57 protein-coding genes, 1 other RNA gene and 2 other annotated features (1 of these 60 running past the window's edge) are annotated in these 57,514 nt (G+C 37.6%); of the genes, 50 read left to right on the top strand and 8 right to left on the bottom strand.

Features of this window, described 5'->3' with window-relative positions:
- From pilM to pheA, 22 genes are all read left to right on the top strand, one after another.
- On the top strand, positions 1-827 hold the 3' portion of the coding sequence (pilM, locus tag ACFYKX_RS23040) for a type IV pilus biogenesis protein PilM (RefSeq protein WP_389363988.1). Its footprint begins 166 nt before the window's first position; 827 of the gene's 993 nt are visible here — the last part of the coding sequence; its start codon lies beyond the left edge, outside the window; the stop codon is at positions 825-827.
- Positions 828-831: 4 nt separating this feature from the next.
- On the top strand, positions 832-1,461 hold the full coding sequence (locus ACFYKX_RS23045; protein WP_389363990.1) for a fimbrial protein: 630 nt from the start codon (positions 832-834) through the stop codon (positions 1,459-1,461).
- Positions 1,458-2,423 (top strand): LysM peptidoglycan-binding domain-containing protein, encoded by a 966-nt coding sequence (locus ACFYKX_RS23050; protein ID WP_389363992.1) that lies wholly within the window; start codon positions 1,458-1,460, stop codon positions 2,421-2,423. The genes ACFYKX_RS23045 and ACFYKX_RS23050 overlap by 4 nt, the downstream gene beginning before the upstream one ends.
- Before the next feature lie 83 nt (positions 2,424-2,506).
- Positions 2,507-2,956: a type II secretion system protein gene (locus ACFYKX_RS23055; RefSeq protein WP_389363994.1), complete on the top strand. Its 450-nt coding sequence runs from the start codon at positions 2,507-2,509 to the stop codon at positions 2,954-2,956.
- 114 nt (positions 2,957-3,070) lie between these two features.
- On the top strand, positions 3,071-4,237 hold the full coding sequence (locus ACFYKX_RS23060; RefSeq protein WP_389363996.1) for an SPOR domain-containing protein: 1,167 nt from the start codon (positions 3,071-3,073) through the stop codon (positions 4,235-4,237).
- Positions 4,238-4,483: 246 nt separating this feature from the next.
- Entirely contained in the window at positions 4,484-5,056 is a 573-nt protein-coding gene (locus ACFYKX_RS23065; protein ID WP_389363998.1) for a Maf family protein, read from the top strand.
- 47 nt (positions 5,057-5,103) lie between these two features.
- Positions 5,104-5,793 carry a RadC family protein gene (gene radC / locus ACFYKX_RS23070; protein ID WP_389363999.1) on the top strand — a complete coding sequence of 230 codons (690 nt, stop codon included), beginning with the start codon at positions 5,104-5,106 and terminating at the stop codon, positions 5,791-5,793.
- A gap of 155 nt (positions 5,794-5,948) precedes the next feature.
- Positions 5,949-6,974 carry a rod shape-determining protein gene (locus tag ACFYKX_RS23075; protein ID WP_389364001.1) on the top strand — a complete coding sequence of 342 codons (1,026 nt, stop codon included), beginning with the start codon at positions 5,949-5,951 and terminating at the stop codon, positions 6,972-6,974.
- A gap of 90 nt (positions 6,975-7,064) precedes the next feature.
- The gene (gene mreC, locus ACFYKX_RS23080) at positions 7,065-7,946 is read left to right on the top strand and encodes a rod shape-determining protein MreC (protein WP_389364003.1); all 882 of its coding nucleotides are present in this window, start codon (positions 7,065-7,067) and stop codon (positions 7,944-7,946) included.
- Positions 7,943-8,461: a rod shape-determining protein MreD gene (gene mreD, locus ACFYKX_RS23085; protein ID WP_389364005.1), complete on the top strand. Its 519-nt coding sequence runs from the start codon at positions 7,943-7,945 to the stop codon at positions 8,459-8,461. Before mreC ends, mreD begins: the two co-directional genes overlap by 4 nt.
- A 253-nt stretch (positions 8,462-8,714) precedes the next feature.
- Complete coding sequence (gene minC, locus ACFYKX_RS23090) at positions 8,715-9,395, top strand: septum site-determining protein MinC (RefSeq protein WP_389364006.1); 681 nt, start codon at positions 8,715-8,717, stop codon at positions 9,393-9,395.
- A 1-nt stretch (position 9,396) separates the two neighbouring features.
- Complete coding sequence (minD, locus tag ACFYKX_RS23095) at positions 9,397-10,200, top strand: septum site-determining protein MinD (protein WP_389364008.1); 804 nt, start codon at positions 9,397-9,399, stop codon at positions 10,198-10,200.
- Between the two features lie 167 nt (positions 10,201-10,367).
- The gene (locus ACFYKX_RS23100; RefSeq protein WP_389364010.1) at positions 10,368-11,162 is read left to right on the top strand and encodes a peptidoglycan DD-metalloendopeptidase family protein; all 795 of its coding nucleotides are present in this window, start codon (positions 10,368-10,370) and stop codon (positions 11,160-11,162) included.
- Positions 11,155-12,021: a M50 family metallopeptidase gene (locus tag ACFYKX_RS23105; RefSeq protein ID WP_389364012.1), complete on the top strand. Its 867-nt coding sequence runs from the start codon at positions 11,155-11,157 to the stop codon at positions 12,019-12,021. The genes ACFYKX_RS23100 and ACFYKX_RS23105 overlap by 8 nt, the downstream gene beginning before the upstream one ends.
- A 45-nt stretch (positions 12,022-12,066) precedes the next feature.
- The gene (locus ACFYKX_RS23110; RefSeq protein ID WP_389364014.1) at positions 12,067-13,527 is read left to right on the top strand and encodes an Rne/Rng family ribonuclease; all 1,461 of its coding nucleotides are present in this window, start codon (positions 12,067-12,069) and stop codon (positions 13,525-13,527) included.
- Between the two features lie 530 nt (positions 13,528-14,057).
- Positions 14,058-14,137, top strand: a sequence feature (ribosomal protein L21 leader region).
- A 13-nt stretch (positions 14,138-14,150) separates the two neighbouring features.
- Entirely contained in the window at positions 14,151-14,459 is a 309-nt protein-coding gene (gene rplU, locus ACFYKX_RS23115; protein WP_389364016.1) for a 50S ribosomal protein L21, read from the top strand.
- A gap of 11 nt (positions 14,460-14,470) precedes the next feature.
- Positions 14,471-14,803: a ribosomal-processing cysteine protease Prp gene (locus ACFYKX_RS23120; RefSeq protein WP_389364017.1), complete on the top strand. Its 333-nt coding sequence runs from the start codon at positions 14,471-14,473 to the stop codon at positions 14,801-14,803.
- Between the two features lie 12 nt (positions 14,804-14,815).
- Positions 14,816-15,106, top strand: coding sequence for a 50S ribosomal protein L27 (gene rpmA / locus ACFYKX_RS23125; protein WP_079509900.1), 291 nt, complete (start codon positions 14,816-14,818; stop codon positions 15,104-15,106).
- A 227-nt stretch (positions 15,107-15,333) separates the two neighbouring features.
- Positions 15,334-15,879, top strand: a complete 546-nt coding sequence (locus ACFYKX_RS23130) for a Spo0B C-terminal domain-containing protein (protein WP_389364019.1) — start codon at positions 15,334-15,336, stop codon at positions 15,877-15,879.
- A 63-nt stretch (positions 15,880-15,942) separates the two neighbouring features.
- Positions 15,943-17,232, top strand: a complete 1,290-nt coding sequence (gene obgE, locus ACFYKX_RS23135) for a GTPase ObgE (protein ID WP_389364021.1) — start codon at positions 15,943-15,945, stop codon at positions 17,230-17,232.
- Positions 17,233-17,276: 44 nt separating this feature from the next.
- Entirely contained in the window at positions 17,277-17,732 is a 456-nt protein-coding gene (locus tag ACFYKX_RS23140) for an ACT domain-containing protein (protein WP_389364023.1), read from the top strand.
- Positions 17,733-17,858: 126 nt separating this feature from the next.
- Entirely contained in the window at positions 17,859-18,722 is an 864-nt protein-coding gene (gene pheA, locus ACFYKX_RS23145; RefSeq protein ID WP_389364025.1) for a prephenate dehydratase, read from the top strand.
- Between the two features lie 32 nt (positions 18,723-18,754).
- On the opposite strand, the gene ACFYKX_RS23150 is transcribed toward pheA, so the two are convergent.
- From ACFYKX_RS23150 to ACFYKX_RS23170, 5 genes are all read right to left on the bottom strand, one after another.
- Positions 18,755-19,312 (bottom strand): manganese catalase family protein, encoded by a 558-nt coding sequence (locus tag ACFYKX_RS23150; protein WP_389364027.1) that lies wholly within the window; start codon positions 19,310-19,312, stop codon positions 18,755-18,757.
- Positions 19,313-19,324: 12 nt separating this feature from the next.
- The gene (locus tag ACFYKX_RS23155) at positions 19,325-19,636 is read right to left on the bottom strand and encodes a spore coat protein CotJB (RefSeq protein ID WP_389364028.1); all 312 of its coding nucleotides are present in this window, start codon (positions 19,634-19,636) and stop codon (positions 19,325-19,327) included.
- Positions 19,611-19,832, bottom strand: a complete 222-nt coding sequence (locus ACFYKX_RS23160) for a spore coat associated protein CotJA (RefSeq protein WP_389364030.1) — start codon at positions 19,830-19,832, stop codon at positions 19,611-19,613. The genes ACFYKX_RS23155 and ACFYKX_RS23160 overlap by 26 nt, the downstream gene beginning before the upstream one ends.
- A 186-nt stretch (positions 19,833-20,018) precedes the next feature.
- On the bottom strand, positions 20,019-20,555 hold the full coding sequence (locus tag ACFYKX_RS23165) for a transcription repressor NadR (protein WP_389364031.1): 537 nt from the start codon (positions 20,553-20,555) through the stop codon (positions 20,019-20,021).
- A gap of 80 nt (positions 20,556-20,635) precedes the next feature.
- Positions 20,636-21,769, bottom strand: coding sequence for an IscS subfamily cysteine desulfurase (locus tag ACFYKX_RS23170; RefSeq protein WP_389364033.1), 1,134 nt, complete (start codon positions 21,767-21,769; stop codon positions 20,636-20,638).
- A gap of 110 nt (positions 21,770-21,879) precedes the next feature.
- Between ACFYKX_RS23170 and nadB the strand changes: the two genes are divergently transcribed.
- The 13 genes from nadB (at position 21,880) to yajC (ending at position 34,922) form a co-directional block, all read left to right on the top strand.
- Complete coding sequence (nadB, locus tag ACFYKX_RS23175; RefSeq protein WP_389364035.1) at positions 21,880-23,460, top strand: L-aspartate oxidase; 1,581 nt, start codon at positions 21,880-21,882, stop codon at positions 23,458-23,460.
- Complete coding sequence (gene nadC, locus ACFYKX_RS23180; protein WP_389364037.1) at positions 23,429-24,265, top strand: carboxylating nicotinate-nucleotide diphosphorylase; 837 nt, start codon at positions 23,429-23,431, stop codon at positions 24,263-24,265. Before nadB ends, nadC begins: the two co-directional genes overlap by 32 nt.
- Positions 24,266-24,282: 17 nt before the next feature.
- A complete protein-coding gene (gene nadA, locus ACFYKX_RS23185; protein WP_389364039.1) occupies positions 24,283-25,389 on the top strand; it encodes a quinolinate synthase NadA in 1,107 nt (368 codons plus the stop codon).
- 248 nt (positions 25,390-25,637) lie between these two features.
- Positions 25,638-27,542: a SafA/ExsA family spore coat assembly protein gene (gene safA, locus ACFYKX_RS23190; protein ID WP_389364041.1), complete on the top strand. Its 1,905-nt coding sequence runs from the start codon at positions 25,638-25,640 to the stop codon at positions 27,540-27,542.
- Complete coding sequence (locus ACFYKX_RS23195) at positions 27,496-28,509, top strand: phosphotransferase (RefSeq protein WP_389364042.1); 1,014 nt, start codon at positions 27,496-27,498, stop codon at positions 28,507-28,509. The genes safA and ACFYKX_RS23195 overlap by 47 nt, the downstream gene beginning before the upstream one ends.
- A gap of 126 nt (positions 28,510-28,635) precedes the next feature.
- The gene (locus ACFYKX_RS23200) at positions 28,636-29,364 is read left to right on the top strand and encodes a YhcN/YlaJ family sporulation lipoprotein (RefSeq protein ID WP_389364044.1); all 729 of its coding nucleotides are present in this window, start codon (positions 28,636-28,638) and stop codon (positions 29,362-29,364) included.
- Between the two features lie 315 nt (positions 29,365-29,679).
- Positions 29,680-30,231 carry a BofC C-terminal domain-containing protein gene (locus tag ACFYKX_RS23205; RefSeq protein WP_389364046.1) on the top strand — a complete coding sequence of 184 codons (552 nt, stop codon included), beginning with the start codon at positions 29,680-29,682 and terminating at the stop codon, positions 30,229-30,231.
- A 170-nt stretch (positions 30,232-30,401) separates the two neighbouring features.
- Positions 30,402-31,013, top strand: coding sequence for a Holliday junction branch migration protein RuvA (gene ruvA, locus ACFYKX_RS23210; protein ID WP_389364048.1), 612 nt, complete (start codon positions 30,402-30,404; stop codon positions 31,011-31,013).
- A gap of 44 nt (positions 31,014-31,057) precedes the next feature.
- Entirely contained in the window at positions 31,058-32,059 is a 1,002-nt protein-coding gene (ruvB, locus tag ACFYKX_RS23215; RefSeq protein WP_389364050.1) for a Holliday junction branch migration DNA helicase RuvB, read from the top strand.
- Positions 32,056-32,262: a DUF2905 domain-containing protein gene (locus ACFYKX_RS23220; protein WP_389364052.1), complete on the top strand. Its 207-nt coding sequence runs from the start codon at positions 32,056-32,058 to the stop codon at positions 32,260-32,262. Before ruvB ends, ACFYKX_RS23220 begins: the two co-directional genes overlap by 4 nt.
- A gap of 128 nt (positions 32,263-32,390) precedes the next feature.
- Positions 32,391-33,419: a tRNA preQ1(34) S-adenosylmethionine ribosyltransferase-isomerase QueA gene (queA, locus tag ACFYKX_RS23225; protein WP_389364054.1), complete on the top strand. Its 1,029-nt coding sequence runs from the start codon at positions 32,391-32,393 to the stop codon at positions 33,417-33,419.
- Positions 33,420-33,455: 36 nt separating this feature from the next.
- On the top strand, positions 33,456-34,595 hold the full coding sequence (gene tgt / locus ACFYKX_RS23230) for a tRNA guanosine(34) transglycosylase Tgt (protein ID WP_389364056.1): 1,140 nt from the start codon (positions 33,456-33,458) through the stop codon (positions 34,593-34,595).
- Positions 34,596-34,658: 63 nt separating this feature from the next.
- A complete protein-coding gene (gene yajC, locus ACFYKX_RS23235) occupies positions 34,659-34,922 on the top strand; it encodes a preprotein translocase subunit YajC (RefSeq protein ID WP_389364058.1) in 264 nt (87 codons plus the stop codon).
- Positions 34,923-34,993: 71 nt separating this feature from the next.
- On the opposite strand, the gene ACFYKX_RS23240 is transcribed toward yajC, so the two are convergent.
- Positions 34,994-35,395 (bottom strand): TIGR04086 family membrane protein, encoded by a 402-nt coding sequence (locus ACFYKX_RS23240; protein WP_389364060.1) that lies wholly within the window; start codon positions 35,393-35,395, stop codon positions 34,994-34,996.
- 242 nt (positions 35,396-35,637) lie between these two features.
- On the opposite strand from ACFYKX_RS23240, the gene ACFYKX_RS23245 reads away from it, so the two are divergent.
- Complete coding sequence (locus tag ACFYKX_RS23245) at positions 35,638-36,927, top strand: ArsB/NhaD family transporter (protein WP_389364062.1); 1,290 nt, start codon at positions 35,638-35,640, stop codon at positions 36,925-36,927.
- A gap of 118 nt (positions 36,928-37,045) precedes the next feature.
- Positions 37,046-37,684, top strand: a complete 639-nt coding sequence (locus ACFYKX_RS23250) for a DUF421 domain-containing protein (protein ID WP_389364064.1) — start codon at positions 37,046-37,048, stop codon at positions 37,682-37,684.
- A 55-nt stretch (positions 37,685-37,739) separates the two neighbouring features.
- Here the strand turns inward: ACFYKX_RS23250 and spoVB are convergent, their stop codons facing one another.
- On the bottom strand, positions 37,740-39,302 hold the full coding sequence (gene spoVB / locus ACFYKX_RS23255) for a stage V sporulation protein B (RefSeq protein ID WP_389364066.1): 1,563 nt from the start codon (positions 39,300-39,302) through the stop codon (positions 37,740-37,742).
- Positions 39,303-39,568: 266 nt separating this feature from the next.
- Between spoVB and ACFYKX_RS23260 the strand changes: the two genes are divergently transcribed.
- The 8 genes from ACFYKX_RS23260 (at position 39,569) to dtd (ending at position 50,026) form a co-directional block, all read left to right on the top strand.
- On the top strand, positions 39,569-39,865 hold the full coding sequence (locus tag ACFYKX_RS23260; RefSeq protein ID WP_389364068.1) for a post-transcriptional regulator: 297 nt from the start codon (positions 39,569-39,571) through the stop codon (positions 39,863-39,865).
- Between the two features lie 153 nt (positions 39,866-40,018).
- Complete coding sequence (secDF, locus tag ACFYKX_RS23265) at positions 40,019-42,280, top strand: protein translocase subunit SecDF (protein WP_389364069.1); 2,262 nt, start codon at positions 40,019-40,021, stop codon at positions 42,278-42,280.
- A gap of 228 nt (positions 42,281-42,508) precedes the next feature.
- Positions 42,509-43,438: a cation diffusion facilitator family transporter gene (locus tag ACFYKX_RS23270; RefSeq protein ID WP_389364071.1), complete on the top strand. Its 930-nt coding sequence runs from the start codon at positions 42,509-42,511 to the stop codon at positions 43,436-43,438.
- A 29-nt stretch (positions 43,439-43,467) separates the two neighbouring features.
- The gene (locus ACFYKX_RS23275; protein WP_389364073.1) at positions 43,468-43,785 is read left to right on the top strand and encodes a LapA family protein; all 318 of its coding nucleotides are present in this window, start codon (positions 43,468-43,470) and stop codon (positions 43,783-43,785) included.
- A 461-nt stretch (positions 43,786-44,246) separates the two neighbouring features.
- Positions 44,247-46,610 (top strand): single-stranded-DNA-specific exonuclease RecJ, encoded by a 2,364-nt coding sequence (gene recJ, locus ACFYKX_RS23280; RefSeq protein ID WP_389364075.1) that lies wholly within the window; start codon positions 44,247-44,249, stop codon positions 46,608-46,610.
- Entirely contained in the window at positions 46,601-47,113 is a 513-nt protein-coding gene (locus ACFYKX_RS23285; RefSeq protein WP_389364076.1) for an adenine phosphoribosyltransferase, read from the top strand. Before recJ ends, ACFYKX_RS23285 begins: the two co-directional genes overlap by 10 nt.
- Positions 47,114-47,376: 263 nt before the next feature.
- On the top strand, positions 47,377-49,572 hold the full coding sequence (locus tag ACFYKX_RS23290) for a RelA/SpoT family protein (RefSeq protein ID WP_389364078.1): 2,196 nt from the start codon (positions 47,377-47,379) through the stop codon (positions 49,570-49,572).
- 13 nt (positions 49,573-49,585) lie between these two features.
- Positions 49,586-50,026 carry a D-aminoacyl-tRNA deacylase gene (gene dtd, locus ACFYKX_RS23295; protein ID WP_389364080.1) on the top strand — a complete coding sequence of 147 codons (441 nt, stop codon included), beginning with the start codon at positions 49,586-49,588 and terminating at the stop codon, positions 50,024-50,026.
- A 369-nt stretch (positions 50,027-50,395) separates the two neighbouring features.
- Here the strand turns inward: dtd and ACFYKX_RS23300 are convergent, their stop codons facing one another.
- Positions 50,396-52,153, bottom strand: coding sequence for an SH3 domain-containing protein (locus ACFYKX_RS23300; RefSeq protein ID WP_389364082.1), 1,758 nt, complete (start codon positions 52,151-52,153; stop codon positions 50,396-50,398).
- Between the two features lie 250 nt (positions 52,154-52,403).
- Here ACFYKX_RS23300 and ACFYKX_RS23305 point away from each other — a divergent pair, with 250 nt between their 5' ends.
- The 5 genes from ACFYKX_RS23305 (at position 52,404) to ACFYKX_RS23325 (ending at position 57,357) form a co-directional block, all read left to right on the top strand.
- The gene (locus tag ACFYKX_RS23305) at positions 52,404-52,580 is read left to right on the top strand and encodes a hypothetical protein (protein WP_389364083.1); all 177 of its coding nucleotides are present in this window, start codon (positions 52,404-52,406) and stop codon (positions 52,578-52,580) included.
- 83 nt (positions 52,581-52,663) lie between these two features.
- Positions 52,664-52,901: a binding site (T-box leader), on the top strand.
- Between the two features lie 116 nt (positions 52,902-53,017).
- The gene (gene hisS / locus ACFYKX_RS23310; protein WP_389364085.1) at positions 53,018-54,289 is read left to right on the top strand and encodes a histidine--tRNA ligase; all 1,272 of its coding nucleotides are present in this window, start codon (positions 53,018-53,020) and stop codon (positions 54,287-54,289) included.
- 12 nt (positions 54,290-54,301) lie between these two features.
- Positions 54,302-56,077 carry an aspartate--tRNA ligase gene (gene aspS, locus ACFYKX_RS23315; protein ID WP_389364087.1) on the top strand — a complete coding sequence of 592 codons (1,776 nt, stop codon included), beginning with the start codon at positions 54,302-54,304 and terminating at the stop codon, positions 56,075-56,077.
- 61 nt (positions 56,078-56,138) lie between these two features.
- A non-coding RNA gene (gene ssrS / locus ACFYKX_RS23320) (6S RNA) lies at positions 56,139-56,326 on the top strand.
- A 263-nt stretch (positions 56,327-56,589) separates the two neighbouring features.
- Positions 56,590-57,357 carry a tRNA threonylcarbamoyladenosine dehydratase gene (locus ACFYKX_RS23325; RefSeq protein ID WP_389364088.1) on the top strand — a complete coding sequence of 256 codons (768 nt, stop codon included), beginning with the start codon at positions 56,590-56,592 and terminating at the stop codon, positions 57,355-57,357.
- The last annotated feature ends 157 nt before the right edge of the window (positions 57,358-57,514 follow it).

A 57,514-nucleotide genomic window follows, 5' to 3' on the forward strand; every position in this document is an offset into this window, starting at 1 on the left:
TAGAAACCTTATCGAATATATTAGAAGAATGCATTGAAGAGTGGAAAATAAAGAAAAGACAAGTTCGTTTTTTAGTCCCAGATTCTTATGTCATTATTCGGAAGGTTCAGATTCCCGCAGACATTAAGGATGATGAAATTAAAGGATACTTATACCTAGAGCTTGGTTCAAGTATTCATCTTCCATTTGAAGAACCTGTTTTCGATGTAGTTGTATTATCTACAAATAAGGATAAGAAAGAAGTGTTGATTTTTGCTGCACAAGAAGATAAAGTCATGAAATACTCCAATCTTCTAACTGACTTAAACCTTGACCCAGTCGCAGCTGAAATATCACCTCTTTCTTTGTATCGCCTTTTTTATAAACTCGACCAGGCAAAGAGTTCCGACCATTTGTTAGCTGTTCAGTTTGATGTAAACGGTGTAAATATCAGTATATTTGAAAATCATATCCCATTCTTTATGCATCACCTGCCAGTAGAGTATAGTGACGAGCGATGGAACCTTAAACTAAATCAAGAAGGTCACTACGAATTAAAGTATGCTGGTGAGGTAAACGATTTAAACTACCAGTTTGAAGATATATATAAAGAGATTAATAGATTAATGGATTTTTATAGATACACGCTCCATCAAGGCCAAAAACAAGTGACCAAAATTTTAGTTAATGGAGATCACCTACTCCTTCCTATGATTATCAAGGAGATGGAAAGTAGATTTTTTGTTCCCATAACTTCAATTGACTATGAACCACTTCAAGTAGAACATGAAAATCCTTTTCCTAGATCACATTATCTTGCTTTAGGGCTGGCATTAAAAGAGGTGTAATATTATGTTGGTTGAAATAAACCTTTTACCAAAAAAAGAACCGAAAAATAAAACCCTCTTGCTGCTAGTTATCATAATAGGAGTAATTTTTCTGATAGGATTAATCTCTACATATATGATTCACCAGTCCTACGAAAAAAAACTAGACTCTCTTAATTCTGAGATTAATGAAACTAAATTAATTGTAGCTCAAGAACAACAGAAATTAGTCGAGTTCGAGCAATCTAATTCAGTATCTGAGTTAGAGAACACTGTCACATGGGCTAAAGGATACCCGGTAAAAACGGTTCCATTGATTAAGCAGTTAACAGCCTTGTTACCAAATAGGGGTTTTATTCAGACGTTTAGCTATACCGAATCAGGTGAAGTAAGTCTATCTGTTCAATTTGATACAAGTAGAGAGGCTGCGTATTATTTGAAAAATCTTCTTGATTCCAACTTCGTTAAGGAAGCTTTTTTAGAGGCATTAACGACTGTAGAGATCCCAACCGCTAATAATAATATATTTGACATAGATGATAACAATGAAAAACTAGTTCCTCGTTATATGGGTGAATTTAAAATTATGATCAATCGTAATGCAATTGAAGAAGTTACTGATTCCTCTGAAGTAGTAGAGGGGGAAGAAGAATGATGACCCTAACAAAAAAAGAGAAATCAATCGCAATCCTGTCTGTACTATTACTTATTGTGTTATTTGTTGGAGTTTATTTCCTATATATACAGCCTAAGAAAACTCAGGTTGAAACAAAAGAAACAGAATTAAATACTGAACAACAAATGTTGTCTGTGCTTCAAAACAAGATAAGTCAAACTAATTCTAATACATTTCAAAGTACTGTTGAACTTCAAAAACATGTACCGGTAAAACCTTTGTTAGAAAAATTGCTACTAGACATCGAAAAGGCAGAAGTCCTTTCAAACAGCTTTGTAGTAAGTATGGACTTTGGCGATGGGGAAATGAATGTACCAGAGGAACAAGATCTAGTGGAAGAGTATGAGGATGAGCTATCTGGAGAAGACGAAGCTGAAGTAAAACCTGAGAGTTCAATTCCACTTCCAACAGGAGTGAAAAAAATTCAAATCAATTTGACGGTGGAGTCACCAAGTTATTTTGAGTTAGAAAAATTCATCTCCACACTAGAGAGCACTGAAAGAATTCTCGTTGTTGAAAAATTAGATTTTACAGGTCAGCCAGAAGTTACATCATTAGACCAAGAGAATCAAGAGTTAGTGTATGCACTATCCATTGCAGCGTTTTACATGCCAACATTAACAGACTTGATTGATCAGCTTCCACAAATGGAAGTACCGAAACCTAGTAACAAACAAAACCCATTTAATAGTTTTGCCACATTATCTGGCAATAAAGATTCTTCCGAAAGCGAAGATACAAGCAATACTGAAAAACCTTCTAAAAAAAGGCCACTTATAGAGAACTTTATCACATACACAGTTCAACCAGGAGATACGTTGGAGAAAATCTCTATAGAATTTTATCAATCAACTGATTATATTGAGAGTATTAAAGAGGATAACGAGTTAGTAAATGACTCACTGACTGTTGGAGAAATCATACTCATCCGAACAAATTAAAACTGAAGCAGCATCTCTAGAATAACTAACCTAACGCTTCAATTAGTTAAGAGCTTTTTCTCTTAATGAAAGGGTTGTTAAAGTTGAAAAATAGAGTCTTTAATGAAAGAGGTCTTACTTTAATAGAATTGCTTGCAGTATTGGTCATACTAGGGATTATCTCTGCTATAGCAGTTGTTTCAATTGTTAATCTAGTTAATAAATCAAGAGATCAGGCAATGGTTGCTAATGCTATTGCACTAAGAGATTCTGCGATTTATTACGTAAAGGATCAACTACTCAATAGTAATGTAGTTGGTACACAGATTTCATATGAAACTTTATATAATGAGAATTTTATCGAAACAATTAAAGACCCAGACACAGGCGAAATTCTAAATCCCGAAACAAATGAATCCTATGTAGTTGTTAATGGCGAAACCATTACAGCAGTTTGCTTCAAAGGAGCAGAAAGGAATCTCTGTTCTAATGATGGTGAAGAACCGGCAATACCAATCGCTGAACTCTCCACCTCCCTTATTACGAAAAACTAGTAAAAAATTTGACGAAATCCTTCCTTAACAAGACGACAAAAGTCTTGTTATTTTTTTTTGTCTATATGATAGGATGAAACAAAACTAGCAATCGACATGAGGGGAGGACCAACAGTGGACAAGTCGGAAAATGGCAAAACCATTACGATTAAAATCAATGGAAAAGATCGCCCTTTAAAAGAAACGAAGGAAAATGTTGAAGCGCGACAACAAAGTGAGCACAAGAAACCAGACCAAAATGCAAACGAAGTTGAATATACGCAGGTAAGCGAAGAGGTTGAAAATTTAACTCATACACAAAACACAAAGAATCTCTCAAAAGAACTAGAGGAGATTCTCTCAAGTCAGGCTGCTGCTTCTCAAGAAGCACAGGAGGATAACTTTGACTGGATTCTTCCAGATCACATTGATGATGAAGAAATCAAGGAATATAAAATAGCCACTCCAACTAAGAAAAAACCAAAAGGATTAAGAGGAATTACAGGCAAATTAAAAAAGAATAACCGAAATGGCATGGTTTCCTCTATCTTTTTTGCCGTATTTTTTGCAGTGTTACTTGGGACTAGCTTTGGATTTATTCTATTAAAATTAGTCATTATGGATCCGAGTATGGAGACAGCAGGAAAACCTGCCTCTGTAGAAGAACTAACAGAACAAGCTGGTGAAGCTACTAATGACTCCGAGACTGGATCTACCGGAGGCACATCTCAGTTGTCGGTAGCCCCAATAACTGGCTATGTTGTTCAAGGGGGAGTCTTTTCAACAGCTGATGCAGCAAAAGGCATGGGAGATCAGGTCTCGCAGAAAGGTGTAGCAACTAAAATTGTTAACATAGGAGACAAGACTTTCCTATTTGTAGGAATAGCAGACACACTTGAAAATGCAAAATCAATAGGGAATAAGTTAAAAGAAAGTGGTATTGAAGTTTTTGCAAAGGAAGTTCAGTTTGGAAGTGCTTCTCAAAAAGAACTTGGGGCCTCAGAAAAAACGATTCTAGAACTCGCTCCTCCTCTTTACCAAGCAATTTCCGCTGCAAGTACAAATATGGCTATTTCGAATTCACTTCCACCCAATCTAGTAGAGAATATTAAAGCTCAACAGGCAGAGTGGAGTAAAATAGATGAAAAAAGTATAGTCGATAAAGAAGTTCAACAAATAAAAGTGGAACTTGATAGTGCGGCTAGTAACGTTAGTGCCTACCTAGAAAACCCAAGTGAAAATCTTAAAGACAAGATTCAACAGAATTTATTGAATTTCTTGGCATTTTATCATTCTTTATAACCATGACAAATTTCGCTAGCATTCGAATATTTTCTGGGAAATAACACAAAGTAAAGAGGCTGTTAGTTACTAACAGTCTTTTTGCGTGAATTGATTGAAACTTTCTACCATAAACATTCGTCATAAGAGTGATTACGACATTTTTATTAAAATTGTTTGAAATGAAAATTGTCCCATTGGGAATATTTTGGTACGATTAACTTGTATCTCCCAATCATGATACAAATTATAAGGTTAGGTGATTTTATGAAAACCCTCATTTTAGCCTCTTCTTCTCCACGGCGAAAAGAACTTCTTGAAAACCTTCAATTAACTTTTGAGGTATCTAGCAGTGATGTTGATGAAAGCTATGACCCAAAATTAACTCCAGAAGAAATTGTGATGGAATTAGCTTTTAGAAAGGCAAGTTTTGTATCCCAAAAGCATCCATCAGCCTATGTACTTGGCTCAGACACCGTTGTTGTGGCAGGTAATGAAGTACTAGGAAAACCGCAGGAAAAATCAGATGCGTTCCAAATGTTAAAAAAACTGTCAGGGAGCACCCACTCTGTGTATACGGGTGTAGCAATTACAAGAGAAAACGAATCCATTAAATTTTTTGAAAAGACCGATGTGACTTTCTGGGAGTTAACGGAAGATGAAATCCACGGTTATATTCAAACCGGTGAGCCTTTTGACAAAGCTGGTGGCTATGGAATTCAGGGATTTGGCAGCATGCTTGTTAAAGAAATTAAAGGGGATTACTTCTCAGTTGTTGGTCTACCCGTTTCTAAAACTGCTCGTGAGTTGAAAAAACTCGGTTTCGATTTACCGTTTTAGGTGGTCTTCTACTCTCCTTGTCCATCTGGTTATAAAGGAGGCCAGTAATGCAAACAGAAGCATTGATGATACGAGATTTCCCCGAGGATGAAAGACCAAGGGAACGGTTTATACAGAACGGACCAGAAAGCCTTGCGAACCACGAATTGTTAGCCCTCTTACTTCGTACAGGAACGAAAGAGGAGTCTGTATTACAGTTGGCAAATCGACTACTTAAGCACTTCGAGGGGTTACGACTATTAAAAGATGCTACTTTAGATGAAATAACAGAAATAAAAGGCATTGGAAAAGCAAAAGCTATTCAAGTATTGGCTGCAGTTGAAATTGGGAGAAGAATTTCAAACTTAGCCTATGATGACCGATATGTTATACGCTCTCCTGAGGATGGGGCTAATTATGTAATGCATGATATGAGATTCCTATCACAAGAGCACTTTGTCTGTCTTTATCTCAATACCAAAAATCAAGTCCTCCACAAAAAAACAATTTTCATTGGTAGCCTAAATGCTTCTATTGTCCACCCAAGAGAGGTTTTTAAAGAAGCATTAAGAAGATCGGCTGCTTCCATAATATGTGCCCACAACCATCCATCCGGAGACCCTACTCCAAGTCGGGAAGATATCGAGGTTACCAAGCGGTTAAGTGAATGTGGTAAAATGATTGGGATTGATTTACTTGATCATTTAATTATTGGTGAAAATACGTTTGTTAGCCTCAAAGAAAAAGGGTATTTATGACACTATGCTTTTATTTGACGGTAGGATATAATATTGTTTATGATTTTTTAGACTTGGAATTGAGATTAAATACTCATATATTGTATTAGAACTCTATCCTAACTTTAAAATAACCTTATAATTATTTGGATCGTATCAGAAAGGGAGATACAGCTATGTTTGGAATTGGAACAAGAGACCTAGGAATTGACTTAGGTACAGCAAATACACTTGTATACGTAAAAGGAAAAGGCATTGTCGTTCGTGAGCCTTCTGTAGTTGCGTTACAAACAGATACAAAAAATATTGTTGCAGTTGGAAATGATGCTAAAAATATGATCGGTCGTACGCCTGGTAATGTCGTGGCTCTTCGTCCCATGAAGGATGGAGTAATTGCTGATTATGAAACAACCGCAGTAATGATGAAATATTACATAAGACAAGCTGTAAAAACAAAAGGTTTATTTTCAGGAAAACCATATGTAATGGTATGTGTTCCTTCAGGTATAACGGCCGTTGAAGAGAGAGCCGTTATTGATGCAACGAGACAAGCTGGGGCAAGAGATGCCTATACAATTGAAGAGCCTTTCGCAGCTGCAATAGGGGCTAATCTACCTGTTTGGGAGCCTACAGGAAGTATGGTTGTCGATATTGGTGGAGGTACAACTGAAGTTGCGATTATCTCATTAGGTGGGATCGTAACAAGCCAGTCGATTCGAATTGCTGGCGATGAAATGGATGATGCTGTCATCAATTACATAAGAAAGACGTATAACCTGATGATTGGTGATCGTACAGCTGAAGCAATCAAATTAGAAGTGGGTAGTGCAGGAGACCCGGATGGGATAGATAATATGGAAATCCGTGGTAGAGACTTACTTACAGGACTACCAAAGACTATTGAAATTACTGCAGAAGAAATCTCCAAGGCACTTCATGATACTGTTTATGCAATTGTTGATGCTGTTAAGGTGACGCTTGAAAAAACTCCTCCTGAACTAGCAGCCGACATTATGGACCGAGGAATTGTGTTAACTGGTGGCGGTGCTTTACTTCGCAATCTAGACAAAGTGATTAGTGCTGAAACCAATATGCCTGTATTAATAGCTGAAAACCCTCTTGATTGTGTTGCGATAGGAACTGGTAAAGCGTTAGACCACATTCATCTATTTAAAAATAAATCAAGAGAAACTCGCTCGTAATTCCATCGCAAACATACAAATATAAAAAAGATCAAAAGTACGTGCTTTACTAGCAACAAAGTACGTACTTTAAAAATTGAGGTGTAAGAAATGCCACAATTCTTTCTGAATAAGCGCCTGATTATTTTGCTAGTCAGCATCATAATTCTCGTGGCATTAATAGGATTTTCATTAAGAGAAAGAGAGAAATTAACTTGGCCAGAGCAATTTATAAAAGATACGACTGGCTGGTTTCAATCTGCATTTTCACGGCCTGCAAATTATATAGCTGGCTTCTTTGGAAATATAGAAGACTTGCAAAATACTTATGATGAAAATAGAGAATTAAAATCTCGGCTTGAAGATCTTGCGAAACTTGAAGCAGATGTGCAGCAACTCGAAAAAGAGAATAAAGAACTACGTGAAATTCTTGATAAAGAAGAAACATTAAGAGACTATTCTCCTATCCAGGCTACCGTTATTGGACGAAACCCAGATCAGTGGCATGAATTATTGATTATTAATCAAGGGGAAACAAATGGAATCACTCAAAATATGGCTGTCATTACGGCTAATGGCCTGATCGGGAAAATTAAGAGTACTAGACAGTTCACCTCTACCGTCCAGCTTCTAAGTGCAATGGACCCTACCAATCGAATTTCAGCAGAGATTCAAGGAGAAGAATCGGTATTCGGTACCATTGAGGGTTATGATGAAGAGAAGAAATTACTAAAGCTTAAACGAATTCCTTACGATGCGAAGGTTGAAAAGGATCAAAATGTGATTACTTCTGGTTTAGGTGGCATTTTTCCTAAAGGACTTCCGATAGGGAAAGTAGTTGAAGTGGTACCAGATGAGTACGGCCTGAATCAAATGGCTTATATCCAACCAGGGCCAAATTTTTATGATATTGAAAATGTATTAGTGGTGAAGAGAGAAATGACTCAACCGGATTTAAGTGAAATGGTTGATAATGAGGAGGAGGAGCTGTGAGAAAATTCCTTCTCCCTGCACTTTTTCTGTTCTTTTTTATCATGGAAAGCATTTTTGTAGAATTACTGCCTGTTCAGCATTTTAATAGCAACCGTATTCTAGTCCCACATTTTCTTTTAATTGTAACTCTTTTCTTTACTATTTACGGGAACAAAACTCATGGAATTATTTACGGCTTTGCATTTGGATTGCTATTTGACATTGTTTATACAGAGGTAATTGGAATTTATCTATTCATGATTCCATTAATTGCTTATATCACTTCTAAAATGATGCAAATTCTACAATCGAACATCATTGTTGTAACGATTGTTTCTATTGTTGGAGTTGCCCTATTAGAACTTGGTGTATATGAGATGAATTACTTAATTAAAATCACTAGCATGGACTTTACTACATACACAACACTTAGATTGTTGCCAACATTAATATTAAATTTAGCTTTTACCATTATCGTCGCATACCCTTTAAAAAAGTTTTTCGAAAAGTATGCCATTGACTTAAAGAAAGAGTAAGGCATACCTAGGTAAAACGCTTAATAGTTAAACATTCTGTGTAAAAAGAACTTCTTTAAAAAGAGGAGTTCTTATTGTGTTTGTCGAATTGTAGTTAAAGTATATATCGGTTAAACTGAAAGATGAACAAAGCTATTTTAAATAGAAATGAAACTACTTACATAAAGAAATAGGACTTACATTTGTCCTATAACGTAGTCTGAAAAAATTGATTGATTACGCTTATGCTTGTTCTATTGAGGTGAACATCTTGATGAAAAAAATGCAGAATGTATTGATTAAAGGAACAAAAGATGGCTTAACTTTGCACCTGGATGATCAGTGCTCATATGAAGAGCTAAAGAGAGAATTAGATGATAAGCTTTCTGAGAATGCCCGTGCCAATCAGGATCGACCTCTAATTTCAGTTAAAGTTCAGGTAGGTAATAGGTTCCTAACAGAAGAGCAACAAGAAGAAATTAAGATGTTAATTCGTCAAAAGAAAAATCTTGTTGTAGAATCCATTGATATGAATGTAATTACAAAAGAAGAAGCAGCTAGAATGAAGGAAGAAACTGAAATTATTTCAGTTGCTAGAATCATTCGTTCAGGACAGGTGTTGGAGGTTCCTGGAGACTTATTACTAATTGGGGATGTAAATCCTGGTGGGAAAGTCATTGCTGGTGGAAACATTTTTATTATGGGGGCTTTAAAAGGAGTTGCTCATGCAGGGAGCAATGGGAATTCAGAAGCAATTATCTCTGCTTCTGTAATGAAACCATCCCAACTAAGAATTAACCATTGTTTTAATAGAGCACCTGACCATGTCCAGGACGAAGAGAAACGAGAGATGGAATGTGCCTACATTGACGAGAATGATCAAATTGTTATTGATAGATTACAAGCTTTGATGCATCTAAGACCAAATATTACTAGATTGGAAGGGGGACACTAAAGTGGGAGAAGCAATTGTAGTGACTTCAGGAAAGGGTGGAGTTGGTAAAACGACAACATCCGCTAACATAGGAACGGCTTTGGCCCTTCAAGGAAAACGTGTGTGCTTAGTAGATACGGATATTGGTTTACGTAACCTAGATGTTGTAATGGGATTAGAAAACCGTATTATTTATGATTTAGTAGATGTGGTGGAGGGAAGATGTAAGGTTCATCAAGCATTAGTAAAGGACAAGCGTTTTGATGACCTTTTATACCTACTTCCTGCTGCACAAACAAGTGATAAGACAGCTGTAAATCCTGATCAAATGAAAAAGCTTGTAGAAGAGTTAAAGCAAGATTATGACTATATTATTATTGATTGTCCTGCTGGAATTGAGCAAGGGTACAAGAATGCTGTTGCTGGAGCAGATAGAGCGATTGTTGTAACTACTCCTGAAGTTTCAGCGGTAAGAGACGCTGATCGAATAATCGGCTTGCTTGAAAAAGAGGAGAATGTTGAACCACCAAGGCTCGTTATTAATCGAATTCGCAGCCATATGATGAAAAACGGCGATATGCTAGATGTAGATGAGATTACGACTCATCTTTCAATTGATTTAATTGGCATTGTAGCTGACGATGATGAAGTGATTAAAGCATCCAATCATGGTGAGCCAATTGCACTTAATCCAAACAGCAAGGCTTCCATCGCTTATCGAAACATTGCACGTAGAATTTTAGGCGAATCGGTACCACTTCAGCAGCTTGACCAGCAAGAGGGCGGCATGTTTACTAAAATTAAAAAGTTTTTTGGCGTAAAATAAACCGGGGATTTCCTCGGTTTTTTTGTGTCTTCTTTTTCTCGTCATATAGTATTTATCTCGGTACCAAACTAGTTCCTCTACCAGAACCCAATATCATATTTTTGTCATACTCTTTTTGGACAACTCATAGACTTGTACAAACATGTTGAAAAGGGATTGGTGGGGAAATGCGTTCAAGAGCTGATGATATTCGGAAAAGAATTGAACAAAGAAAAAGAGAGAGAGAGAGAATGGTTAGGACTCCAAGAACGAATCATTCTCCAAGCAGAAGATATTGGGTAGATGACGAAGAGAAGCACGGATTTGAAAGACTTTCTACCTATGAAGGTGGCCCTAGTGAGGGGGGACATCCATTATTTCGTAAAGATGTGTTTCTCTTCAAAGTATTAGCCTCTGCATGCTTATTCTTAATTGTTGCAATTATGTTTCGAAATGAAACCGCCTCTTTTGACTCTGTCCGTAACTTTGTTCAAAGTTCTATGGAAAGAGATTTTCAGTTTGCTGCTGTGTCTGATTGGTATGAGGACCAATTCGGTAAGCCACTTGCAATTCTCCCTTTTACAGACAAAAAGGAAGATGAAGTGGAAGAATCTACTAATGAGCAGCAATATGCCTTACCTGCTTCAGCCCGCTTGGTTGAAGAATTCCGAGTAAATGGACAAAGAATTACCATTGAAACAGAAAAAGGGTCTTTCGTAGAAGCCATGAACGAGGGGATTGTCTTATTTGCTGGAGAAAAAGACGGGTACGGAAAAACAGTAGTTGTCCAACATGGGGATAAAAGCGAAACATGGTACGGAAATTTAGATGCGATTGAAGTAACCCTTTACCAGTATATAAATAAAGGGACAAAAGTTGGTACCGCTATGGATGCGGCAGGTGGAACCAAGGGTGAGTTCTTCTTTGCTATTAAAAAGGGCAATGACTTTATTGACCCAATCCAGGTGATACAATTTGATTAATGTTCTAGATTTAATAAAAAAAATTCATATTCATCCACTGTTGTGGGTTGTTGTTGCACTTGCTGTTGCGACCGCACATTTTTTTGAATTATCCCTTCTTCTTTTGATTATTTTCATACATGAATTGGGACATGCGGCTGCAGCATCTTTTTTTTCGTGGAGAATTAAAAGAATTTCTTTGTTGCCGTTTGGTGGGGTAGCTGAAATGGATGAGCACGGCAATAGGCCATTAAAGGAGGAAGCCATTGTTACATTAGCAGGACCTATCCAACATGTATGGCTAATGGGTCTTGCTTTTTTCTTATATCAATTGTCCCTTATACCTGAACAAACTTACTCACTATTTATACAATACAACTTAATGATTCTTGTTTTTAACTTGCTTCCAATCTGGCCATTAGATGGGGGAAAGTTGATCTTTTTGTACATGTCTTTACATGATTCATTCCCTAAGGCCTTTAGAAAAACATTATTAGTTTCTGGGTTTTCTATTTTAATTTTTATCGTGACAGTATTATTAACTGATCCAATTAATCTCAACGTATGGATTGTATTATCATTCTTAATTTTTTCCTTATATTATGAATGGAAGCAAAAGCGTTATGTTTTTGTGCGCTTTTTATTGGAAAGATATTACGGGAAAAACTTTGATCTTCGTGAACTAAAGCCTTTAAAGGTAAAGGAAGAAGATATGGTTGTAGACGTATTGGAGAGATTTCAAAGAGGATGTAAACATCCTATTATTATTGAGCAAAATGGGAAAGAAAAAGCGTCTTTAGACGAAAATGAATTGTTACATGCCTACTTTTCAGATAGGCTTTTAAGCGCGAGAATCCGAGATTTGCTTTACGAATATTGAACGGGGATAATAGTAGGGGGGACTGAATTAAAGTGAGGAAAATGAATGGATATACTACTGGTAGATAGTCTAAGTAGAGAAAAAAGGTATGCCCTACTTAAAAATAAGCAAGTGGAAAAGCTTGTAATTGAGCAACCGATACAACAATCAGCAGTTGGAAATATTTATTTGGGAACTGTAACAAAAGTGATCCCAGGGATGAATGCAGCATTTGTTGACATTGGGGAAGAAAAGAACGGGTATTTACATCGTGATAAATTACCTCAGTTCATAAAATCTAGTGATAAAGAAAAGAGTATTTCTTCTTTTATACATCAAGGGGAAAAGATTCTGGTTCAGGTGGAAAAAGATGCATCTGAATCAAAGGGACCTAGACTAACAGGCATTCTAGAGTTTAAAGGGAATTCTATTGTGTATATGCCAGAAGGTTTTTATGTGGCAGTTTCAAAAAAAATTGAAGATGAAAGTGATAGAGACCGCTGGAGAGCATTTGGGAATAAAATTCAAAAGGGTGCTGAAGGCTTTTTGTTTCGGACATCTTCCATGAACCATTCTGAAGATGAGATTGAAGCTGAGGTTGAAAGTTTACGACTTACTTACAAAGAGATTTTAAGGGCCTCCCAAAATCTTAAGAAGCCGGGCTTGGTGTTAGAAAAAAATTCTTTTTTAGATGAGATTAAGTCTGTATTGTTAAAGATGAGTTCAGGGGAAGTTATTGTTAATGAGCTAAACTTGAAGCAAGTTCTTACAGATATAAATAATAATGAAGAAATTTCAATCGTCTTCCACCAAAAGAATGAAAATCTGTTTTCAAGCTATGGATTAAACCATGAAATTGAAAAAGCTCTAAAGAGAATTGTATGGCTAAGTAATGGCTCCTATTTAATTTTTGATCAAGCTGAGGCTTTGACCGTTGTAGATGTAAATACGGGAAAATTTTTAGGGAAAAGTGATTTACGGGATACGGTTGTGAAAACCAATACCCTTGCTGCGTTAGAAGTAGCAAGACAAATCAGGTTGAGGGACCTAGCCGGAATTATCCTCATTGATTTCATTGATATGAAAGAGGATTGGGAACGGCAAAAGGTTTCGAGAGCCCTAGAGCAAGCACTTAAGGCTGATGATCGAAGAACAAGAGTGATTGGATTTACCCCTCTTGGCGTTTTACAACTAACCCGTAAAAAAACAAGAGTATCACTATCTGAAGGATTAACAGCTAAATGTGAGGTATGCGAAGGAACAGGACGTGTTTTAAGTGCCGAAACCATTGCGTTCCAACTTGAACGAGAATTATGGGAACAGAAACATAGTGATCACGAAGCAGCCTTAATTGAAACAACTTCAAGGGTAAGAGAAGTTTTTGCTGGTGAAAACAGTGTCCATCAAAATCGACTTGAAGAAGCTATCGGACTGAAGCTGTATTTTAATATTGTTGAACATACTAGACCCTTTTACTCCATTAAGCAGTATGGAATAGAAGATGAAATAAAGGGAAAAGTGCTGTAGGTTAATTGTGGGGTTCCTTACGAGGGACCTCAATTTTTTAAAATTTAGCAATAGTATTAGTACCAAAAATGAAGGGTTACCTACGAAAAGTAGTACTAACCCAAGATATTAGTACAAAAAAATACGAGTTACCTACCTAACCCAAGGTATTATTACCAAAATTACAAGTTACCTACGAAAAGTGGAACTAACCCAAGGTATTAGTACCAAAATTACAAGTTACCCATGAATAGTGGTACTAATCTAAGTTATTTGTACAAAAAATACGGTTACCCATCAAAATGGTACTAGTCCAAAGTATTAGTGCTCAAGATTACAAGTTACCTACGAAAGTGGTACTAACTTAAGGTATTAGTACCCAAAAGTACGAGTTTTACACAAGAAAAGGAACTAAACCAATACTAGTACTACGCTCTATAAGAATGTCACATTGCATGTAATGTGCCCAACTAAGGGCGGTTGATTCCACAATTCTTATTGACACGATTATTTCTTTTGTGATAAAATTCTCATGTTATGTTTGTAGCGCACCCGTGCTACAACCGCTCAGAACAGGTTATAAGTCTTTGCGCTAGCATTGCGCCTGTGGATGGCGAGTCTGAGTCTAAGAGGAGGTGCAGTTCATGTACGCAATTATTGAAACTGGTGGTAAGCAAATCCGTGTAGAAGAGGGTCAAGCTATCTACATTGAGAAGCTAAACGCTGAAGCTGGTGAATCAGTTACTTTTGACAAAGTTTTATTCGTTGGTGGCGAAAACGTTAAAGTTGGTAGCCCTGTAGTAGAAGGTGCTTCTGTTACAGCTAAAGTTGAAAAGCAAGGTCGCGCTAAAAAGATCATTGTTTTCAAATACAAAGCGAAGAAAAACAACCGTAAAAAGCAAGGTCACCGTCAGCCGTACACTAAAGTTGTTATTGAAAAAATCAACGCTTAAGGCGGTTTAAGATGATTCAAACGACGATTTATCGTACTGAATCTGGACGAATCCAGTCATTTACATTAAGCGGTCATGCGCTTTTTGCGAATCACGGTAATGATATCGTGTGCGCGGGAGCCTCAGCTGTTTCCTTCGGGGCTATTAATTCTATTATAGCACTTACTGGAGTGGAACCTGAGATCGAGCAAGGAGAAGGTGGCTTTCTCCGATGTGTGATACCCAATGATCTCTCTGAGGACACACAAGAGAAGGTACAACTATTGCTTGAAGGTATGGTCGTGTCATTGCAAACGATTGAGAGAGATTACAAGAAGCATATAAAAATAACCTTCAAAAAGTAGGAGGTGGAATAAATGTTAAGATTAGATCTTCAGTTTTTCGCGTCTAAAAAAGGAGTAGGTTCTACAAAGAACGGTCGTGACTCTATCGCAAAGCGCCTTGGTGCTAAGCGTGCAGACGGTCAATTCGTAACTGGTGGCTCTATCCTTTACCGTCAACGTGGTACTAAGATTTATCCAGGTGTAAACGTTGGTAAAGGTGGCGACGATACTCTATTCGCTAAAGTTGATGGAGTAGTTAAGTTTGAGCGTTTAGGACGTGACCGTAAGCAAGTGAGCGTATATCCTGCTGCTCAAGAAGCTTAAGATACGTGCAGAAAACTCTAACCGTATAGGTTAGAGTTTTCTTTTGCAAATTTTTTGTGGGTAATATTAGTTGGAATACACACTTTTTCCTATAAATATGCTTACGCTTTCATACTTTTTTGATATACTATCAAAAAGTAGTGATTCGTTTATTTCTAGGCCATGCTAATAAATAGCTAGATACTTTACATAAGCAGATTAGTCTGACCAAAAGTGGGAGTGCTTGTATGAAAAAAGATTGGAATACGGTCGAGGTGCTGGGGCATGCTCGCCATGATTGGTTAAATAAATTGCAGTTAATCAAAGGGAATCTTTCTCTAAATAATATTGAACGCGCCAAAGCAATCATTGATGAAATTGTGGTAGAGGCTGGACAACAATCAAAGCTTTCTAACCTGAAAATCCCTCAATTTGCCTCAATGCTTCTCACCTACAATTGGGAAAACCATTCATTTCAATTAGAGTATGAAATACTAGATCATTCAAATATCTCAATTCCAGTAATAAATGATCAATTATTAACGGAGTGGACAAGCTCCTTTTTTGAATTGCTAAACGCTTCGATAAAACTTTACCATGAAAATCATTTATCGATAACGATTGAGCAACAATCTGAGGGAACCCGTTTCTTTTTCGATTTTAGAGGAATAATAACAAATAAGGCTCCAATTATGGACTTCTTAAATAAAAAAACGTCAATGTTACAAGTAGATATACAAGAATTATCGGAACAGGAACTCGCACTAGAGATCTTTATACCATCAAATGAATGATGGGTGAGCGATTCTCGTCAAGGTAATCCTGCTAATACATACTATAGACGGGAGGAACAAAGTATGTTTGTCGATCAGGTCAAGATATACGTAAAAGGTGGAGATGGCGGAAACGGAATGGTAGCCTTTCGCCGTGAAAAATATGTACCAAAAGGTGGCCCTGCTGGGGGAGATGGTGGGAAAGGAGCGGATGTAGTTTTCGAAGTAGAAGAGGGACTACGTACGCTGATGGACTTCCGCTACCAACGCCATTTTAAAGCACCACGTGGAGAGCATGGAATGTCTAAAAACCAGCACGGTAAAAATGCGAAAGATATGATTGTTAAAGTTCCACCAGGTACAGTTGTTACTGATGCTGAAACAAATGAAGTTATTGCTGACTTAACAGAGCACGGGCAAAGAGCTGTCATTGCCAAGGGTGGAAGAGGCGGAAGAGGAAACAGTCGATTTGCTACCCCTGCTAACCCTGCTCCAGAGCTATCCGAGCATGGGGAACCTGGACACGAGAGAGATGTTGTCCTTGAATTAAAGCTACTAGCTGATGTAGGCTTAGTCGGATTCCCTAGTGTCGGAAAATCGACTTTACTTTCAGTTGTATCAGCAGCTCGTCCAAAGATTGCAGAATATCATTTTACAACGATTGCACCTAACTTAGGAATGGTGGAAACCGAAGATGGTAGAAGCTTTGTTATGGCGGATTTACCTGGGTTAATTGAAGGGGCTCACTCTGGTGTTGGATTAGGGCATCAATTCTTGAGACATATTGAAAGAACTAGGGTTATTGTCCATGTTATTGATATGGCTGCTACAGAAGGCAGAGAACCTTACGAAGACTATGTAACGATTAATAATGAATTAAAAGAATATAACTTACGTTTAACAGAAAGACCACAAATCATAGTAGCAAATAAGATGGATATGCCTGAAGCACAAGAAAATCTAGAAAAATTTAAAGAACAGCTTCAAGAAGAGTATCCTATTTTCCCGATTTCAGCTATTACTAGACAGGGCCTTAGAGATCTATTATTTGCAATTGCAGATAAGATTGAGTCAACTCCAGAATTTCCACTTGTTCATGAGGAAGAGGACGACACCGTTAACCGTGTTCTTTACAAGCATGAAGCGGAGCAGAACGAATTTGTTATCACAAGAGACCCAGATGGTGCCTATGTTGTTTCAGGTGACGCCATTGAACGTCTATTTAAGATGACTGACTTTTCACGTGATGAGTCAATCCGTCGATTTGCTCGCCAGTTAAGAGGAATGGGTGTTGACGATGCTCTTAGAGAAAGAGGAGCTAAAAACGGAGATACAGTAAGATTACTTGAATATGAATTCGAGTTCCTAGACTAAGGCTTTTGTTAGGATGACCTTTGTTTAGGGTATGGGGTGGAGAAATGAGAAATGATAAACTAGATAAGAAATTCTATTTGGTTAGAGAAGATGTTCTACCTGAAGCGATGAAAAAGACGTTAGAAGCAAAGGAAATGTTAGAGAGAGGAAAAGTGGATTCTGTCTTTGATGCTGTTCAAAAAGTGGATTTAAGTCGAAGTGCTTTCTATAAGTACAGAGATACCATTTTCCCTTTTCATACTGTCGTAAAAGAACGTCTAATCACTTTATTTTTTCACTTAGAAGATCGATCTGGAACTCTTTCGCAGCTTCTAGGTGTAGTTGCCAACTCCGGTTGCAATGTATTGACCATTCACCAAACAATTCCGTTACAAGGGCGTGCCAATGTCACTCTTTCATTAAATACATCTGAAATGCTAATCGAGATAGATGAGCTTTTGGCAAAACTAAGAAGGCTCGAGTTTGTTGATAAAGTTGAGGTGCTGGGATCAGGTGCATAATTAGCACCTATCCTCGGCCTTTTTTTTTACATAGAATTTAGACACTAACGATTCACATATATGGATTAAAGTGTTAAAGTACATATAACAACAGAAAGGCAAGGGCTTGTAGGAGGGAAATAGTTAATGAAGGTAGCATTCTTAGGACCAAAAGCAACTTTTACTGACTTGGCAGTTAGGGAAATGTTTCCTAGTGCACAAAGCATTCCATATATGACGATCCCGGATTGTTTAGATGCGGTTATGGAAGGGGAAGTCGATATCTCCGTTGTTCCACTAGAAAACGCTCTAGAAGGATCTGTAAATATAACGCTCGACTATTTAATTCACGAAATGAAACTTCCGATTATTGGTGAAATCACTGCACCCATCAAACAGCATTTATTGGTTCATCCTCAATATAAGGATAGCTGGGAGCAAGTAGAGGTGATTTTCAGTCATTCTCATGCAATTGCTCAATGCCATAAATTTTTACATAGCCAACTAAAGGGAATTCCTTGCGAGAGTATGACATCAACTGCTGCGGCTGCTAAATACTTGATTGAGCATCCAGAAGTTAGGGCAGCTGCGATTGCAAATGAATTAGCGGCAAAAGAATATGGTTTAGCAATCGCAAAAGGTAATATACATGATTTTGATTTTAATCATACGCGCTTTATTGTTCTATCTAAGATATATAAGGAAATTCCAGCGCAATCTTTAGGTAGTGTTGGGGAAAAAACAACTGTTATGGTTACATTACCATCAGACCGTTCCGGAGCTCTCCATCAAGTGTTATCTGCATTCGCATGGAGAAATTTAAATCTATCTAAAATTGAATCAAGACCAATGAAGACAGGATTAGGAAATTATTTTTTTATCATTGATGTTGAAATGAAGCTTGATGAAGTCTTAATCCCTGGTGCAATAGCGGAGCTGGAAGCACTCGGGTGTTCAGTTGTAATATTAGGTAGCTACCCTTATTTTAATATTGAAAAAACGTGTCCTTAGATTTTATGTAAAAGAGGAGCGACACCCCCTGTTCAGTTGTCCTGCTCCTCTTTTAATAGCTCAACCGCCTCACGTAATCTTTGTGAGTGGATTATTTCTCGTTGTCTTAAAAAATTTAAACAGTCGATTACATCAGGATCATCTGTAAGATTGATTATATATTCATAGGTTGCTCTTGCTTTTTCTTCAGCAGCTATATCTTCATATAAGTCCGCAATAGGATCACCTTTACTTTGAATGTATTTAGCCGACCATTCAACTCCTTGTGCATTTTGATAGAACAAAGACTTCCCATGATCTATATAATATTCTCCCAATCCTGCTGCTCTCAATTGTTCTGGAGTAGCATCCTTCGTTAGTTTATAAATCATTGTTGCAATCATTTCCATATGAGCCAACTCTTCTGTTCCAATATCATTAATAATAGCTATCACTTTTGGTGGCATAGTATAACGTTGAGTCATGTACCTTAATGCTTGAGAGAGTTCTCCATCTTGTCCACCATATGCCTCTAATAATAGTTTTGCGATATTTGGGTTACAGGTGCTAACTCTTACGGGGTATAATAGTTTCTTTTCATAAATCCACATTCTAATCCTCCTTTAAACCTGCCATGGCCATGGAGCTTTTTTCCATTGCCAAGGGAATTCAGAATTACTAAGGCCAAAATTAAACAAAGGTCCATAATTTTCTTCGATTTGATTTGCCACCTGTTCTCTTTGTTCTACTAGTTGATTAAATTGCAGTAATGCACTTTGGTCATCTGGATGTGTGTCTAAATATAAGTTTAATTCGACGAGAGCAAATTGATATTCTTGTAATTGTAATAAAAGCTGATAATAATTTTGATCGATGTTAATACTTTCCATAGAGATAGATCTCTCCTTTCTAATTTGTTCCATTGTTACTATCAAATGCTGGCCACAAGGTACCGGTACTCAAAGCCTCACTTAAGGAACTCTGTTCTAAATTAGGTGGTTGAAACTCAATATATAAAGACGGTGGTGTTGAATAGCATTTCAATTGGATAGGTGGACAGGGGTCAAATGGAGAATAGTATGGAGTGTAACACTTCTCGGTAGTAAAAATAGGTAGGGGTGAGATTCCCACTGTTAAAACCTCCTTAAACAAAATATTACTAATATCATATGAAAAGAGAGGTTTCAATGTATAGGTAGATAGCTAATTGTTAGAGAAAGAATTTGGATATAATAATTAACTTTTAGTCTAGTGATATTTGTGGAAAAATAAAATAGCCCAAACCTTTATTTCTGGTAAAAGGTTTAGGCTAGAAATTTATTGCTCAATTAAGAAATGTGCCTGCTTCAGTGCCCGTATAGCCTCATCCAAAAGATCCTCCGACCTAGCAGTAATGGTATGAAGATGAATGCCATCGGTTAGTTCTGATAAGAAGGCAGCATTAGTAGATTTGACTTTATCCATGAATTGTTTTACTTCTTTTCGATTCGAGACCATGATAGAAGCAGTTAAATCCCCATAGACCGGGTGCTCAATTTTAACATCCTTAACGGTAACACCGTGATCCACTAGTAAATTAAGCTCCTCTTCAGCTTTTTCAGGAGGATGATAACAAGCCACCGTTCTCTCATAGATGGTTGTTGGTGAAGGTTGATTTAAGTACATATATCCTTGGCTAGTTGCAATAATTGGTTCGTTTTTTGCTTTGAGTAGAGTGATATCCCCAACAATTACTTGTCTACTAACATTGGTCTTTGAAGCTAATTCACTACCCGTAATAGGCTCACCGCTAGATTTAAGCCAATCCAATATAAGATCTCGTCTTTCTTCACCAAGTATCTTTTTTTCCTTCATGTTCAACTCTCCCTTACTAGTCCAATCCAGAACCATTTTAACATAAAATAAATGATGACCTTAACAACGTGACACTAAAATCACTTATTTTTATTGATAATGTCAATAAGAGTTTTTCCAAGTCCCTCAACTTGTTCCAATGTTGTATCCCATCCGAAGGACACTCGAATAAATTCTTTAGCTTGCTTGTTGTCAATATTTAGGGCAGCCATCGTTCTAGAAGGAGTTTGCATTCCAACTGAACAAGCGCTTCCAGTTGAAATTGCATATCCATGACGGTTACATTCAAGCATCACATATTGGCCTTCAAGACCTTTTATTCTTAAACCTAACGTAGAGGGGAGCTGCAAATCTTCCAATCCGTCATACAAAACAATTTCTTCTCTATATGGCTCTAACATGGCTAGCAGCTTGTTACGTAATTCTTTATAGTGGTGCAGATGTTGATCCATCAACTTATATGATTTCTGAGTAGCCACCGTCATCGCAGCGACAGCAGGTACATTTACCGTTCCTGGTCTAAATCCACGCTCATGTGAAGTCCCTGGATAACTGGACTTCCAATTGAGTTTAGGATTTACATAAACTGCACCAACACCTTTTGGCCCATAAACCTTATGACCAGAAATGGAAAAGCTATCTAAAAGGTGTGATATATTTTCTAATGGAAGCTTTCCGAAAGAGTGGACACAGTCACTATGAAATAAGATTTTATGGTCCTTGCAAAGGGCATGAACTTGCTCTAGAGGTTGAATCATGCCAATTTCTGGGTTTGCATGCTGAATGGTGATGAAAATGGTTTCCTCTTTTATGCTTTTCTTCAAAAGATCTAAATCAATCATTCCATCTTTCGTAAAAGGAATGTAAGTAACTTCATACCCCTCTAACTTAAGTTTTTCCAATAGATTATGAATAGAAGAGTGTTCTGTCATACCTGCGATAATATGTTTACCTTTCTTTTGGGCGGCAGATAGCAAGGCGTGGATGGCTAAGTAATTGCTCTCAGAACCTCCACTAGTAAAATACAATCCCTCTTTATGAACTCCGAGTAAAGTACCTAATTCTTTTCGACAGTTTTCTAATAAATCACGTGACTTACTTCCCATATCGTGAAGGCTTTGAGAATTGCCGAAGTACTCTGTAGAGGCTTTTACATAAACATTTGCAGCCTCTTGGTCAAGTGGACAAGTCGCTGCATAATCAAAGTAATTCATGAGCACCTCCAATTTTCCAACCATTTATAGTATAAAAACACTTGTCATAAGTTTAAAACTATGTAAATATAAGTGTCAAGACACCTGTTAATCAGGAGGGTAATTTGAATATGAGACGCACCAATGTGTTAATTATTGGGAGCGGAATAGCCGCTTTGCAATTAGCAAAGAGACTACGCCGTGATATGAATGTGATTATTCTCACAAAGTCAAAGGTGAAACACGGTAATTCTTATATGGCACAAGGAGGAGTTGCTGCTGCAATGTCTAGTAGTGATGATCCTTACAAACATTTTTTAGATACGTTGGAAGCTGGACGTTATCATAACAATCGAGAAATAGTCCTAAAAATGACTGAAGAAGCTCCTGCATTAATTCGAGAACTTTTCGATGAAGGATGCAGGTTTGATACGGATGATAAGGGAAAGTTACTTCTTGGGATGGAAGGGGCTCATAGTGAAAAACGAATTGTTCATGGTGGTGGCGATGCGACTGGACAAAGAATGATGAATTTTCTTATAGATACAGTAAGTCATGTCCAAATCATTGAAGACATTACGGTATATGAACTTATAACGAAGAATAACCTTTGTGTCGGTGTAAAGGGTAAATACAATGATGGCACAAGAGAGCAAATTTATGCAGATCATATTGTCCTTGCAACAGGAGGACTTGGGCAGATTTATAGCTTTACTTCTAATGCTGAAACGGTGACAGGTGACGGGATCGCGTTAGCTTACCGAGTGGGTGCTGAAATTGCCGATATGGAATTCATTCAATTTCATCCGACTCTTTTAAATATAAACGGGCAGGGCAAGGGGCTAGTTTCAGAAGCTGTTAGAGGAGAAGGAGCTAAATTAGTAACAGAAGATGGTACAGAAATTATGAATGGTGTTCATCCTTTTAAGGACCTCGCACCAAGGCATGTAGTATCCCAGACCATCTATGATTATGTAAAAAAGGGGAAAACTGTTTATTTAGATATTTCCTCAATTGAAAAATTTGAGAGTAAATTTCCAACAATCACAGCGCTTTGCCATGAAAACGATATAGATTTAAACAAAGGGAAAATCCCTGTTATACCAGGATGCCACTTCTTAATGGGCGGTGTTAAAACGGACTTATATGGAAGAACGAATATCGATCGTTTATATGCGATTGGTGAAGTGGCATGTACAGGAATTCATGGTGCCAACCGGTTAGCGAGCAATTCTCTTTTAGAAGGTTTATTTTTCGGTAAAAATTTAGCTCAATATTTGAATTTGAAATTTGACCATTCTTCAACAAGTGATATGTATAGGTCAGATATTTTCATGTGTGAAAAGAATGCTCTACATTTACCAGAAGTAGCAACAATAAAAGACAAAATGATGAGCAATGCAGGGATTGTTAGATCGAAGGAAGGTCTCATGAATCAAATTGAATGGCTTGCAGGCTTTGATATTCACAACTTGGTAGAAATGGATTTAGATCATTTATCAAGTGAAGATATAACAAAAGTATTTATGCTAATAACCTCTTGGCTTGTAACGGACTCAGCACTTAAGAGAACAGAAAGTCGTGGAGGTCATTTTCGTGCTGATTTTCCACAGGAAAATGATGATAGATGGAAGCAGAATCAAATTATCCAAAAAAGATTAGCTGTAAAGGGAGATAGGGATGAACAAATTAAAGCTGCGGTTGCAACTTGAACAGTATTTTCTTGAAGATATCGGCGAACGTGATGTTACGAGCGAACTTATTTTTGGGGAAGAAGAAAAAGGGGAAATGGTCTTTATCGCTAAAGAAAGTGGAGTTTTTTGTGGTGAAGAAGTGATTCGTACAGGCTTTTCCCTTCTAGATGAGCAAATTCAGATTGAGCAGCACGTTAAAGATGGAGAAAGAATTGAAATTGGACAAAGATTGGTTGTTGTAAAGGGGACAGTAACGAATCTACTGAAAGCTGAAAGAGTTGTCTTAAATTTAGTTCAAAGAATGAGCGGAATCGCTACAAAAACAAGTGAAGCTGTAAAACAATTAAGCGGTTCAAGGACGAAAGTGGTTGATACGAGAAAAACAACACCTGGACTTCGTATGCTTGAAAAGTTTGCCGTTCGTTGTGGTGGTGGTTTTAATCATCGGTTTGGACTTTATGATGCAGTTATGATTAAAGACAATCATATTTCATTTGCAGGGTCTATCGAAAATGCTGTTGAAAGAGTCCGCTCAAATTTAGGTCATATGGTTAAAGTTGAAGTTGAGACTGAAACGAAGCAACAAGTAATTGAGGCAATCGAAGCGAAAGCAGATGTCATTATGTTTGATAATCGCACACCAGAAGAAATCAAAGAATGGATTAAGCTTGTTCCGACAGGAATCATGACAGAGGCATCAGGTGGAATTACTTTAGATAATCTTGCAAGCTACAAAGATACGGGGGTAGATGTGATTTCATTAGGGTTTCTTACACATTCAGTTAAAGCACTAGATATTAGCGCAAAAGTAAATGTTCTTTAAAAAGGGGATGAAGGGGAATGAACATTTTTCAAACGTTAGAAGAAAAGGTAAATGTAATACCTGAAAAATATAAAAATATGACAACAGAAGAATTAGAGGCTCGAGTCAGAGAAATTAAGAACGAACTTGGTACTAAACTCTATATTCCAGGCCACCACTATCAAAAAGATGAAGTGATTCAATTTGCTGATGATACAGGTGATTCATTAAAGCTTGCACAACTTTCTGAAGAAAATAGTGAAGCTGAACACATCGTATTTTGTGGTGTCCACTTCATGGCTGAAACAGCAGATATCCTGACTACAAAAAATCAAAAAGTATATCTACCTGATATGCGTGCTGGTTGTTCCATGGCTGATATGGCTGATATATTCCAAACGGAAAGAGCATGGACAAAGCTAACGGAGTTATTTGGAACAACAATTATTCCTTTAACATATGTGAATTCGACTGCAGCAATTAAAGCATTTGTAGGAAAAAATAATGGAGCAACCGTTACTTCTTCTAATGCTGAGAAAATGGTTAGCTGGGCATTTGAACAAAAAGAAAGAATCCTATTCTTACCGGATCAACATTTAGGAAGAAACACGGCTTTTAATCTAGGAGTTTCATTAGATGAAATGGCAGTATGGAATCCGATCAATGACACTCTCGAATATGATGGACCAATCGAGAATGTAAAGGTTATTCTTTGGAAAGGGCATTGCTCAGTTCATGAGAATTTTACAGTAGCAAATATTCACGATGTACGTGCACAATTTCCTGAAATGAAAATTATTGTTCACCCAGAGTGTAGAAGAGAAGTGGTAGAACTTTCAGATATGGATGGATCGACTAACTATATTATTAATGCCATTGAGAATGCTAAGCCGGGATCTTCTTGGGCAATTGGGACTGAAATGAACCTTGTAAAAAGAATCATTCAGCAACACCCGGATAAGCATATTGTTTCATTAAACCCACATATGTGCCCATGCTTAACCATGAACAGAATTGATTTACCTCACTTAGTATGGTGCCTTGAGTCGATCGTTGAGGGGAAACCTCATAATGTAATAGAAGTAGAAGACGAAGTAGCAATCAATGCTAAAAAAGCATTAGCAGCGATGTTGCAGCAATCATAACCAAAACTATTTAAGAGTAGCTTCACATTTATTTGTGGGCTACTTTTTTATTTGTAAGTCTTGTGGGACTCTTAAAAAAACCAGTTCATTTACACCATCAAACAAAATTATTTTAAAAATAATTCTCCACTGTTTCCGCACATAAATCATATTTTTTTCAAAATCTGCATAAGTTTTTGTGTAGATTGTTAGCAATTTGCCCATTCCGTCATACAATATATGGACATATGCATAGGAGGGAAATCATAGTGAAGATCCATATCGTACAGAAAGGGGATACTCTTTGGAAAATCGCCAAGAAGTACGGCGTGAATTTTGAAGAGCTGAAGAAAATGAATTCACAGCTCAGCAACCCTGATATGATTATGCCCGGTATGAAAATAAAAGTTCCGACAGCAGGAGGAAGCGTAAAAAAAGAAGCTCCTATAACTGGAAAACCGGAGACCAAAATCAATATGGGTTCCAAAAAGGAAGCGCCTAAAAAAGAGGCTCCGAAAATGGAAGCACCAAAAGTAGAGAAACCAAAGATGGAAGCTCCAAAGATGGAAGCTCCAAAGGTAGAGATGCCAAAAGTCGAAATGCCGAAGATGGAGGTTCCAAAAGCTAAGCCAAAAGTCGAAATGCCGAAGATGGAGGTTCCAAAAGCTAAACCAAAAGTTGAAGCACCTAAGATGGAAGCACCTAAAATGAAACAACCAAAAGTCGAAGCACCTGTTGAACAACCTAAAAAACCATACACTCCAAAAATGCCTCAACCAATTGTGCCTGAAATTGACATAAATAATTACTACACCATGAATATGGCTAATTTATCAGTTGAACCACAGCAACCACTTCAACCACAACTTCCACCAAAGCCGAAGAATATATTGCCAAATGTTAAGCCAATGCCTGACGAAAGTCCAAATTCATTTGAGGAATATAAAGTTCCTAACCAAGGAGGTAACAATCAAGAAATGTATCCACACACACATCCTTTTCATCAAGGTACTCCAATGACACAACCAGTAGGAGGGTATGGTTATCCGGGCGGAGGTTTTGCACCACAAGCACCATACTCGCAATTTCAAGCTCCAATGGCTGGACATCATCAACAAATGCCTTATGGGATGATGCCAGGTGTAGAAGGTGCACATCATATGCAACACCAATATGATGATGAGTCTTCGTCATTTATGCCTCAAATGCCATTAATGCCAAATGTAAGCCCAACGCAAGCGCAGATGCCAGCACCAATGACAGGAGTAATGGGTGTTCAAGATATGGAAAGTCCAGAAAGTCCAGCTCAAATGCCACATATGCCAAGTTATACGGCACCGGCTATGCAGGCACCGTACCCATATCCGCCATATCCAGCACCATTAACACAAGTTTCTCCTATGATGCCAGGACCAGGACATCTACCATATTGTCCTCCAGGATATCCGATGGGGGCTATGCCGGGAGTTCAAGGAGCAATGGATTACCAACAACCAGCACCAATGGTACAGGGAGCGATGGATTACCAACAACCAGCACCAATGGTACAGGGAGCGATGGACTTCCAACAACCAGCACCAATGGTACAGGGAGCGATGGGCTTCCAACAACCAGCACCAATGGTACAGGGAGCAATGAACTTCCAGCAACCGGCACCAATGGTACAGGGAGCAATGAATTTCCAACAACCGGCACCAATGGTACAGGGAGCAATGGACTTCCAACAACCGGCACCAATGGTACAGGGAGCAATGGACTTCCAACAACCAGCACCAATGGTACAGGGAGCAATGGACTTCCAACAACCAGCACCAATGGTACAGGGAGCAATGAATTTCCAACAACCGGCACCAATGGTACAGGGAGCAATGGACTTCCAACAACCAGCACCAATGGTACAGGGAGCAATGGATTATCCATACCAAACACCATTAGCACCTAACCAGCCATATCCGGTTGTTCAGGGTGCCCAAGACGATTGTGGATGCGGTGGACCACAGTTCCCACAAGCTGGTTATAATCCAGCATTATATGGCCCAGGAGTAGCCCCAGTATACGCTCCGCCGTATGGACATCATGGTGCACAACCACCATTCATGAATCCTTATGGACCAATGGATGCAGCGTATGGCTTTGAACGAAATCAAAACAATAACGATGAAGATGACGAGTAATACTCAAGGAGACGGTTTATTTTTAAATCGTCTCCTCTCCTATTTAAAAAGCCAGTTTCCATTTAAAATTAATAAAATTGGTCAAATTCGGAAAAATGTCTTTATCATCACTTCAGATTCTGACCATTTTATCTTAAAGGGCTTTCCTTCTTATCATCGTTTAAAGTTACAAGAAACATATACGGCATCTTTAAAAAAAGAAGGGTTTCAGTACACGTATTTATTTTATGAATTTGCTAAAAACCCACCTTTATATTTTGAACAGAATTATTATGGGTGTCTCGAATATATTCCTCCCTCTCAGAAGACGTTTTCATATGACAATTTCCCTGATCGTTGTGATGGTTTAAAATTATTAGAGCAATACCATACAACAACAAAATTAATAACCAATCGATATCGATCCAATTTAGGCCATTTTAAGCTGCTAGAGAAATGGCGAGAACGATCTGCTCGGTTTCTTAATAATGTATCAATTATTAAATTTTTTGTTCAAAAAGAAATGATAGACGAATTAATGACTTGGGCAGACTGGGCCTTAAAAGGACTCGAAAAAGAAAAAGTTACGTTAGACAATGTTCCCCCCGTCATTCTTCATGGGGATGTAGCCCATCATAATTTTATGCGATCGGAAGATGGTCAATTGTATTTAATTGATTTTGATTTAATAAGCATCGGTCATGAAAGAGCTGATTACCTGCAATATGCGAACCGGATTTTACCATTTTTAGACTGGTCAATAGAAAAGTTAGCTCAGCATGAAAAGCTTAAGCCCTATTTAAATGATAAAATTTTCTTATATTCTCTTGCTTTTCCGACCGATATCTTTCGCGAATGGAACAGACTCATCCGCAATAGACAATTTATGAATTCGAATAAGGTAAGGAATGTTTTGGATTTAACCGTAGGACAGTTTAAAGAAAGACAGAATTTTTATCATGAGCTTAAGTCCTTAGTAAATGATTAGCTTTTAGAAGAAAAGATTTTAAAGGAAGTAATAGTTGGTTCATGTATTGAATGAAAAACAGGGTTCCCTCACAACCTAATGATGAGCAATCTATTTTGCTCGAAATTAGCAGAGGGGGTTATTCGTTTGAATAAGAAGTATTTGACAATTCCGATTGCAGCATTCATGACAACCATTGGTTTAGTTGGATGTGGAACGAATGAGGAAGCTACGCAAGATGGAAATGCAAGTCAAGCTCAACCAATAGGGTATTATTCAAATGAGAACCATCAAAATGGCGGTAATGCGAATATCTACAATGAAAATGATGGGCCATTAACTGAAATTATGGACCATTCATTCGGAGTCGAGGGCCAACAAGCTAGGAATCGAAATAGTCGTATTCTCAATATGAGAGACGAGGATGGAAACCCGGGAAATCCCTCAAAGCCTCTAGCTGATTATGATAAAAATTGGTTTGAAAAAGACAACCGCTTCAGCCATGGTGATGCCAATTATCATGGACATTTAGATGATAACACTCGACAGCCTAAGAGCTCTTACTATACAGCCTATGAAGGAGACTTGGCTATAAAAATTGGTGATGTTGTCGGGTCAGTTCAAAATGTTGAGGATGTTCGTTCCGTCGTATACGGAAGCAATGTTCTAATTGCAGTGGACCTTGAAAATGAAGGCAAAGAATTAGAAACTAAAAATCGAATCCGAGAAGCAGTTCAGCCTTATTTACACGGTCGATCCGTTCAGGTAGAAACTGATGAGGGTACTTTCAGTCGCATCCGTAATATAGATAATGACCTTCGTGACGGAGGTCCAAGAGAACAAATCACATTAGATTTGAATAATCTATTTCGTTAATTAAAATGAGTAGGGCTCATATGAGCTCTGCTCTTTTTTTTGTTAACTTTAAATCATTCTAGGTGCTGTTTTCTTCAAATTGAAAAGAAAGATGCCACGAAGCCATATGAGATGTATGCTACAGTCATATTCGATTAACAACTATCTATACGAAAACAGCCTGTATAAAAAGATGTATTTAGGTAAGAATTTAAAAGTATGATTGATTTATACCTTAGAAAAAGGATAAATATGAAATTATTGGTCAAAATATGAATGAAAAGCTGTTTTAGTTTTAAAAAATATGTTCCCATTTTACAAATGAGGTGATCAAATATGAGAACCAGATGGTTAAGATTTTCTACATTAATATTAGCATTTATGTTCTTAGAAACTGTATTCATATATAGCAATCAGGGTTCAGTTGTTTTTGCAGAAGGATCACAGGATAATTCTGAAAATGAATTTACTCCTATTGAAGTGAAGGTCATTCTAGAAAGAGTTTACTTAGATGGAGAAATTAGTCAAGAGATTGTCAAGGAAACGATTTGGTCTATGGAGGATTTCTGGGCTAAATACGAACCATGGCATTTAATAGATATGGAGGAAAAAAAGGTTGTCTTTCGTCAACAAGTGGATGACATATCTCCTTTATTAAAATCCAATGGGTATTTTGGAATAACTGAAGATGGAACGCTCACCATCTTTAACGGTAAGCCCCATAAGTACAATATTATACAATCTTTTTTCCAGATTGATGTAGGCAGGCTTGAAAGTACAAAACATGAAGAGTTAAAAAAAGGCATCCCCATTATGAACAAAAATCGATATGTGGATGTGTTAGAAACTTTTAAGAACTATACGATTCAGCAAAAACAAGCAAATTAACTAGTGGACCGAACAGTTGGTCCGCTTATTTTTTTGTTTGGACGCTATTAAACAGAATGTTGATTTCCGATATTCATTTCCTTTTAACGACCTAATGCTCTATAAAATTTACGAAAAAAATCTTATATTATGATACAATGAGGTACAGCAAAATAGAGGAGCGAAGGCATTTGTTTGAATTTATTCAAGGTAAGATTGATTTTGTTGGACCCGAGTTTATCGTAGTTGAAAACAACGGGATAGGTTATCAAGTTTCTACACCCAACCCATTTCTTTTTTCAAAAAGCTTGCATCAGACGATAAAAATATTTACATATCATTATGTAAGAGAAGATATAATGGCTTTGTATGGTTTTCAAACGAGGGAAGAGAAAACCCTTTTTACTAAATTATTAAATGTTTCGGGGATTGGTCCAAAAGGTGCTTTGGCCATTTTAGCGTCTGGAGAACCAGAACAAGTGGTACAAGCGATTGAAGATGAAGACGAAGCTTTCTTAGTTAAATTCCCTGGGGTGGGGAAAAAAACAGCACGACAAATGATATTAGACTTAAAAGGAAAGCTTCTTGATGTTGTGCCAGATTATTTTCCGAATCTCTTTTCACCAGAACAGGGTGAGAGGAATGCTGTCGCTTCTAATCATGAGTTTGAGGAAGCGATTTTGGCTCTTAAGGCATTAGGATATTCTGAAAAAGAGATTAAGAAAATAACCCCTGAATTAAAACAGGAAAAGCTTTCAACAGACGAGTACATAAAAAAGGCGTTACAAAGGCTGTTAACATAATATAACAGAAGTTCGTAAAAAGAAGATTTAAAGGGTGATGAAAAATGGAAGAAAGGATTATTGCTAGTGAAGCAGATCTTCATGACATATCCTTCGAACAAAGCTTACGTCCCCAAACCTTAAAGCAATATATTGGCCAAGATAAGGTGAAGTCGAATTTAGAGGTGTTTATAAAAGCGGCTAAACTTCGACAAGAAACATTGGATCATGTATTGTTATACGGTCCTCCTGGATTAGGAAAAACGACGCTTGCAACCATTATTGCTAATGAAATGGGAGTAAATATACGTACAACTGCAGGCCCTGCTATCGAGCGTCCAGGAGATTTAGCAGCTATATTAACAGCTTTGGAACCTGGGGATGTTCTCTTTATAGATGAGATTCACCGTCTTCCTAGGACGATAGAGGAAGTACTTTATCCGGCTATGGAAGATTTCTGCTTAGATATCGTTATTGGTAAAGGACCGAGTGCTAGGTCCGTTCGCTTGGACCTCCCACCATTTACTCTTGTAGGAGCAACAACAAGAGCTGGTTCTTTATCTGCGCCTCTTAGAGATCGATTTGGTGTTCTGAGTAGGTTGGAATACTATAAAGAAGAGCAGCTTAAAGAGATTGTAATAAGAACAGCTGACCTTTTTGATACAGTTATTGACCGTCAGGCAGCAACGGAAATAGCAAAAAGATCAAGAGGAACACCGAGGATAGCCAATAGACTGTTAAGAAGAGTTAGAGATTTTGCTCAAGTTCAGGGGAACGGTACCATTGACTTTGATATAACAGAAGAATCACTGGAACTCCTTCAAGTTGACCGCTTAGGGTTAGACCACATTGATCATAAATTGCTAAAAGGAATTATTGAAAAATTCCGTGGTGGACCAGTAGGATTAGAAACCATCGCCGCAACGATTGGGGAAGAGTCTACCACAATAGAGGATGTATACGAACCTTATCTTTTGCAAATTGGATTTTTACAACGAACACCTAGAGGAAGAATTGTCACCGATCTCGTATACCGTCATTTCCAGATGGAGGTGCCTTCAGATTGACTGGAATCTCAAAGTTATTGATGACAGTTGGGGCAATTATTTTTGTAGTGGGTTTCTTAATGCAATTCATTAATATTGGGAAGCTTCCAGGAGATATCGTGATTAAGAAAGGAAGTACAACCTTTTATTTTCCGATTGTTACTTCCATCTTACTCAGTATCATCTTATCTGCCGTTTTTTATTTTTTAGGAAGATTTCGCTAAAATGAATACCATATCCTTTAAAAGTAATCATATCTAAATCGCTTATTATGAAATTCAGTGAATTGGAAATTATAATAAGGATAGGGTCAATTAATTTTGTAATAGAAGTAAATAGATAGGGTGACATCATGAAAATAGATTTATTCGATTTTTATTTACCTGAGGAACTTATTGCACAGACTCCTCTAGAAGAACGGACAAAAAGTCGGTTGATGGTATTAAATAAAGAAAGTGGAGAAATAAAACACGAAACGTTTAGAAATATTAAAGACTATTTTAAGGCTGGAGATTGTTTAGTTTTAAATGATACAAAGGTCTTACCTGCTCGATTATTAGGAGAAAAAGAGGATACAGGGGCAAAAATAGAAGTTCTTCTTCTTAAACAAAAGGAAGGAGATACGTGGGAAACGCTTGTAAAACCTGCTAAACGTGTTAAAGAGGGAACAAAGGTCATATTTGGAAATGGCCTGTTAACCGCTACTTGTGTAGGTGAAGCAGATCATGGAGGTCGAGTGCTTGAATTTCAGTACGAAGGTATATTCTATGAAGTACTAGATCAACTAGGAGAAATGCCACTTCCCCCATACATAAAAGAACAACTAGAGGATCGCGATAGATATCAAACAGTCTACGCCAAAGAACGAGGATCTGCTGCAGCTCCTACTGCTGGACTTCACTTTACTGAGGAGCTTCTGGAAGAACTAAGGGAAATGGGTGTTCACATTGCCTTTATCACATTGCATGTTGGGCTAGGAACATTTAGGCCAGTAAGTGTAGATGATATTAATGAGCACGAGATGCATGCTGAGTTTTACCAGGTATCCAAAGGTACTGCAAGGCTTCTTAACGAAGTTCGTGAAAATGGTGGAAGAATTATCTCAGTCGGGACTACTTCTACTAGGACTCTTGAGACGATTGGCTCAGCACACAATGGGGAATTTGTAGAAGAAAATGGTTGGACAGATATCTTCATCTATCCAGGATATGAATTTAAAGCTATTGATGGGATGATTACAAATTTCCATTTACCAAAATCGACTTTGATCATGCTAATAAGTGCATTAGCAGGTCGTGAGAATGTTCTTCATGCTTATCAAACAGCCGTGGAAGAGAGATATCGTTTCTTTAGCTTTGGAGACGCTATGCTAATTATATAGATAATATTGAACGCAATGTTCAGGAGGTACAATTCATTGACAGCAATACGTTACGAATTAATAAAAACGTGTAAACAAACTGGTGCAAGACTCGGACGCGTCCACACACCACATGGTTCTTTTGAGACACCAGTTTTTATGCCAGTTGGTACATTAGCCACTGTAAAAACGATGTCACCTGAAGAATTAATACAAATGGGAGCAGGTATTATATTAAGTAATACTTATCATTTATGGCTTCGACCTGGACATGAAATTGTTCAAGAAGCTGGTGGGCTCCACAAATTCATGAATTGGGACCGCGCCATTCTAACTGATTCAGGTGGGTTCCAAGTGTTTAGTTTAAGCGAGTTCCGTAAAATAGAAGAAGAAGGGGTCCATTTCAGGAATCACTTAAACGGAGACAAGCTTTTCCTTTCTCCTGAAAAAGCAATGGAAATCCAAAATGCCCTTGGATCTGATATTATGATGGCCTTTGATGAGTGTCCACCTTTCCCAGCAACATATGAATATATGCAAAAGTCCGTTGAACGAACTTCTAGATGGGCAGAACGTTGTCTAAGTGCGCACAAACGACCGAATGATCAAGGATTGTTTGGCATTGTTCAAGGTGGAGAGTTTGAGGAACTTAGAAAACAAAGTGCTAAAGACTTAATTTCGTTAGATTTCCCTGGCTATGCAATTGGAGGCTTATCTGTTGGTGAACCAAAGGATGTTATGAACCGGGTTCTTGATTTTACAACACCTTTATTGCCAGCTGACAAGCCAAGATATTTAATGGGGGTTGGTTCTCCGGATTCGTTAATAGATGGTTCCATTAGAGGCGTAGACATGTTTGACTGTGTCCTTCCAACAAGAATTGCTCGTAATGGAACATTAATGACTAGTCATGGCCGATTGGTTATTAAGAATGCAAAATTTGCAAAGGATTTTGGCCCGATTGATGAAAATTGCGATTGTTACACTTGCCGTAATTATAGTCGTGCATATATTCGCCACTTAATTCGTTGCGATGAAACTTTCGGAATTAGACTTACAACTTACCATAATCTATATTTTCTGTTAAAATTAATGGAGCAAGTCAGACAAGCGATAAGAGAAGATCGTTTAGGGGACTTCCGAGAAGAGTTTTTTGAGCAATATGGATTTAATAAGCCAAATGCCAAAAACTTCTAAATAGGGCTTATCTGCATACAACATCAGCCCTTATATCCCTTATTTTGAAAGGAGGTTAATGACATGACAGAAATGTTAGGAACATTAGGCCCACTTATTTTAATGTTTGTGCTGTTCTACTTCTTATTAATTCGCCCTCAACAAAAGCGCCAAAAGGCAGTTCAGAAAATGCAAAATGAACTGAAAAAGGGAGATAAAGTCGTAACAATCGGCGGACTTCATGGGATCGTTGATGCGATTGATGAAGGGAAAATCGTCCTTAAGTGTGGCGATGGTAGCCGTCTTACATATGACCGTGCTGCGGTTCGTGAAGTAACTGAAGCTTAATAAAAACAAGCCAAAAAGTTAAGCGCCTTCTTTTAGAAGGCGCTTTTTACTTATGCGTGATTAGAATATTTCTATGCATTTCTAGTTTTAGAAGTTGTCATGTTGACTCCTAAAATACCACCCATCATGGCAGTCAAGATAAAGCAAGTGTGGTAGATAATTTGTTCCATATTAAATAAACGATCGTACCCTAAGTATTGGAATAAGAAAATTATGAGTGAGTACACTAACCCAGTTAATCCTCCAAGTAACCATCCTTTTTGCTTTCCTTTTCCACCAGAAATAAATCCTCCTACAAACAAAGTTACAAAGGACACAGCTGTAATAATAAATTGCAAAGAAGATTCTTGTGCCGATGTAAATCTTAAAATGAACGAGAAGATTAAGCTAGTAATAATGGCTAGTGTAAAAATGGAAATAACCCCGAAAAGAATAGCACTACCGTAGTTTTTTGACTCTTCTATTTTGTCCATCTCCCTTCAATCACCCTATTTACTGTCCCTATATAGAGCAGCTTGTTTTATCCTAGTACAAGCATATTCAAGAAAAGAAAAAATAGAATATAAATATTTTTTAGGACTAGCTTCATATGATAAATAGAATAAACTTTTTAACAAAAAAATGACTATTCTTATGACAGGAATCCTGTCTTTAAATATAGATTTTATGTGAGTTTTCATTAGAAGAAGTTTGTAAAACTGGGGAGATGGTTAAAATGACTTCAATCTTGATTTTAATCATATTTATAACAGCTTATATAGTGATAATGTCAGAAGTCATTAATAGGGGACTTGCGGCAGGGTTAGGTGGAGTCTGTATGCTCCTTGTAGGATTGTATGACATTGAGGTTGCTCTATTTGAGCATATAGATTGGAACACGATCGCACTATTATTTGCGATGATGATTATTGTTAATATTTGTAGTAAATCTGGCATATTTGAATATACGGCTATTTCCTTAGCACAACTTGTCAAGGGGAATGGACTCCTCTTATTAATTATGTTTTCCCTTTTGGCAGCAATCGGATCAGCCTTTTTAGCAAATGTTACAATCGCTATGTTGTTGGTTCCTATTCTATTTACCTTAACAAGACTTTTAAACTTGCCTCCAGTACCGTATCTAATCGCTATGATATTAGCCTGTAATATAGGTGGTACAGCAACTTTAATCGGAGATCCTCCTAATATGATGATTGGTCAAGCAGTTGATCATTTTACATTTAACTCTTTTCTTATTCACTTAAGTCCGATCGTAGCGGTTATTTTTTTAATCGTAATAGTAGGACTATCCATTCTCTATAGAAACCAATTATATGTATCTCGTGAAAAACAACTTTTGTTAGAATCATTAATTGCAAGGAAATACATTAAAAAAGATGGGGCTTTGTTAAGGTCAACAGGAGTGCTATTTGTTACTACGGCAGGGTTTGTATTACACCCATTTATTCATGTGGACTTAACAACTGTTGCATTAGCTGGTGCCTTGTTACTCATGCTGCTAACAGAGCCCTTATATGATACGGAGGAAATATTAAAACAAGTAGAGTGGGGGACATTATTTTTTTTCATCGGACTATTTCTTCTTGTTGGTGGACTAGAGGAAGCTGGATTCATTGATGAATTAGCTAGGAAGATTATATACGTGACAGAGGGGGACATGAAGACAACTACGATCTTGATTCTATGGGCAACAGGATTGTTATCTGGATTCATTGATAATATTCCTTTTGTTGCCGCAATGATTCCTATCCTACATGAGTTTAAAGAGCTTGGGATAGTCAATTTAGATCCGATGTGGTGGTCTTTAGCGCTAGGTGCCTGTCTGGGTGGAAATGGAACCTTGCTCGGCTCATCATCAAACCTAGTTATTGTAGGACTTGCATCAAAAGAAAAGGTCTATGTTCACTTTAGAGAGTTTTTACTAATAGGAATCCCAGTTGTAATTCTGTCGTTGTTTATCTCTACTATTTATATTTATTTTAGATACTTGAGAGACTTTATGTAATTTGTAATTTGGAGTATCTTTATTTATTGGTAATACCTTCCTATTATGATTCTCGTAATGGTGCTAAAAATAATTAAAGTACGATTACTAATAATGGGAAGGAGTGGAATACGCATCCATGGAAGAATATTCTCTGATTTTAATACGTACCTTATTTCTTTATGCCTTAATCATCCTTATATTTAGATTGATGGGGAAAAGGGAAATTGGTGAATTAAGTGTTCTGGATTTTGTTGTCTATATTATGATTGCTGAACTGGCAGTTGTGGCAATTGAAAATCCTAAAGATCAATTATTCCACTCAGTCCTTCCGATGCTATTAATTGTGATGATTCAAATCCTTTTTGCCTTTTTATCTCTTAAAAGCAAAAAATTTCGGGATCTTGTGGATGGGAAGCCAGCCATTATTATAAACAATGGGAAAATTGATGAGAATGAGATGCGTAAACAAAGATATAATTTTGATGATTTATTGCTTCAGTTAAGGGAAAATAATGTGCGCAATATTGGGGATGTTGAATTTGCTATCTTGGAAACCTCTGGAAAGCTTTCCGTTTTTGAGAAGGATAGGAAGGAAGGCGGCATTACCATTCCGTTAATCATTGATGGAGTTGTTCAAGAAGAAAACCTTGAGCGGATTAATAAGAATAACTTGTGGTTAAGACAACAACTAAGAAAAAGAGGCTACAAAGAAATTAAGGATATTTCTTTCTGTAGTTATCAAAATGGCCAGTTTTATATTGATGTAAGAAAATAGAAGGAGACCAGAACACATCTGATCTCCTTTTTTGGTTCTTTTAAAATATAGCAAATTATTTAAAAGCCAACATAGACAGGATATTTCCAACCTTAGGAATCCTTCTTAATTCATCTTTTCTAATTAATCCAAATAGAAGTAATAGAATCAGGTACACAACTCCGATGATTGCGGCTGCGTTTACGACCCGAATTATAACTCCCATATCAACTAATAGATTTTGGTAAGTCCAGTAGCCAGTCCAACCTGATACTCCCATGACAATAAATGATTTTAAGTACTCTCTCACATAGAAAGTAAAGGAAATTCTTTTTAAAATGGTAGCAAAATGAAGCATCGTTACTAATACAATTCCAACGACGATTCCTAGTGCGGCTCCGTTAATTCCGAAGCTAGGTTGACTAGCTAAAGCGAATATGGCGGCTGTTTTGACAATAGCTCCTATAATACTATTCGTCATGGCGGCTTTTGCCAAATCTAATGCTTGAAGGGTTGCTTGTAATGGACCCTGGTAATAGTAGAATAAAAAGAATGGAGCCATTAGTTTTATAAAAATCGCGCCACTCGTTGAACCGTACATCACTTCCATCAGGGGTTCAGCCAATACGTACAAAACAACAACAGCTAGTCCTCCTGTTAAAAATGCAAAACGTAAGGCTTGTTGCAGACGAAATTCAATCAGACCTTTATCATTCCTAGAATTTGCCTCACTGATCGCAGGAACAAGCGAAGTAGATAATGCATAAGTCACGAATGAAGGAAGGAAGAGTAAAGGCATTGCAAACCCTGTTAAAGCACCATACTGCTTCGTTGCTTCAGAAGCAATTACTCCGGCAATCGCTAAACTATGTGTAACAACGATTGGTTCGAAAAACCAAGCAATTGAACCAGTCATTCTACTCCCTAATGTAGGAATCCCTACACTCATTAGTTCTTTGAAAGTAGATTTTCCACCCTTGATTTGTGAGAAAAACTTCTTTCTGACTCTGAATTTCTTTTTAAGCTTAAAGGTTGTAAATAAATATAGGAGAGAGATTAGTTCTCCAATAACGGATGCTAACATGGCACCGGCAGCCGCATATTCAATTCCATATGGTAAAAATGCTTTGGTCATAATGGCAATTAGTGTGATGCGAGCAATTTGTTCCAAAACTTGAGAGTAGGCTGCTGGTTTCATATTTTGTCTACCTTGGAAGTAGCCTCGTAAGACAGAGGAGATTGCAACGATTGGCACAATTGGAGCAATCGCAAGTAATGGTAGCAGAATACGGTTATCCGTAAAGAGAGTCTCAGACAGTATTGGAGCTAAGAGTATTAATGCTGGTGTAAAAATAATGGATAAAGCAAACGTAGTGCCTAATGATACAACAAGAATTTTCTTTATTTTTTTAAAATCACCTTGTGCTTCTGCTTCTGCAACATTTTTTGAAATAGCTACAGGCAATCCTAGCTGAGTTACGGTGATGACAAGCATAAGAGTAGGAAATGCCATCATGTAAAGACCGACACCTTCTTCTCCTATAAAACGGGCGATAACGATCCGATTGATGAACCCTAGTATCCTTGTCACAAAGCCGGCAGCTAATAAGATTATCGTTCCTTTTAAAAACTTGGACATCCAACTCCCTGCTTTCTTAAAATGGGGTGTATATTTTTAGTTTCATAAGTCCGATTGACCGAAGACATAGAAGCCAAATTCCAAGAAGAGGTGTACAAGGTAGGGTGATAGGATCTTGAATCTTCTTCTTACTAGGAAAAATGCTTTATGAAATGGAATCAATCATTTACAATTATCTATATGCTATGAAGTGGACAAAGCATGACAAGGTTTGGACTAATAATTAATTTTATTAATAAAAGTTTCGATGAGGAGGCGGCTGAAAAATGAAAATCGGCCATGAATACGATTGTTTTCGCAACAAGGTGCAGCCTGCATTAGAATGTAAACTTGATGAATTTAGTCTATTAGGTTATGGAACCGTAAATGAACATGATTTATGGAGTTTTTTAACTAGAAAGAAATGGAGAAAACCTAAGGAAGAAATCATGCTATTTGAAATTGTCCAAGATATTCTAGGTATAAAAATTGGAGAATATATGAATTATGCAACAGTAGAAGCATTTAAATTGGATGATTTTTCCTTTGATAATGAGGAAGATAAAGCTGCCTTGCTTAAATAGTTTTCTTAATTTACCAAAAGTGTATTTGGGGATAACAAATTGACAGCTTTTCCAAACTGTTTCATAATGAGAATATTGGTTTTTAATGCTATTTGTATTGTAATCTGTTAAACAAAGTCACGGTGGCTTAATCTTAAGGAGGATTTATACATAATGGTTAAACGCGGTCGAATTGTCGCCTTTTTCCTAATCGTATTACTATTAGGCGGAGCGATAGGCGCAACAACAAATACCATCTTGAACAATATTAAGCTTGGTTTAGACCTTCAGGGTGGATTTGAAGTATTATATGAAGTTATTCCAGAAGACGGAAAAGAAGTGGATAAAGAGATACTGACTAGCACGGCAGAAGCTCTTGATCGAAGGGTTAACGCTTTAGGGGTCAATGAACCGAATATTCAAATTGAAGGAGATAACCGTATTCGTGTTCAGCTTGCCGGAGTAGATGATCAAAATAAAGCACGTGAAATGTTATCTACTGAAGCTAACCTTACATTTAGAAATGCAAATGATGAAATGATGATGGATGGAACCGACTTAGTCGAAGGTGGAGCAAAACAAACTTTCGATGAGAACGGCAAACCAAGTATTTCTTTGAAACTAAAGAGTGCAGATACTTTTAGAAAAGTTACAGAAGAAATTGTTGGGATGGCACCTAACAATCAGTTAATTATCTGGATGGATTTTGAAGAAGGTGTGGATTCATATAAGGAAGAGGTACTGAAGCCAGATCCACGATTCCTTTCTAATCCAAATGTTGATCGCGTATTTAATATGAACACCGTTTCCATTGTCGGGAACTTTACACTTGAAGAAGCAAAGACGTTATCATCCCTTTTAAACGCTGGAGCTCTTCCAGTAGAGCTTGAAGAAATTTACTCTACATCGGTAGGGGCAAAGTTCGGAGAGCAAGCGATGGAGAAGACAGTCCTTGCTGGGATCATTGGGATTGCTATTGTATTCCTATTTATGCTTTTCTTCTATCGTTTCCCTGGTTTCATTGCCATGGTTACTCTATCTGTGTACATCTATATCATCTTATTGGTATTTGATTGGATGAATGGAGTTTTAACACTCCCAGGTATTGCAGCCCTCATTCTTGGGGTAGGGATGGCCGTTGACGCAAATATCATCACGTATGAACGGATTAAAGAGGAACTGAAGGTAGGAAGAACAGTTAAAGCTGCTTTCCAAGCGGGTAGTAAGAACTCGTTATCAACTATCTTTGATGCTAATATCACAACGATTTTAGCTGCAATTGTTCTATTTGCCTATGGTACAAGCTCTGTAAAAGGGTTTGCAACGATGTTAATCCTTAGTATTTTAACAAGTTTCCTAACTGCTGTATTTGGAACTCGACTACTATTAGGACTATGGGTAAACAGCAAATTCTTGAACAAAAAGCCAACTTGGATGGGTGTTAAGCAAAGTGAAATCAAGGATATTGCTGAAAATTTTGATACGCTTGATTTACCAACAAGGTATGATAAGTATGATTTCGTTCTTCACCGTAAAAAGTTCTTTATTACCTCTGGTGTATTAATTGCGGCAGGACTCATTATATTGGCAGTGTTCCGATTAAATCTTGGAATTGATTTTGCTAGTGGAACTCGCGTCGAATTACTTAGTGCACAACCATTAACTGCACAGGAAGTTAAGCAAGAACTTGCAAAGGTCGATTTAGAGACAGAAGATATCATTATCTCTGGAGATAATAAAGAGATTGGTGTCGCACGCTTTATAGGTGTACTTGAAAAGGATAAAATTGCTGAGGTTAAAGCACATTTTACTGATGTATATGGTTCGGAACCTAACGTAAACACGGTTTCACCAACCATCGGAAAAGAGCTTGCTAAGAGTGCGGTCATCGCGGTTATTATTGCATCTATAGGGATTATTATCTATGTAACCATCCGATTTGAAGTTAAAATGGCTGTAGCCTCTGTTATAGCTTTACTACATGATGCATTCTTTATCATAGCCTTATTCAGTATTTTAAGATTGGAAGTAGACTTAACTTTTATCGCAGCGGTCTTAACAATCGTTGGATATTCCATCAATGATACAATTGTTACATTTGATAGAATTCGCGAAAACTTGCTAAAGAAAAAGCGTCTTAAAACAAAAGAGGATATTGCTGAAGTGGTAAACACTAGTTTACGTCAAACGTTAGGGCGTTCGGTTGCTACAGTTATTACAGTGGTATTTACGGTAGTAGCACTTCTAATCTTTGGAAGTGAATCAATCTTCAACTTCTCGTTTGCTCTATTAGTTGGTTTAATCGCTGGTACGTATTCCTCCTTGTTCATTGCAGCTCAACTTTGGTATGTGTGGAAATGCAAAGAACTTGATAAAAAAGGCGTTATTAACACAGTGAAAGAAAAAAGAAAAATTACTGATGAACCACAAGTATAAACCGCAGATTTTCTGCGGTTTTTATTTTTGATTTTAAAGAATCTTTCATAAAAAAATGAGCAAAACATGTTCAAAACGCTAATTTAGGTTACACTAATGAAAGGGTATTTTGGTATATTATTCTTTTATGGAAGTTATTCCTTCATGTATTTATTCACTTGTAAGTAAGTCAATAATCTAAAAAGATAGCATTTTTTTATTAAGACGAGAGGAAGGAAGAAGTAGAATTTGGAAAAAGATCAACGTTTTAAGAAGGCAGAATTTGCCGCATTAGTAGGTGTCGTTGGGAATATTATTTTAGCGGCACTTAAATGGGGAATTGGTATATATGCAAATAGTCGGGCACTTGTTGCCGATGCTGTCCATTCAGCTTCTGACGTCGCCGGTTCATTCGCAGTTTATATAGGATTAAGAGCAGCAAAGCAGCCACCAGATAAGGACCATCCATACGGACATGGGAAGGCTGAGTCAATCGCAGCCATAATTGTTGCTGTTCTTCTACTCTTAGTAGGTATAGAGATAGGGAAATCGTCCTTCGAAGCTTTCTTTCATCCGATAGAAGCACCTAAAACAATTGCCATTGTTGCAGTAGTTGTTTCAATTATTATTAAAGAATGGATGTTTCGATATAAGTATAATTTGGGTAAGAAAATAAATAGTGATGCACTTATTATAAATGCTTACGAACACCGATCTGATGTATACTCGTCCATTGCTGCACTAGTAGGAATTGGGGCCGCCATTATAGGTGGAAAGTTAGGGATAGGCTGGTTAGAGTACGCTGATCCTGTAGCCGGACTTTTAGTATCACTTCTTGTTATTAAAATGGCTTGGCACCTTGGAAAGGAATCTATTCATAATACACTCGATCATGTTCTTCACGAGGAAGATACGGTTGAGCTAAGACAAATAGTAGCATCGGTTGACCAAGTAAAGAAAATTGATGAGCTCTTAGCAAGGGAACATGGTCACTATGTAATCATAGACTTAAAGATATCCGTTGATCCTCATATGACAGTTGAGGAAGGACATAGGGTGGGAAAAAGGGTTAAGAAAAAGCTTATGGAGCAAAAAAACGTCGAGAATGTATTTGTTCATATAAACCCATATAATCCAGATGATGATATTGAACAAGAAGATGATACCTTAGAAAAGTAAAGTCCACTTTACAAAAAGGGGAGATGAATGTGAAATTTCAATGGACATTGATTTTTGGAATTATTTTCGCTTTACTAGTTGCCATCTTTGCGGTTATAAATGTTGATCCAGTAACGGTAAATTATATGTTTGGTCAAGGTGAATGGCCCTTAATTTTAGTGATATTAAGTTCTGTTCTAATGGGCGGATTAATTGTTGGATTAGTTGGCCTTTTTAGAGTATTTATGTTGCAAAGAAAAGTAAAATCTCTGCAAAAAGAAAATGAAAAACTTAAGATAGAACTTGAAACGGGCACGAAAACTACGACAGAAGAAGAAAAAGAGCAGATGCCACCCGATATACACTAGAGAAAGACCTCGTTATGTGACGAGGTTTTTTTTATTTTCTTGTTAAGAAAGTATAAGTTTTTCAATTTAGATTGGTGTCTAGCTCCAGCGCCTAGTAAACTTCACCCCATCTGGGAAAAATCAAATGATTTTTCCTTCCTTACGATAAGTCAACATCGAACGCTTTCGCTCTCCGTGTTTCCTTTATCTCATGCATAAAGAGTGAGGCGACTGCTCTGACCCGACAAGCATAAGATGGACTGCGGAGTGGCGGTGTTTGCCACATAGCAGTACAGCTTATGACTCGAGGGTCAAGGAGCCACAGCTAGATTAGTTGGGCCTCCAGTTTATACGGCGCTTAGCAAGGCGCTTGCGCCTTTCTTACTAGTCTACAGGCAAATTTTTGGTGGTATATTCAATTTTTCTTTCGTTGAAACGGTGGACAGCCTCTTGTATAATTAAAAAGCTAAGGGGTGAGCGTTATGTTAAAACCAAAGACAAGATGGATGGTTCAGCCGTCAGATGAGGAAAAAGTAAGTGCACTCGTTGAAGAGTTGAATATAACTCCTCTTGTAGCATCACTACTTGTAAATCGCGGAATGGATACCGTTGACCATGCACGGTATTTTTTATTTGATAAAGAGCAAGAATTTCACGACCCTTACTTGTTAAAGGATATGGATATTGCTGTAAATAGGATCCGTCAAGCTATTGAAAATCATGAGCCAATATTAATTTTTGGAGATTATGATGCGGATGGAGTAACGAGCACATCGGTTATGATGGTAACTCTCCAACAATTAGGTGCCAATGTTCAATTTTACATACCTAACCGTTTTACTGAAGGATATGGTCCGAATGAAGGCGCTTTTAGACATGCAGCTGAAAGTGGAATAAAGTTGATTATTACGGTTGATACAGGAATATCGGCTTTACATGAAGCAAATGTTGCGAAGGAACTTGGGATTGACCTAATTATTACTGATCACCATGAACCAGGTCCAAAGCTACCGGAAGCATTAGCGATTATACATCCGAAATTAAAAGACAGTGTCTATCCATTTAAGGATTTAGCAGGTGTAGGAGTTGCCTTAAAAGTTTCTCATGCGTTATATGGGGAAGCACCAGATCATTTGCTAGAATTTGCAGCCATTGGAACGATTGCAGATTTGGTTCCTCTTAAAGGGGAAAATCGTCTAATTGCTAAAAGAGGAATTCGTAAATTAAAAGAAACAAAGAGATTAGGAATAAAAGCTTTGTTAAAACTAACCAATGCGGAGCCATCTGCCATCGATGAGGAAACAATAGGGTTTATCATAGCTCCTAGGTTAAATGCTGTAGGTAGATTGGATAGCGCTGACCCCGCTGTTCATTTGCTACTCACTGAAGACCCTTATGAGGCCGAAACGTTAGCTGAGGAAATTGACCAGCTCAATAAAGAAAGACAGTCGATTGTTTCTGAAATAGCGGAAGACGCTTTAAAAGAAGTGGAAGAAAATTTCCCTATAGAGGACAATCCAGTCATTGTGGTAGGGAAAGAAGGTTGGAATGCTGGAGTAATCGGGATCGTCGCTTCCAAACTTGTTGAAAAGTTTTATCGCCCAGCGATTGTATTAAGCTTTGATCAGGAAAAAGGACAGGCTAAAGGTTCAGCGAGAAGCATTGCGGGCTTTGATCTTTTTAAGAATCTTTCAGAATGTAGAGAGCTATTACCTCATTTTGGTGGTCATCCAATGGCAGCCGGAATGACTTTACAGTTGGATGATGTAGCTGAACTCCGATCTAGACTTAACCAACTTGCTAAAGAACAATTGACTGAGGAAGATTTTATTCCTGTTACGACTCTTGATACGGAAGTGAACGTAGAGGATGTTCATTTAAAATCGATTGAAGAAATGCAAATGCTAGCACCTTTTGGGATGAGTAATCCTAAGCCGAAAATTTTAATCATGGAGTCTAGCATCGGCCAAATGAGAAAAATCGGGGCTGATCAAAATCATCTCAAACTTACGATTGAAGATAACGGTACTTCATTAGATGGTGTTGGTTTTGGTCTCGGACATTTATTTGACCATATTTCTCCATCCTCAAAATTATCCGTAATAGGAGAACTTTCTATAAATGAGTGGAATAATATTCGTAAGCCACAAATTTTTCTCCAAGATATAGCGGTTCAAAGCTGGCAGCTTTTTGATTATAGAGGATTAAAAAGAGTTGAAAAAGTGAAAGATATCGTTCCGACTAAAGCGAAATGGATCATGTTTAATAGAGGGACCGTAAACAAATTTACGATGATTACCCCAGAGGAGCCTATTGTTCTAGAAACGATAGACCAGGCTAGAGATCTTGACGTGAATGGTGAGCAACTTGTTCTTATTGATTTACCACAGACACAAGATATTTTAGAACAATTGATATTAAATAAGAGACCGGCAAGAATCTATACACTCTTTTACAAAGAAGACAGCGATTTCTTTAGTACTCTGCCAACTAGAGAGCATTTTAAATGGTATTATGCGTTTCTGTCTAAAAAGGCTCCATTCGATTTGAAAAAATATGGAGATGAATTAGCAAAATATCGCGGCTGGAGCAGAGAAACAATTGATTTTATGTCCGAGGTGTTTTTTGAGTTAGATTTTGTTAAAATAAACAATGGCTTTATTTCTTTAAATACTGGAGTTAACAAAAGGGATCTATCAGATTCACTTACGTATCAACAGAAACAAGCACAATATACTCTCGAAAACGAGTTACTATATTCTTCGTTCGAGCAATTAAAAAAATGGTTCGATACACGTTTTCAAGGGTCGGTCAAAATTGAGGAGGAAGTTGAAGAATGGATTTAAAACAATATGTAACAATCGTTGAAGACTGGCCAAAACCAGGTATTAGGTTTAAGGATATTACCACTTTAATGGATAACGGAGAAGCATATAAATATGCAACAGATCAAATTGTTGCTTACGCAAAAGAAAAAGATATTGACCTAGTTGTTGGGCCTGAAGCTCGTGGATTCATTATTGGCTGTCCAGTTGCATATGCGCTAGGAGTTGGATTCGCACCTGTTAGAAAAGAAGGGAAGCTTCCAAGGGAAACAGTGAAAGTAGACTATGGTCTTGAATACGGTAAGGATGTTCTAACGATCCACAAAGATGCTATTAAGCCAGGTCAAAGAGTATTAATAACGGATGACCTGTTAGCAACAGGTGGAACCATTGAAGCGACGATTAAATTAGTAGAAGAACTAGGTGGAGTTGTAGCAGGTATTGCTTTCCTAATTGAGCTTACATACCTAGATGGTCGTTCTAAGCTTGACAACCACGATATCTTAACATTAATGGAGTTCTAATAAATAGTTAAAAGAGTGCTTATAAAAAATAAGTGCTCTTTTTTTACCTTATATGGTAGTTCTTGTGCACGAATCGACAAGTTTCTCAACTTTCCTGTAAAAATAACGGCCAATCCCTTTACATATTGCTTTTTTTTTTCGATAATAGTAACAATCATTCTAATTTAATAGTTAGTAACCATTCATATATAATAAGCAAAATTAGAATGTGTTGTTTCAAGGACAATAAACCATTTTTATAAATAAGATTAAAAGGTGATTATATGGCGAACGATCAGGTTCTGACCGCCGAACAAGTCATCGACAAAACTAGAAAGTATTTAAACGATGAAAATGTGGAAATCGTCAAAAAAGCATACGATTTTGCTGCACATGCTCACCGTGAACAATATAGAAAATCAGGAGAACCGTATATTATCCATCCGATTCAGGTTGCAGGTATATTGGCTGACTTAGAAATGGATCCATCCACGGTTGCTGCTGGTTTTCTCCATGATGTTGTTGAAGATACGGATGTGACTCTGGAAGATCTCAGGGAAGCATTTGACGACGAAGTGGCTATGTTGGTCGATGGAGTGACGAAGTTAGGAAAAATTAAATATAAATCTCAAGAAGAACAGCAGGCTGAGAACCATAGAAAGATGTTCGTTGCAATGGCACAGGATATCCGTGTTATTTTAATTAAGCTCGCAGACCGTCTGCATAATATGCGAACATTAAAGCATCTTCCAGCTGAAAAGCAAAGAAGAATTTCTAATGAGACACTAGAAATCTTTGCGCCGTTAGCTCACCGTCTTGGTATTTCAAAAATTAAGTGGGAATTAGAAGATACGGCTTTAAGGTATCTAAACCCTCAGCAATACTATCGTATTGTCAACTTAATGAAGAAAAAGAGGGCTGAGCGTGAGCAGTATCTTGATGATGTTATACAAGAGGTAAGAAGTAGTCTTGAAGAGGTTACGATTAAAGCTGAAATTTCGGGTCGCCCCAAACATATTTACAGCATTTATCGGAAAATGGCGAAACAAAACAAACAGTTTAATGAGATATATGACCTATTAGCTGTAAGGATTGTAGTGAATAGTATCAAAGATTGTTACGCAGTTCTTGGGATTATTCATACTTGTTGGAAGCCAATGCCGGGTAGATTCAAAGACTATATTGCAATGCCAAAACCAAATATGTATCAGTCCTTACACACGACTGTGATTGGTCCTAAAGGGGATCCTCTTGAAGTTCAAATCCGAACGGGTGAAATGCATCAGATTGCGGAATTTGGTATTGCTGCACACTGGGCTTACAAAGAAGGAAAGTCAGTGAATGAAGGCGCGTCATTAGAGGATAAGCTTACGTGGTTCCGTGAAATACTTGAGTTCCAAGATGACACAGCAGATGCTGAAGAGTTTATGGAATCTTTAAAAATAGACCTATTCTCAGACATGGTATTTATTTTTACGCCAAAAGGTGATGTTATTGAATTGCCTTCTGGTTCGGTTCCCATTGATTTTGCTTACCGCATCCACTCTGAAATTGGCAATAAAACCATTGGGGCAAAAGTAAACGGGAAGATGGTCACCCTTGACTATAAGCTTAAAACCGGGGATATTATTGAAATCCTAACTTCAAAACATTCCTATGGACCTAGTCAAGACTGGTTAAAGCTAGCGCAAACTTCACAAGCAAAAAATAAGATTAGACAGTTCTTTAAGAAGCAACGTAGAGACGAGAATGTAGAAAAAGGAAAAGAGTTAGTAGAAAAAGAAATTCGAAACATGGATTTCGACGTAAAAGAAATTTTAACAAATGATAATGTTAGAAGAATTGCCGAGAAGTTTAATTTTGTGAACGAAGAGGATATGTACGCTGCTGTAGGTTATAACGGGATAACGGCGCTTCAAGTGGCCAATAGATTAACTGAAAAGTGGCGTAAAAAGAGAGACGCAGAACAAGAAACGACGATTACAAATGCTGTTTCTGAACTTAAAGCTTTCCCAACTTCCAAAAGACGTGAATCAGGTGTGAGGGTATCTGGTATAGATAATCTCCTAATTAGACTTTCCAGGTGCTGTAGCCCTGTTCCTGGGGATGAGATTGTAGGGTTCATTACGAAAGGTAGAGGTGTCTCCGTACACCGTGCTGACTGTACGAATATTTGTGATGACGATGTAAAAACTAGGTTAATCCCTGTTGAATGGGAAACGGCGTTGAATGATCGCAAAGAATACAATGTGGATATTGAAATCAGTGGCTATGATCGCCGAGGTCTACTGAATGAAGTCCTTCAAGCAGTTAATGAAACCAAAACAAATATATCAGCCGTTTCAGGAAAGTCAGATCGTAATAAAATGGCAACGATTAATATGTCAATAGCGATCGTTAATGTGAATCATCTGCAAAAGGTTGTCGAGAGAATTAAACAGATTCCTGACATATATGCGGTTCGTAGAATAATGAATTAAGGGTGTTTTTAGATTGAAGATTGTTGTCCAAAGAAGTAAAGCTGCAAGTGTAACGATAGAGGGAAACATAGTTGGTAAAATAACAAAGGGCTTTGTTTTATTAGTTGGTGTTACCCATGAGGATAAAGAGGAAGATGCGCAATTTTTAGCGGATAAAGTTGCAAATCTTCGTGTGTTTGAAGACGAAAATGAAAAAATGAATCTTTCTCTATTAGATGTTGGTGGAGAAATTCTATCCATTTCCCAATTTACCCTTTATGGGGATTGTAGAAAAGGGAGAAGGCCTAATTTCATGGATGCAGCTAGACCAGAACATGCTGAGAACGTGTATGATGCCTTTAATCGGTTTTTAAAGGATAAAGGATTAGTTGTCGAAACAGGACAATTCGGTGCTATGATGGATGTACAGCTCATCAATGATGGACCAGTGACATTAATATTGGAAAGTAAATAGAGAAGTAGTTGTTTTCACGGGTGCGAAAAATCGTGCCCGTTTTTTTGTATGGGGGAGTATGAGGACAAGTTAGGTATCGTGTCTAGGTTTGAGTTAAGCTAGGCATGAGCTTAGTGCTAATTTTTCAAGGATTTTGAGAATATTGTAACTAAGAAGTAAGATTAGTGCTAATTTTGCTAAAACGACATAGATTTTTGTAACTAAGGACCAATCTTAGTACCTCTTTTTCCTAAATTTCAAAAATTCTCGAACTAAGTGTCAATGTTAGTGCAAATTTTTTTACAAATGTTGAGCAAAAGGGGATTAAACACCCTTCCCCTCTTATTATAAAAAAAGAAAACAGCCCATAACAGACTGTTTTCCTCCCCCTTAATTCCCTTTAAAATACTTTGCTAGACCTTGATAGATTCCCGAAGCGACTCTTTCTTGGTAGGGTCCCGAAGAAATGAGCATCTCTTCGGACGGGTTACTAAGGTAGCCTAACTCTAGCAGTACAGAACTTCGCTTATTTTCTCTAATTACGTGATAGTCTCCCACACGAACACCACGGTCCTTTAACTTGGCTTGAGAAATGGTTCCTGTATGAACAAGAGTTGCTAATGATTTTTGATAGTCGTGGTAATAATAACTCGTCATGCCCCTTACGGTTGAATCAATAATACTATCATAATGAATGCTGATAAACGCATCCGCATTATGATAATGAGACATTCCCACTCTAGAACTTAACGATAAATAACTGTCATTACTTCTAGTAAGAATAACGTTTGCGCCAGATGCTTTTAATTTATCATAGAGAAGTTGCCCTGTTCGTAACGTTAAATCTTTTTCTAGGGTTCCTCTTGCACCAGTTGCTCCACGATCCCTTCCTCCGTGGCCAGGGTCGATGATAACCGTTTTATTCTTCAAATGAATTTCAGCACCAGGTTTTTCTACTTGTGGTGCAGAACCACTTACTGTCACAATCCAACCTGCTACGAAACCGCTTGTTCCATTATCAAGCTTGATTTCATACCAGTCATTATTCAAGCTAATGATAGGAAAGGTTTTCCCGCTATTAGCCCTCAAGATGACTGCAGTATTCAAACTAGGACCTTTTCGAATATTCGTTCCGTTATGTATGATGGAAATGGAACTATCCTTAACAGTTTGCTCCTTAGAAGGAACCTTTTGAGGAGGCTGTTTATCTAAGAACCATCCAGCAATCCAGCCAGAAGTGCCGGTCTTAAACTCGATTTTTGCCCAGTTATTTACTTCCTCAATGATTTGATAGGTTTCTCCTAATTTAACAGTGCCAATAACCTTTCCGCTAAGTGAGCCAGAGTCTCGAACGTTTAAACTAGTGGCAGTAACTTTGCCAATAATCCCTTGTGGAGTGGAAGGTTTTTTCTCGGTCTCCTTTTGAGGAGTTTCAGTAGATTCTTCCCCTGTTAAAAATTCACTACTAATCCAAGCTTCTTGGTTAGTAAACTGAATTTTAACCCACTCTTTATCCTCTGCTAGAATTTGAACCTTTTCACCTTTTTTGAGCTTCCCTATTATTGAACCTTGTAATGAAGGACTATTACGAACGTTTAAGGAGGCTACGGTAACAATGCCGTATGTCGTCTTTTTTTCTACTTCCTTCTGATTTACAGGCTCTTGATTATTTTGTGTTTTTGTAAACTCCTTTGAAATCCAGCCATCCCCAAAGGATGTGTTAATTTTTAACCAAGTCCCACTACTCTCTAGTACCTTTACTTTTTCTCCGCTATTTACAGTGCCAATCACTTGGAAGGTGGTCCCGGGACCTGAGCGTACCCTTAAACCATCTGTTGTAATGGTTACTTGGGAACTTAAAGTTTGAACAGAGTTTCTTTTAACTAACCAGTTAGCTACCCAGCCATATTGGTTGGAGCCCAAGTCGATCTGTAACCAATCACCATCTTCTTTTACTAACGCAAAGGTATCACCTTTGTTTACCTGTTTTAGTACTTTATAGCTTAGTCCTGGTCCCTCTCGGACATTTAATACAGTAGATGAAATTGTTACAGTATCTCCCTCAGCGTTTACAACATTCGGGATAGGGACTATTCCAATTAAGAGTGTTAAACATATGAAAAATGACAACCATCTTTTTCTATGCAAAATGTTACCTCCTTCTGAAAAAATCTAAGAAGCCCATATGGAGTTTGGACAAATGATTACGATTTTAAAAGCATCAGTTTAAAAATTCTATTAAACAAGCCGATTTCCCTTCTATAAATTTCATTTTTTAATGTCTAATCCCTTGAGGGCATCGAGAAAATCAAGTTTTTTTGTGAATCCTAATTTCTTTGTAACTTTTTAAATAATAGTGGACAGAATAATGAGGACTAACGTACGAAAGGTGATTTCAATGAGATTTAGTGAGAAGGGTATGTCTGCACAAAATGGAGATAGTCAACTTTTCGGAGTAGACTTTCATGACTTTATTCAAAAAGAACAAAACAATAACATGATTGAACTAGCTTCTGAGTTCGGGCTAACACTACGAGATGTAAGAAAGTTAAAAAAACAACTAGAACGTTCGTAAAATGTTTTAGAAAATGTATGGATAAAAGTATCTTGACAATTGGATAGATGGTCCGTAATATTAGATAAATAAAATGACATAATCAATAACCAGTGATGGAGAATAGTAATTAAGAATACACGTGAAAAGAGAGGAAATGTCGTTAGGCTGAAAACATTTCCACATGATGACTTAATGAATGAACACTCCGTAGGCTTCTCTCTGAAAAAGTTCACTTTAGTAGGAGATGAACGTTAACAGGCGTTAACTGTAAAAGAGGAATTTGCGTTTTGCAATTTCAATTAGGGTGGCACCACGGGAATAACAACTCTCGTCCCTTGTATTTCAATATACAAGGGACGGGGGTTTTTTTATTTTTGTTTTGTCATCTGTTTAACAGAGATATTTTTTAGGAAAAGACAAATTTTACATATAGTTTTGTTCAGAGGAGGATCTCTATGTCAATTAATATTCCACGCGGAACCCAGGATATTTTACCGGGTGAAGTTGAAAAGTGGCAAATGATAGAAGAAAAAGCAAGGGAACTGTGCAAAAAATTTCAGTACAAAGAAATTAGGACTCCCATTTTTGAGCATACCGATTTATTTTTACGAAGTGTAGGGGATACAACGGATATTGTCCAGAAGGAAATGTATACCTTTGAAGACCGTGGAGGAAGAAGTCTCACCCTACGTCCTGAAGGAACTGCTGCTGTTGTTAGATCATATGTAGAACAAAAAATGTTTGGTTATGCGAATCAACCCGTTAAGCTTTACTACACAGGACCGATGTTCCGATATGAAAGACCTCAGGCAGGACGCTTTCGTCAGTTTGTTCAATTTGGTGTTGAAGCTTTAGGAAGTGCCGATCCAGCAATCGATGCAGAAGTAATTGCTCTAGCAATGTCTCTCTACAAAGAGCTGGGTTTAAAGAAATTAAAGCTTATTGTAAATAGTTTAGGGGATAAAGATAGCCGAAACGCTCATCGAGAAGCGTTAATTAATCACTTCCAGCCGAGAATTGAAGAATTTTGCTCGGATTGCCAAAGTCGTTTAGAAAAGAATCCAATGAGGATTCTGGATTGTAAAAAAGATCGAGATCACGAACTAATGAAATCAGCACCATCTATACTAGAATTTTTAAATGATGAATCAAAGGTCTATTTTGAAAAAGTACAAAAGTATTTATCTGATCTTGATATTCCTTTTGAAGTGGACCCTAATCTTGTTCGTGGGCTGGATTACTATAACCATACCGCTTTTGAAATCATGAGCGATGCAGAAGGGTTTGGGGCGATTACTACTCTATGTGGTGGCGGAAGATACAACGGTTTAGTCGAGGAAATTGGTGGGCCAGATACACCTGGAATCGGATTTGCCCTAAGTATTGAGCGTGTAATTGCCGCTTTGGCTGCTGAGAATATTGAGCTATCTATTAATGATGAAATAGATTGCTATTTAGTTGCTCTAGGTGAAGAAGCACAAGATTACACGGTAGGTCTTCTACACAAGTTACGTTTAGCAGGTTTCTCCGCTGAGAGAGATTACTTAGATCGAAAAATTAAGACTCAATTTAAGGCAGCCGATAGACTAAATGCGAAATATGTAGCTATTTTAGGTGAAGAGGAATTAAAAGCAAACAAAATAAATGTAAAAACCATGTCTACTGGAGAGCAAGCTGAGTTGCCACTAGATGCTTTTATAGAAAAGTTTAAAGAAACATACAAATAGAGGAGGATCACAATGTACGGACGAACATATTTTTGTGGAGAAGTGCCTGCACAAGCCATTGGTGAAAAAGTATCGTTAAAAGGTTGGGTTCAAAAGCGAAGAGACTTAGGGGGATTAATCTTTATTGACCTTCGTGACAGAACAGGAATTGTTCAAGTTGTTTTCAACCCTGAAGTTTCCGGGGAGGCTTTAGCTACTGCCGAAAAAATTAGAAATGAATATGTTTTGCATGTTGAAGGCACTGTTATCGCTCGTGAAGAAGGAACGGTAAATGAAAATTTAAAAACAGGGTCAATTGAAATAAAGGCTGAAAGTGTAACGATTATCAATGAAGCTAAGACTCCTCCGATTATGATTGCTGATAAGACAGATGTATCAGAGGACGTAAGATTAAAATACCGTTATTTAGATTTAAGAAGACCAGTCATGTTCGAAACGTTTAAAATGCGTCATAAGGTAACAAAGGTAATGAGGGATTTCTTAGACCGAGAAGGGTTTTTAGATGTGGAAACACCGATCCTAACAAAGAGCACGCCAGAAGGTGCTCGTGACTATCTTGTACCAAGCAGAGTGCACCCAGGTGAATTCTATGCTTTACCACAATCACCACAAATTTTTAAACAATTATTAATGGTTGGTGGCTTTGAGCGTTACTATCAAATTGCACGCTGTTTCCGTGATGAAGACTTACGTGCAGACCGTCAGCCCGAGTTTACACAGGTAGATATCGAAACAAGCTTTATGAGTCAAGATGACATCATTGCTTTGATGGAAGACATGATGAAGGAAATGATGAAGGAAGTAAAAGACTTAGATGTTCAAATTCCTTTCCCTCGTATGCCTTATCAAGAGGCGATGGCTCGATACGGTTCTGACAAACCAGATACTCGTTTTGGAATGGAGCTAGTAGACCTGTCTGAAGTTGTTAAAGACTCAAGCTTTAAAGTATTTGCAGGGGCTGTGTCATCAGGTGGCCAAGTAAAGGCAATCAATGTTAAAAATGCTGCTAGCAAATATTCTAGAAAAGACATTGATGCCCTTACAGAATTTGTTGCCCGTTATGGTGCTAAGGGTCTAGCCTGGTTAAAAGCAGAGGAAGAAGGATTAAAAGGGCCAATCTCTAAGTTCATCACGGATGAAGAGCAAAGTGGAATTACAGCGGCATTATCTGTAGAACAAGGAGACTTAATTCTTTTTGTAGCTGATAAGACGAATGTTGTAGCAGATGCACTTGGCGCTCTACGATTAAAACTCGGAAAAGAATTAGAATTAATTGACCAAAGCAAATTTAACTTCCTATGGGTTACGGACTGGCCTTTACTTGAATACGGAGAAGAAGAAGGACGTTACTATGCAGCTCATCACCCGTTCACAATGCCTGTGAGAGAAGACCTACCACTTCTCGACTCTGACCCAGGAGCAGTTAGAGCTCAAGCTTATGACTTAGTCCTAAACGGTTATGAATTAGGTGGAGGTTCACTTCGTATATTCGAGAGAAGTGTTCAAGAAAAAATGTTTAGTGTTCTTGGATTTACAGAAGAAGAGGCAAGGGAACAGTTCGGATTCCTACTTGAGGCGTTTGAGTATGGAACACCTCCACACGGTGGGATTGCATTAGGGTTAGACCGCCTTGTTATGTTACTTGCAGGCAGAACAAATCTACGTGATACGATTGCGTTTCCTAAAACGGCAAGTGCAAGCTGTTTGTTAACGGAAGCTCCTGGTGAGGTAAGTGAAGCACAATTAGTTGAGCTTAATTTATCACTGAAAATTCAGAAAAGTGAATAATGACCTAGCTTGGCTTCCTTGAAACCACTTTCATAATGTGCTATGATACTAACAAGAGATAAGAGTGCTGATGTGTTCGTGGTATAACCTAAAGTTTTGACCTAACATTATACCTTCGGGAGTTCGGGTTTTTAAGTAGCGTAAATGCCTTTGGTTTAGGACTTACAAAAGCTTGAAACAGAACACCCACCTGCTGAGTGCGGGTTCAAAACGAAGGCATCGAAAAGCGACGGCACGATTGGCACTCTTCATGAATTCTAAATTTAAAACCATGCTGATTAGCATGGTTTTTTTGTGTGCGAAAACCAGGTAAGATCAATAATCAACTAAAAACCCAAAATTCCTATCGATATACCTTGTTTTTCATCGTAAGTATGATATATTCATTATCGGGTAATACATAAATAAGAATTTTAAAAATATGTAGGCTTCTTACGGAAATACTTAAGATTGCTTTCCCTTAATTAGAGATTCTTTAAAAACCATTAAATTATAGCTGGAGTTGATCATACATGTTGCACCAATTTTCAAGAAACGAACTAGCAATTGGTAAAGAAGGCTTACAAAAGTTGAAAGATAGCACTGTTGCTGTATTAGGTATTGGAGGAGTAGGGTCTTTTTCTGCTGAGGCATTAGCTCGATCAGGAGTTGGCCGTCTAATCTTAATCGACAAAGATGATGTTGATATAACAAATGTTAATCGCCAAATCATCGCCCTTCTTTCCACGGTTGGAAGACCTAAAGCGGATTTAATGAAAGAGAGAATTCAGGACATTAACCCTGAGTGTGAAGTAATTGCCTTAAAAATGTTTTATACAGAAGAAACGTATGAACAAATCTTTGAATATGGATTAGATTTTGTTGTAGATGCCTCTGATACGATTTCTTACAAAATCCATTTAATGAAAGAATGTTTAGAGCGTAAGATTCCTATTATTTCTAGTATGGGTGCTGCAAACAAAATGGATCCAACGCGTTTTCAAATTGCTGATATTTCAAAAACTCATACGGATCCAATTGCGAAAGTCATTCGTACACGCTTAAGAAAAGAAGGAATCAGAAAAGGGATTCCTGTTGTTTTCTCGGATGAAAGCCCTATTGTCATTAGGGAGGATGTTCGAAAAGTAGTTGGTAAGGATGAAGCCCCTATTAGGAAAGCTAAAATGCCGCCATCATCGAATGCCTTTGTGCCCTCTGTTGCTGGACTAATTATGGCAAGCTATGTTGTAAAGGAAATCCTCAGTGATGTTAAAATTCATCGCGTAAAGGATGAAGCATAATAAAAAGGTCAAACACAAGGTGTTTGACCTTTCAGATTGTCGACAAAAGGCATCGAGACTTCGATGCTTTTTGTCTTTTTTATTTATTTTGGAGGGGAAATGGTTGATTTCCGCTCCAGGCGCTTGCTTTCCGGGGGGCGTTCGCCAAGCCTCCTCG

Source organism: Cytobacillus spartinae (genome assembly GCF_042865285.1).
In the GTDB taxonomy this organism is placed as follows: domain Bacteria; phylum Bacillota; class Bacilli; order Bacillales; family Cytobacillaceae; genus Robertmurraya_A; species Robertmurraya_A spartinae.

Coding starts and splice junctions, on each gene's coding strand:
- ACFYKX_RS23045 (WP_389363990.1), top strand. CDS start 832: ATGTTGGTTGAAATAAACCTTTTACCAAAAAAAGAACCGAAAAATAAA.
- ACFYKX_RS23050 (WP_389363992.1), top strand. CDS start 1,458: ATGATGACCCTAACAAAAAAAGAGAAATCAATCGCAATCCTGTCTGTA.
- ACFYKX_RS23065 (WP_389363998.1), top strand. CDS start 4,484: ATGAAAACCCTCATTTTAGCCTCTTCTTCTCCACGGCGAAAAGAACTT.
- radC (WP_389363999.1), top strand. CDS start 5,104: ATGCAAACAGAAGCATTGATGATACGAGATTTCCCCGAGGATGAAAGA.
- ACFYKX_RS23075 (WP_389364001.1), top strand. CDS start 5,949: ATGTTTGGAATTGGAACAAGAGACCTAGGAATTGACTTAGGTACAGCA.
- mreC (WP_389364003.1), top strand. CDS start 7,065: ATGCCACAATTCTTTCTGAATAAGCGCCTGATTATTTTGCTAGTCAGC.
- minC (WP_389364006.1), top strand. CDS start 8,715: ATGAAAAAAATGCAGAATGTATTGATTAAAGGAACAAAAGATGGCTTA.
- ACFYKX_RS23100 (WP_389364010.1), top strand. CDS start 10,368: ATGCGTTCAAGAGCTGATGATATTCGGAAAAGAATTGAACAAAGAAAA.
- ACFYKX_RS23110 (WP_389364014.1), top strand. CDS start 12,067: ATGGATATACTACTGGTAGATAGTCTAAGTAGAGAAAAAAGGTATGCC.
- rplU (WP_389364016.1), top strand. CDS start 14,151: ATGTACGCAATTATTGAAACTGGTGGTAAGCAAATCCGTGTAGAAGAG.
- ACFYKX_RS23120 (WP_389364017.1), top strand. CDS start 14,471: ATGATTCAAACGACGATTTATCGTACTGAATCTGGACGAATCCAGTCA.
- rpmA (WP_079509900.1), top strand. CDS start 14,816: ATGTTAAGATTAGATCTTCAGTTTTTCGCGTCTAAAAAAGGAGTAGGT.
- ACFYKX_RS23130 (WP_389364019.1), top strand. CDS start 15,334: ATGAAAAAAGATTGGAATACGGTCGAGGTGCTGGGGCATGCTCGCCAT.
- obgE (WP_389364021.1), top strand. CDS start 15,943: ATGTTTGTCGATCAGGTCAAGATATACGTAAAAGGTGGAGATGGCGGA.
- ACFYKX_RS23140 (WP_389364023.1), top strand. CDS start 17,277: ATGAGAAATGATAAACTAGATAAGAAATTCTATTTGGTTAGAGAAGAT.
- pheA (WP_389364025.1), top strand. CDS start 17,859: ATGAAGGTAGCATTCTTAGGACCAAAAGCAACTTTTACTGACTTGGCA.
- ACFYKX_RS23150 (WP_389364027.1), bottom strand. CDS start 19,312: ATGTGGATTTATGAAAAGAAACTATTATACCCCGTAAGAGTTAGCACC.
- ACFYKX_RS23165 (WP_389364031.1), bottom strand. CDS start 20,555: ATGAAGGAAAAAAAGATACTTGGTGAAGAAAGACGAGATCTTATATTG.
- ACFYKX_RS23170 (WP_389364033.1), bottom strand. CDS start 21,769: ATGAATTACTTTGATTATGCAGCGACTTGTCCACTTGACCAAGAGGCT.
- nadB (WP_389364035.1), top strand. CDS start 21,880: ATGAGACGCACCAATGTGTTAATTATTGGGAGCGGAATAGCCGCTTTG.
- nadC (WP_389364037.1), top strand. CDS start 23,429: ATGAACAAATTAAAGCTGCGGTTGCAACTTGAACAGTATTTTCTTGAA.
- nadA (WP_389364039.1), top strand. CDS start 24,283: ATGAACATTTTTCAAACGTTAGAAGAAAAGGTAAATGTAATACCTGAA.
- ACFYKX_RS23195 (WP_389364042.1), top strand. CDS start 27,496: ATGGCTTTGAACGAAATCAAAACAATAACGATGAAGATGACGAGTAAT.
- ACFYKX_RS23205 (WP_389364046.1), top strand. CDS start 29,680: ATGAGAACCAGATGGTTAAGATTTTCTACATTAATATTAGCATTTATG.
- ruvB (WP_389364050.1), top strand. CDS start 31,058: ATGGAAGAAAGGATTATTGCTAGTGAAGCAGATCTTCATGACATATCC.
- queA (WP_389364054.1), top strand. CDS start 32,391: ATGAAAATAGATTTATTCGATTTTTATTTACCTGAGGAACTTATTGCA.
- yajC (WP_389364058.1), top strand. CDS start 34,659: ATGACAGAAATGTTAGGAACATTAGGCCCACTTATTTTAATGTTTGTG.
- ACFYKX_RS23240 (WP_389364060.1), bottom strand. CDS start 35,395: ATGGACAAAATAGAAGAGTCAAAAAACTACGGTAGTGCTATTCTTTTC.
- ACFYKX_RS23245 (WP_389364062.1), top strand. CDS start 35,638: ATGACTTCAATCTTGATTTTAATCATATTTATAACAGCTTATATAGTG.
- ACFYKX_RS23250 (WP_389364064.1), top strand. CDS start 37,046: ATGGAAGAATATTCTCTGATTTTAATACGTACCTTATTTCTTTATGCC.
- spoVB (WP_389364066.1), bottom strand. CDS start 39,302: ATGTCCAAGTTTTTAAAAGGAACGATAATCTTATTAGCTGCCGGCTTT.
- ACFYKX_RS23260 (WP_389364068.1), top strand. CDS start 39,569: ATGAAAATCGGCCATGAATACGATTGTTTTCGCAACAAGGTGCAGCCT.
- secDF (WP_389364069.1), top strand. CDS start 40,019: ATGGTTAAACGCGGTCGAATTGTCGCCTTTTTCCTAATCGTATTACTA.
- recJ (WP_389364075.1), top strand. CDS start 44,247: ATGTTAAAACCAAAGACAAGATGGATGGTTCAGCCGTCAGATGAGGAA.
- ACFYKX_RS23285 (WP_389364076.1), top strand. CDS start 46,601: ATGGATTTAAAACAATATGTAACAATCGTTGAAGACTGGCCAAAACCA.
- ACFYKX_RS23290 (WP_389364078.1), top strand. CDS start 47,377: ATGGCGAACGATCAGGTTCTGACCGCCGAACAAGTCATCGACAAAACT.
- ACFYKX_RS23305 (WP_389364083.1), top strand. CDS start 52,404: ATGAGATTTAGTGAGAAGGGTATGTCTGCACAAAATGGAGATAGTCAA.
- hisS (WP_389364085.1), top strand. CDS start 53,018: ATGTCAATTAATATTCCACGCGGAACCCAGGATATTTTACCGGGTGAA.
- aspS (WP_389364087.1), top strand. CDS start 54,302: ATGTACGGACGAACATATTTTTGTGGAGAAGTGCCTGCACAAGCCATT.
- ACFYKX_RS23325 (WP_389364088.1), top strand. CDS start 56,590: ATGTTGCACCAATTTTCAAGAAACGAACTAGCAATTGGTAAAGAAGGC.